Origin of the sequence: Bradyrhizobium sp. ISRA464, from assembly GCF_029910095.1 — a bacterium.
Classification (GTDB): Bacteria; Pseudomonadota; Alphaproteobacteria; order Rhizobiales; family Xanthobacteraceae; genus Bradyrhizobium.
Window position 1 is genome coordinate 7,643,646 of record NZ_CP094526.1, and the last position, 57,671, is coordinate 7,701,316.

At 62.4% G+C, this 57,671-nt stretch carries 50 protein-coding genes and 1 pseudogene (1 of these 51 only partly in view); 17 read left to right on the forward strand and 34 right to left on the reverse strand.

All coding sequences use genetic code 11. The features are described from left to right. The 3 genes in view from MTX19_RS35365 to MTX19_RS35375 are tightly spaced (at most 10 nt apart) and all read right to left on the reverse strand, a layout consistent with a single transcriptional unit that may run on beyond the window. Window positions 1-47, reverse strand: partial view of a 4-hydroxythreonine-4-phosphate dehydrogenase PdxA gene (locus tag MTX19_RS35365; RefSeq protein WP_280981333.1) — the 5' portion only. 943 nt of this gene lie to the left of the window's left edge; only the first 47 of its 990 coding nucleotides appear in the window; the start codon lies at window positions 45-47; the stop codon falls past the left edge of the window. Then, window positions 44-514, reverse strand: a complete 471-nt coding sequence (locus MTX19_RS35370; protein WP_280981334.1) for an aromatic-ring-hydroxylating dioxygenase subunit beta — start codon at window positions 512-514, stop codon at window positions 44-46. Before MTX19_RS35370 ends, MTX19_RS35365 begins: the two co-directional genes overlap by 4 nt. A 10-nt stretch (window positions 515-524) precedes the next feature. Beyond that, a complete protein-coding gene (locus tag MTX19_RS35375; RefSeq protein WP_280981335.1) occupies window positions 525-1,781 on the reverse strand; it encodes an aromatic ring-hydroxylating dioxygenase subunit alpha in 1,257 nt (418 codons plus the stop codon). Window positions 1,782-1,891: 110 nt separating this feature from the next. Here MTX19_RS35375 and MTX19_RS35380 point away from each other — a divergent pair, with 110 nt between their 5' ends. Beyond that, window positions 1,892-2,671 (forward strand): IclR family transcriptional regulator C-terminal domain-containing protein, encoded by a 780-nt coding sequence (locus tag MTX19_RS35380; RefSeq protein WP_280981336.1) that lies wholly within the window; start codon window positions 1,892-1,894, stop codon window positions 2,669-2,671. A gap of 198 nt (window positions 2,672-2,869) precedes the next feature. Here the strand turns inward: MTX19_RS35380 and MTX19_RS35385 are convergent, their stop codons facing one another. After that, window positions 2,870-3,283, reverse strand: a complete 414-nt coding sequence (locus tag MTX19_RS35385) for a cupin domain-containing protein (protein WP_280981337.1) — start codon at window positions 3,281-3,283, stop codon at window positions 2,870-2,872. A 421-nt stretch (window positions 3,284-3,704) separates the two neighbouring features. On the opposite strand from MTX19_RS35385, the gene MTX19_RS35390 reads away from it, so the two are divergent. Further along, a complete protein-coding gene (locus MTX19_RS35390) occupies window positions 3,705-4,769 on the forward strand; it encodes an ATP-binding protein (protein ID WP_280981338.1) in 1,065 nt (354 codons plus the stop codon). A 218-nt stretch (window positions 4,770-4,987) separates the two neighbouring features. Next, a complete protein-coding gene (locus MTX19_RS35395) occupies window positions 4,988-5,311 on the forward strand; it encodes a host attachment protein (protein ID WP_280984988.1) in 324 nt (107 codons plus the stop codon). Window positions 5,312-5,752: 441 nt separating this feature from the next. Here the strand turns inward: MTX19_RS35395 and MTX19_RS35400 are convergent, their stop codons facing one another. The 4 genes from MTX19_RS35400 to MTX19_RS35415 are packed head-to-tail and all read right to left on the reverse strand — an operon-like array spanning window position 5,753 to window position 12,786. Then, window positions 5,753-6,883 (reverse strand): Wadjet anti-phage system protein JetD domain-containing protein, encoded by a 1,131-nt coding sequence (locus tag MTX19_RS35400; protein WP_280985706.1) that lies wholly within the window; start codon window positions 6,881-6,883, stop codon window positions 5,753-5,755. Between the two features lie 20 nt (window positions 6,884-6,903). Continuing rightward, complete coding sequence (locus tag MTX19_RS35405) at window positions 6,904-10,563, reverse strand: SbcC/MukB-like Walker B domain-containing protein (RefSeq protein WP_280981341.1); 3,660 nt, start codon at window positions 10,561-10,563, stop codon at window positions 6,904-6,906. A 20-nt stretch (window positions 10,564-10,583) separates the two neighbouring features. Beyond that, on the reverse strand, window positions 10,584-11,333 hold the full coding sequence (locus MTX19_RS35410; RefSeq protein ID WP_280981342.1) for a DUF4194 domain-containing protein: 750 nt from the start codon (window positions 11,331-11,333) through the stop codon (window positions 10,584-10,586). A 1-nt stretch (window position 11,334) separates the two neighbouring features. Next, complete coding sequence (locus MTX19_RS35415) at window positions 11,335-12,786, reverse strand: Wadjet anti-phage system protein JetA family protein (protein ID WP_280981343.1); 1,452 nt, start codon at window positions 12,784-12,786, stop codon at window positions 11,335-11,337. Window positions 12,787-12,956: 170 nt separating this feature from the next. On the opposite strand from MTX19_RS35415, the pseudogene MTX19_RS35420 reads away from it, so the two are divergent. From MTX19_RS35420 to MTX19_RS35435, 4 genes and pseudogenes are all read left to right on the forward strand, one after another. After that, a pseudogene (locus MTX19_RS35420) lies at window positions 12,957-13,109 on the forward strand (IS5/IS1182 family transposase); the annotation flags it as partial. A gap of 236 nt (window positions 13,110-13,345) precedes the next feature. Further along, window positions 13,346-14,014: a DUF6088 family protein gene (locus MTX19_RS35425; protein WP_280981344.1), complete on the forward strand. Its 669-nt coding sequence runs from the start codon at window positions 13,346-13,348 to the stop codon at window positions 14,012-14,014. 9 nt (window positions 14,015-14,023) lie between these two features. Then, complete coding sequence (locus tag MTX19_RS35430; RefSeq protein WP_280985707.1) at window positions 14,024-15,067, forward strand: nucleotidyl transferase AbiEii/AbiGii toxin family protein; 1,044 nt, start codon at window positions 14,024-14,026, stop codon at window positions 15,065-15,067. A 513-nt stretch (window positions 15,068-15,580) separates the two neighbouring features. Next, a complete protein-coding gene (locus MTX19_RS35435; RefSeq protein WP_280981346.1) occupies window positions 15,581-18,268 on the forward strand; it encodes a DEAD/DEAH box helicase family protein in 2,688 nt (895 codons plus the stop codon). Here MTX19_RS35435 and MTX19_RS35440 read toward each other — a convergent pair. Beyond that, window positions 18,247-19,316 (reverse strand): IS630 family transposase gene (locus MTX19_RS35440; protein ID WP_280985649.1). Its coding sequence is split into 2 segments (ribosomal slippage): window positions 18,247-18,786 and window positions 18,789-19,316, totalling 1,068 coding nucleotides; the frame shifts between segments, so codons are not numbered across the junction. The two genes, MTX19_RS35435 and MTX19_RS35440, sit on opposite strands and share 22 nt — an antisense overlap. Before the next feature lie 264 nt (window positions 19,317-19,580). Between MTX19_RS35440 and MTX19_RS35445 the strand changes: the two genes are divergently transcribed. Beyond that, entirely contained in the window at window positions 19,581-20,039 is a 459-nt protein-coding gene (locus MTX19_RS35445; RefSeq protein WP_280985708.1) for a hypothetical protein, read from the forward strand. Here the strand turns inward: MTX19_RS35445 and MTX19_RS35450 are convergent. From MTX19_RS35450 to MTX19_RS35490, 9 genes are all read right to left on the reverse strand, one after another. Continuing rightward, window positions 20,036-20,185, reverse strand: a complete 150-nt coding sequence (locus MTX19_RS35450; RefSeq protein ID WP_280981348.1) for a hypothetical protein — start codon at window positions 20,183-20,185, stop codon at window positions 20,036-20,038. The genes MTX19_RS35445 and MTX19_RS35450 overlap by 4 nt on opposite strands. A 35-nt stretch (window positions 20,186-20,220) precedes the next feature. Beyond that, on the reverse strand, window positions 20,221-22,980 hold the full coding sequence (locus tag MTX19_RS35455; protein WP_280984989.1) for a TM0106 family RecB-like putative nuclease: 2,760 nt from the start codon (window positions 22,978-22,980) through the stop codon (window positions 20,221-20,223). Further along, window positions 22,967-23,623: a hypothetical protein gene (locus MTX19_RS35460; RefSeq protein WP_280981349.1), complete on the reverse strand. Its 657-nt coding sequence runs from the start codon at window positions 23,621-23,623 to the stop codon at window positions 22,967-22,969. The genes MTX19_RS35455 and MTX19_RS35460 overlap by 14 nt, the downstream gene beginning before the upstream one ends. Before the next feature lie 26 nt (window positions 23,624-23,649). Then, window positions 23,650-25,884 carry a DEAD/DEAH box helicase gene (locus MTX19_RS35465; RefSeq protein ID WP_280981350.1) on the reverse strand — a complete coding sequence of 745 codons (2,235 nt, stop codon included), beginning with the start codon at window positions 25,882-25,884 and terminating at the stop codon, window positions 23,650-23,652. Next, on the reverse strand, window positions 25,853-27,166 hold the full coding sequence (locus MTX19_RS35470; protein WP_280981351.1) for an ATP-binding protein: 1,314 nt from the start codon (window positions 27,164-27,166) through the stop codon (window positions 25,853-25,855). The genes MTX19_RS35465 and MTX19_RS35470 overlap by 32 nt, the downstream gene beginning before the upstream one ends. Continuing rightward, entirely contained in the window at window positions 27,163-27,447 is a 285-nt protein-coding gene (locus tag MTX19_RS35475; RefSeq protein ID WP_348638247.1) for a tellurite resistance TerB C-terminal domain-containing protein, read from the reverse strand. The genes MTX19_RS35470 and MTX19_RS35475 overlap by 4 nt, the downstream gene beginning before the upstream one ends. Further along, window positions 27,380-29,527: a TerB N-terminal domain-containing protein gene (locus tag MTX19_RS35480; RefSeq protein WP_280985709.1), complete on the reverse strand. Its 2,148-nt coding sequence runs from the start codon at window positions 29,525-29,527 to the stop codon at window positions 27,380-27,382. Before MTX19_RS35480 ends, MTX19_RS35475 begins: the two co-directional genes overlap by 68 nt. A 428-nt stretch (window positions 29,528-29,955) precedes the next feature. Then, window positions 29,956-30,357, reverse strand: a complete 402-nt coding sequence (locus tag MTX19_RS35485; RefSeq protein ID WP_280981355.1) for a hypothetical protein — start codon at window positions 30,355-30,357, stop codon at window positions 29,956-29,958. A gap of 617 nt (window positions 30,358-30,974) precedes the next feature. Beyond that, entirely contained in the window at window positions 30,975-31,277 is a 303-nt protein-coding gene (locus tag MTX19_RS35490) for a hypothetical protein (RefSeq protein WP_280985710.1), read from the reverse strand. A 260-nt stretch (window positions 31,278-31,537) separates the two neighbouring features. Between MTX19_RS35490 and MTX19_RS35495 the strand changes: the two genes are divergently transcribed. Beyond that, window positions 31,538-31,927, forward strand: a complete 390-nt coding sequence (locus MTX19_RS35495) for a tautomerase family protein (protein ID WP_280981357.1) — start codon at window positions 31,538-31,540, stop codon at window positions 31,925-31,927. Window positions 31,928-32,174: 247 nt separating this feature from the next. On the opposite strand, the gene MTX19_RS35500 is transcribed toward MTX19_RS35495, so the two are convergent. From MTX19_RS35500 to MTX19_RS35510, 3 genes are all read right to left on the reverse strand, one after another. Next, entirely contained in the window at window positions 32,175-32,990 is an 816-nt protein-coding gene (locus MTX19_RS35500; protein ID WP_280985711.1) for a hypothetical protein, read from the reverse strand. 120 nt (window positions 32,991-33,110) lie between these two features. Beyond that, a complete protein-coding gene (locus MTX19_RS35505; protein ID WP_280975622.1) occupies window positions 33,111-33,356 on the reverse strand; it encodes a hypothetical protein in 246 nt (81 codons plus the stop codon). Window positions 33,357-33,544: 188 nt separating this feature from the next. Then, a complete protein-coding gene (locus MTX19_RS35510; RefSeq protein WP_280981359.1) occupies window positions 33,545-34,567 on the reverse strand; it encodes a nitronate monooxygenase in 1,023 nt (340 codons plus the stop codon). A 65-nt stretch (window positions 34,568-34,632) separates the two neighbouring features. On the opposite strand from MTX19_RS35510, the gene MTX19_RS35515 reads away from it, so the two are divergent. Beyond that, complete coding sequence (locus MTX19_RS35515) at window positions 34,633-36,195, forward strand: AMP-binding protein (RefSeq protein WP_280985712.1); 1,563 nt, start codon at window positions 34,633-34,635, stop codon at window positions 36,193-36,195. 236 nt (window positions 36,196-36,431) lie between these two features. On the opposite strand, the gene MTX19_RS35520 is transcribed toward MTX19_RS35515, so the two are convergent. From MTX19_RS35520 to MTX19_RS35550, 7 genes are all read right to left on the reverse strand, one after another. Then, window positions 36,432-38,555, reverse strand: coding sequence for a hybrid sensor histidine kinase/response regulator (locus MTX19_RS35520; protein WP_280981361.1), 2,124 nt, complete (start codon window positions 38,553-38,555; stop codon window positions 36,432-36,434). Window positions 38,556-38,795: 240 nt separating this feature from the next. Beyond that, a complete protein-coding gene (locus MTX19_RS35525; protein ID WP_280981362.1) occupies window positions 38,796-39,569 on the reverse strand; it encodes a thioesterase family protein in 774 nt (257 codons plus the stop codon). Window positions 39,570-39,688: 119 nt separating this feature from the next. Then, on the reverse strand, window positions 39,689-40,660 hold the full coding sequence (locus tag MTX19_RS35530; RefSeq protein WP_280981363.1) for a nitronate monooxygenase family protein: 972 nt from the start codon (window positions 40,658-40,660) through the stop codon (window positions 39,689-39,691). Window positions 40,661-40,852: 192 nt separating this feature from the next. Then, window positions 40,853-41,422 (reverse strand): hypothetical protein, encoded by a 570-nt coding sequence (locus MTX19_RS35535; RefSeq protein WP_280981364.1) that lies wholly within the window; start codon window positions 41,420-41,422, stop codon window positions 40,853-40,855. A 48-nt stretch (window positions 41,423-41,470) separates the two neighbouring features. Further along, entirely contained in the window at window positions 41,471-42,052 is a 582-nt protein-coding gene (locus tag MTX19_RS35540) for a YqaA family protein (RefSeq protein WP_280975615.1), read from the reverse strand. 65 nt (window positions 42,053-42,117) lie between these two features. Continuing rightward, the gene (gene hisE, locus MTX19_RS35545) at window positions 42,118-42,519 is read right to left on the reverse strand and encodes a phosphoribosyl-ATP diphosphatase (protein WP_280981365.1); all 402 of its coding nucleotides are present in this window, start codon (window positions 42,517-42,519) and stop codon (window positions 42,118-42,120) included. 130 nt (window positions 42,520-42,649) lie between these two features. Further along, entirely contained in the window at window positions 42,650-43,093 is a 444-nt protein-coding gene (locus MTX19_RS35550; protein WP_280981366.1) for a hypothetical protein, read from the reverse strand. Between the two features lie 250 nt (window positions 43,094-43,343). Here MTX19_RS35550 and MTX19_RS35555 point away from each other — a divergent pair, with 250 nt between their 5' ends. From MTX19_RS35555 to MTX19_RS35580, 6 genes are all read left to right on the forward strand, one after another. After that, a complete protein-coding gene (locus tag MTX19_RS35555; RefSeq protein WP_280981367.1) occupies window positions 43,344-44,402 on the forward strand; it encodes an ABC transporter substrate-binding protein in 1,059 nt (352 codons plus the stop codon). A 305-nt stretch (window positions 44,403-44,707) separates the two neighbouring features. Beyond that, the gene (locus tag MTX19_RS35560) at window positions 44,708-46,486 is read left to right on the forward strand and encodes a glucan ABC transporter ATP-binding protein/ permease (RefSeq protein ID WP_280981368.1); all 1,779 of its coding nucleotides are present in this window, start codon (window positions 44,708-44,710) and stop codon (window positions 46,484-46,486) included. Window positions 46,487-46,687: 201 nt separating this feature from the next. Beyond that, a complete protein-coding gene (locus MTX19_RS35565) occupies window positions 46,688-48,136 on the forward strand; it encodes a D-alanyl-D-alanine carboxypeptidase family protein (protein ID WP_280981369.1) in 1,449 nt (482 codons plus the stop codon). A gap of 159 nt (window positions 48,137-48,295) precedes the next feature. Further along, window positions 48,296-49,978, forward strand: a complete 1,683-nt coding sequence (locus tag MTX19_RS35570) for a long-chain fatty acid--CoA ligase (RefSeq protein ID WP_280984990.1) — start codon at window positions 48,296-48,298, stop codon at window positions 49,976-49,978. A gap of 24 nt (window positions 49,979-50,002) precedes the next feature. Continuing rightward, window positions 50,003-50,560, forward strand: a complete 558-nt coding sequence (locus MTX19_RS35575) for a DUF924 family protein (protein WP_280981370.1) — start codon at window positions 50,003-50,005, stop codon at window positions 50,558-50,560. A 108-nt stretch (window positions 50,561-50,668) separates the two neighbouring features. Further along, window positions 50,669-51,154: a peroxiredoxin gene (locus tag MTX19_RS35580; protein ID WP_280981371.1), complete on the forward strand. Its 486-nt coding sequence runs from the start codon at window positions 50,669-50,671 to the stop codon at window positions 51,152-51,154. Between the two features lie 256 nt (window positions 51,155-51,410). Here the strand turns inward: MTX19_RS35580 and rnhA are convergent, their stop codons facing one another. The 3 genes from rnhA to ispH are packed head-to-tail and all read right to left on the reverse strand — an operon-like array spanning window position 51,411 to window position 53,823. Continuing rightward, complete coding sequence (rnhA, locus tag MTX19_RS35585; protein WP_280981372.1) at window positions 51,411-51,875, reverse strand: ribonuclease HI; 465 nt, start codon at window positions 51,873-51,875, stop codon at window positions 51,411-51,413. Next, window positions 51,863-52,843: a homoserine kinase gene (locus MTX19_RS35590; protein WP_280981373.1), complete on the reverse strand. Its 981-nt coding sequence runs from the start codon at window positions 52,841-52,843 to the stop codon at window positions 51,863-51,865. Before MTX19_RS35590 ends, rnhA begins: the two co-directional genes overlap by 13 nt. 5 nt (window positions 52,844-52,848) lie before the next feature. Then, the gene (gene ispH, locus MTX19_RS35595; protein WP_280985713.1) at window positions 52,849-53,823 is read right to left on the reverse strand and encodes a 4-hydroxy-3-methylbut-2-enyl diphosphate reductase; all 975 of its coding nucleotides are present in this window, start codon (window positions 53,821-53,823) and stop codon (window positions 52,849-52,851) included. Window positions 53,824-54,040: 217 nt separating this feature from the next. On the opposite strand from ispH, the gene MTX19_RS35600 reads away from it, so the two are divergent. Continuing rightward, window positions 54,041-54,742: a cell cycle transcriptional regulator TrcR gene (locus MTX19_RS35600; RefSeq protein ID WP_280975605.1), complete on the forward strand. Its 702-nt coding sequence runs from the start codon at window positions 54,041-54,043 to the stop codon at window positions 54,740-54,742. Window positions 54,743-54,856: 114 nt separating this feature from the next. On the opposite strand, the gene MTX19_RS35605 is transcribed toward MTX19_RS35600, so the two are convergent. The 3 genes from MTX19_RS35605 to MTX19_RS35615 all read right to left on the reverse strand — a co-directional run bounded on the left by MTX19_RS35605 (window position 54,857) and on the right by MTX19_RS35615 (window position 57,514). After that, entirely contained in the window at window positions 54,857-55,063 is a 207-nt protein-coding gene (locus tag MTX19_RS35605) for a DUF6494 family protein (protein WP_280975604.1), read from the reverse strand. A gap of 18 nt (window positions 55,064-55,081) precedes the next feature. Beyond that, complete coding sequence (locus MTX19_RS35610) at window positions 55,082-55,354, reverse strand: hypothetical protein (RefSeq protein WP_280975603.1); 273 nt, start codon at window positions 55,352-55,354, stop codon at window positions 55,082-55,084. Window positions 55,355-55,603: 249 nt separating this feature from the next. Next, entirely contained in the window at window positions 55,604-57,514 is a 1,911-nt protein-coding gene (locus MTX19_RS35615; RefSeq protein WP_280981375.1) for a propionyl-CoA synthetase, read from the reverse strand. Between the last annotated feature and the right edge of the window lie 157 nt (window positions 57,515-57,671).

Sequence of the window (57,671 nt, forward strand, 5' to 3'; positions counted from 1 at the left end):
ATGCCATTGGGGTCACCGATGGTCAGCGCGACGATTTTCGGCGTCATAACGGCAGCGCCAACAGCGTGTCGATCCGCGAACTGTCACACACGACCGTGCGCTCGTGCAGTTGCGCTTTACCATTCACGATCTCATAGAGATCGAAATAGCGGCCGGTGGCATAGATCGACGTGTCTCCATCCTGCAGGATGCGCGCTACCATGAACGGTGTTTCGCTACGCACTTTTGCTCCGTCTTCCGACAGGATCGATGGCAGTCCAAGGATGTGGCGATAGCTCTGCCGCTCGTAAATATTGGCTTCGCGTAGAGCCGAGACGCGATCGTTCAGCATACCGCGCGAGTTGGCGAACACGATGCCGGCCTCTAGCCCGTCACGATAGTTCGACGCGGTGGTGATCTTGTACAGGCACGGACCGTGAAACAGACTCGGCCAATCCTCAAGACGATCATCGTCGATGCAGCGCGCGTAATCGGCCTGCGCCTTGGTGATGTATTGCAGAGAGTTACCACTCATGGTGCAGTCCTCAGATTCCCATGTTGGCGCGATACGCCTTCCAGAGGCCGCGCACCGACGCCTCGGTCACCCGGCTCTCGCTGCTCTTGGCATCGGCGCCCCCCATCTCGAGGACCGCGTGATCGTCGCTTGCGCCGGCAATGCCACGCTGCACGAAGCCGCCGACACAGCCGTCTTCCATCGAGATGTACCCGGCAGGGCCGACCAGGTTGCCCTGCTTGATGCGCGTCAGGCGCTGCTCGGGTGTGTCATCGGTGAAGCCGAGATAGGTCCAGTTCAGATCGGTCCTGTCGACCGCGCGCGGCACTATCTGGCGCACCGCGATCGCGTTCTGGATCTGCTGCAGCACGAAGGTCGGAAACACCGACAGGATCTGCAGCGTGCAGCCGTCGTGATACTCGTCGAAGCTTTCCAGTAAGCTCGGATCGGCGAGCTTGTACTCGCTCTCGGAGCGCAGTTGCTGCTTGGCGTAGTCAACATCCTTGTCTGCCTCACGATCGACCGCCGAATAGCTGACGTGATGTCCGCCACTCTCATCAACCATGATGCCGCCCTTCATCGACAGCCGGTTCAATTCGAAGGTCGTGAAGAAGAGATGCAGAATGCTGGCGTGATAAGAGTCCTTGACGTTCTCCATGTAGAGCTTCCAGTTGTTCGGGAGCACTTGAGTGAACCGCCCGAGCACCACCGGGGTGCGGCCGCCGAGCACCCGCTCGATGCGGTTCATGATCTCCTCGCCGAGATATTCCTCGATCGATGGCACGTCTTCGGAGAATGAGCCGAAGATCAGACCGTGAATGATCGCGATGCGCAGCTTGCGCGGACCGTGCTGCTCCATCTTGAACGAGTCGGGCATGCCGCCCTTGCCCTTGATGCCGTCCTTGAAAGCGACGCCTGTCAGGTTGCCCTGCGGGTCGTAATTCCAGGCGTGATACACGCAACTGAAATCCTTGCGATGCTTGCCGCGATTTTCCAGGCAGATCAGCGCGCCGCGATGGGCGCAGCGGTTTTCGAACGCGTAGATTTCATTGTCGGTGTCACGGGTGACGATCACCGGCGTGTCGCCGATGTGTGTCGTGAGGAAATCGCCGGGCTCCGTCAACTCAACTTCCAGCGCGAGATAATGCCAATTCGGGCCCTGGAAGATCCGGCGTTGCTCCTCCGCGTAAACCGATTGATTCTGAAACACCCAATACGGAACGCGGGTGAACCCCTCCGGCCAGTTGACTGGATTCGCTGGCTCCGGCGGCAAAACGATCTTGTTCATCGGCGCTCCTCACGCTTGACATCATATTCGACTTGTTCGAATATCGAACAAATAGCTGCATTTCGAACACCTTGAGCTGCTCTAAACGGGCTGTCAAGGCGGACCCGGCCATGGCGATCGCGGAAGCCAAAGAGAAGCGGGAAGGAATGGCGGGGCTCGCAAAAGGCCTCGCGATCATCGAGGCGTTCTCGGTTCACCCGGTGATGAGTGTCGCCGACGCTGCACGTGCGTCAGGCGCCACACGCGCCGCAGCACGCAGATGCCTCCTCACTCTGGTCGAGTTGAATTACCTGGAGCTATCAGGACGAGACTTCCGTCCCCTGCCTCGTCTGCGCCGACTAGGCGGCATGATGTCCGAGCGCGATAAACTCGTGCAAATCGCCCAGCCGCTTCTGGAGCGCGCGCGCGACGAAATCGCGGAATCGGTTTCGCTGGCGGTGCTTGACGACGATCAAGCACTCTTCATCGCGCGCGCGCAAGCCGAGCACTACGTCCAGACCGGCGTTCGCGTCGGAGCCTATCTGCCGCTCTATTGCTCGGCGACGGGCCGCATTCTACTCGGCCGCCACACCGATGATGACATCACACGACGGCTGAGCCGGCATCCGCTGAGCGCGCGCTCGCCGCGGACACTGACCACCATCCCGGACATTCTGTCCGCGATCCGAACCGCCGCGAAGAACGGCTATGCCATCAGCGACGAGGAACTGGCGCCGGGAATCAGATCGATGGCCGTCCCGGTGTTTGTCGCCAACGGCGACGTCGTGGCCGCCGTTAGCGTGAGTGCGGCCTCGGCTCGCGTTAAAGTCAGCGATCTGCGCAAACGCCTGCTGCCTGTGTTGCTCAACTGCGCAAACCAGATCTCACAGCCGTTGAAAGAGCTGCGCTGAAGCGCTGCTCCGCCATTCGTACAGCGACGGCGTGGTGCACCTCACCACCGCGGCGATGCGCTAGTCGGCCCAAAGCCAGAGGCCGTTAGGTGCACCTAGCCGGCGCCCGGAATCAATCATCCGGCGCGGTTGCGCGCGGCCGGCACCCCGGCCTGCGCGGACGCACGGTCGCGAACGCCGCGCCTGCGGTCCCCGCCCCTAGGGGAACGTCAGGCCGAAAGCGGCCGGATCGGGCTGCTCGCCTTTTCTGGGAACCATAAATCGCTCCAGCCCACCCGGCACGAAGCTGAGCAACAGGGTCGCCTGGTCGCCGACCACTTCGATCGTATGCGGCACTCCGCGGGGAAGAGCCGCATAGGCGCCCGGCCCCACTTCGACGCGGGCATCGCCGACCCGCGCGATTAGTTGCCCCTGCACCACGTAGAGCAGTTCGTCCTCGCGAGAGTGGGTGTGCAGCGGCGGCTCCTCCCCGGCCCGCACCGTCCACAGGACAGCGCTATATTCGCCTCCGGTCTGGCTGCTCTCCACTTTCATCTCGACGCTCGAGCCTCCGCTTGAGGTCATCGTCTCGCCGCTGCGGGGCGGCGTGAGAACCGGCTGCTTCACTGACATCTGTAGCCTCCTGATTGTGGACCCTTGTTCCTGATTGTGGACCCTTGTTCGGGTCTCGGAGTGGCGGCGAAAGGTTGCCGCTCACGCTTGTCAGCATGTGATTGCACGCGGCGAACTGGAAATGACGTCACGCCATGAAGTCGATAGCCGCGTGTTATGATGGCCGTAGGCGCGTAAACATCTCTTTGCGGTCGCCGACGGTTCCGCTCGGGCGAATGCTCGCAGACGGAAGCGCCGCACTCCCTCCGCAGCCTGCCGAGCGTCGCTCAGCCATTCCGATAACGGTCGGCTATGGACTCCATGGCAAGAGGTGATTTTCCTTTAGACCATCATAGACTCAATCTTCGAGCTGTCGTGGCCCGCCCTCGTGTTCGGGCCGAAGTCGGCGTTCCGTTTAACAATCGCAAGCAAGGAGTCCGACATGCAGATCGAAGAGACACCCCACGTTTCCTTCCCCCGCGTGGTCGAGAGCCCTCCGCAGGAGGATGTCGTCGTGCTCGCGGACAGCGCCGGCGTCGCGCTTGGAGTACAGCGGGCATTCGGCGGGAGGGTGCGGAGCGTCCGCGACGACTGCAGCGGCCTCATCGCGTCCAGGTGCGTGGAGATTCCGCTCGTCGGGCGCGGCGGTGAGATCTCCGGGGTCCTGTGCCGGACCGCCCCACGGTCCGGCACGCGCGGCGTGTTCTCCTCCCGCCGGCCGGAGGCGGCGGTGGCGATCGGGGACGTAGGGCAGTTCCTGGTCCACGACATCAACAACCTTCTCGCCGTGATCGGCAGCGGGCTGCGGCTGCTCGAGTGCCAGAACGACGCCGCATACCGAAAAGCCATCGTCAGCAAGATGCAGCACGCGATCACGCAAGCGGCGTTGCTGAGCCGTCAGTTCCTCGACGCTGCGCGACCACGCGTCGAGTCGATCGGCGGGTCGGTCGCGGGCAGCCACCTTGCAGCGCTGGCGGGCACGCTGGACCAGGCGCTGCGTCCCGACATCACGGTCCGCACCGATATCGCCCCTGATGTATGGGACTTCGACGCGGACCCGGAGGAGCTGTACTTCGCGCTGCTGAACCTCTGCCGAAACGCGGCCGATGCCATGCCGAACGGCGGCACGATCACCGTCGCAGCGCGGAACGTCGCGCCGTCCGCGGGCGCGGTGCGGGCGTTCGTTGAGATCGTCGTCGCCGACGACGGGGAGGGCATGACGGAGGAGGTCCTCTCGCAAGCGTTCACCCCTTACTTCACGACAAAGGCCGCTGGCAGCGGCACAGGCCTCGGGCTTGCCCATGTCCGGCGATTCGCCGAAGGCCGAGGCGGCGCGATCGGGATGGAGAGCGAGCGAGGTGCCGGCACCCTTGTGCGTCTCTTCCTCCCGCGCGTGCACGCAGCTGGGCTCCCCAGCAGTATCGGCACGGAGATCGCGTACACGCCGTCCGCCAACGGCGGAGTATTCCACGTCGTCGCCCCAGCGACAGCTGCGCCGAAGTCGTAGCCGGCGCGACGACCTGGAGACCGGCTCAGCGATGGAGCTCATGATCCCGCCCGGTCGCCTCGACCGTCCGATCGACCACGAGACGGACCACGTCGCCCCCGCCGATGCCGAGATCACGGGCCGAACAGGAGGTCCTTCGATGATTCTACCTACTGGTGCGACAGTAGCGGTCGCTGACCGCGAGACGATCCGCCTGTTCCACAATACAGGCGTGAAACCTGGGGTGCACCTGGTCGAGATCATGGCGCTCCGCCTGCGCCGGCCCACTCAGGCCCGCGTGCACGGCATCACACCGGCTCTGCCAACCCCGATGGCAGGCGGCTTGGCAGGACGATTTCGCGGCAGCGACGGCCGCGTTTCTGAACAAGCTCAGTTTGGACGGGACCATTGAACGCTTGGTCGTTGTCTCCGACCACAGGACCCTGGAGGAGATGCGCAAGCACTTCCACCGCGATCTGAGAGGCAAAATCGTTGGCGAGTTCGCGAAGGACTTTAGCCGGCGTTCGCTCGAGGACATCGCCTCACTGATCGCGGACGCCTGACGCGCCTCCGGAAACGGCTGCCTGCGGAAGCCTGCCCAGTGATAACCCGGCGCGAATAGCGCCTGCGACCGACAACTGAAGACAGCCCCCCTTTAGAGCGTTCGGGAAGAACCGACCGTTAGAGACGCGTGGCCTCTCGCGGGGCTTGGGCGTGTCCGCTGACAAGAAAGCGGCAATCGGTAAAGCGAACAAGCCGATCGTTGTAACAATAGCTTGCAGCCCTGGTTCGATTCCAGATTTTTCAGGAGAGTTTGGGCGGCGCATTTGAAAACATTAGTAAAAGTTCGCGGAAGCGCCCGCTGCAGCGGATCGTTTTGCTGGTATTTTTGCTGGTATCTAGGGGGCAAACGTTGACGGCGAATTTCGCGATTCCCGAACGAGGGAATTGAGTAGATGGCCCGCAAGAACGCTGGCGCGATGGCGGTCAATTCCTCCAGGCGATCACTCTTGATCCAAAAATGCGCCCGTTGCCCGCAAAGCCGGAAGGAGTTCTTCATCGGCATAAGTGCAGCCGGTAGCCTCGATGGCACGCTGGCGCTCCTTGCCGCTCTCGCCGGGGGAATGACCGTCGCCCGCTTTTAGGCGCGCGAGCATCGGCTCGTAACCGGGCTTCCAGGCTTGGACAGAAGGAAAGATTGTCCGGAGCGAGGCGAGGATTGCCATGCCGGCATAGTCGAGGTCACCCCAGAAATAGGCCGGAATATCCACGGCTGAAAACAGCATGCCCTCGAACGCGACTACTGCCGTGGGCGAACTCGCGCGAGAATAATAGGCGCTGCATCCGTTGGCTCGGCGCAAGCGCCCCGCCGTGCCTCGGAACCCACTCGAAAAGATCAGCGCCATGTCGCTGAGATTGCCGCCGGCCTTCAACCGTTCAAAAGCGACAAGGTTCTCGATGAACAAAAAGGCGTTCGGCCCGGTGGACACATGAACGTTGAGAACGATCGGCTGCTCGGCAAAGGGGCACTCATCATTATCGAGGAGGGCTGCCACAACATCGGCACGACCGTCGAGGATCTTTGAAAGCCCCCAAAAAACACGCGAAGAGACCTCGCGCAGCAGAAGTGGCTCGCGCGCCAGCTCCCGGATCGAGAGGAAACGGCTTAGCACCTCATCGATTGAGCGCGTGCTGATCTCGATCGGCGCGGCAAGAAGCTTGGCAAGCGACGTTGCGGAAATTGGCAGGTTTTGCTGCGTAAGCCGAATGCGCCATTGGGATGCGTATGACGTTGCTTTGCGCGGTCTGCTTAATTTCTCCCGCATGAGCTCTTCGACGGCGTCCGGCCAATCGAAGTCGAGATAAGGTTCGCGCTCCTCCCGCGCGCCGTGCCGGCGATGCTTACGGTATCCAATGGTCGTCCAACCGGCGGCAACCGCGCCATCAATCGATGCCCAGGCGACGGCGCGCGCCGAAAGCGAGTCCGCCGCATGGATCTCTGGGGCCGTCCCTGCATCAAGGTTGATGCGGATAGAATGCGTGCGCTCGGCCTGCGGCTGGGCGTCAAGGCGGTCCAGAACCCGCGTCAGGACGCGCCGGACAAGAGGTTCGTTCAGCGCCGCCTCGGGCGCCATGATCGCGGTTGCCCCGGGTGTCATGCGGAGCCGGACTGGACGGTCCGCACCGGATCGGCAGCAACGACATGGAGCGGAGATTCATCCTTCTCGAAGGCCGCCTCGGCTTTGACCGAGACGTTCTCGCGATGCGTCTCGTAGAGCGCACGAACGCGGCTCTTGTCCAGATCGATGACATTGACGTCGGAACAATCACCGGAAACCGTTTGATAGCGTGAGAAGTTGATCCGTGTATCGAACTCATCGAGGACCGCGGCCATTGACCGTGTCGGCGCCGCGCAAACGATCTGCAAGCCAAGCTCCTTCAGGAAGCCGATGACCCGGCGGGTGCGCGCTTCGTCCATGGTGGAGAAAACCTCGTCCATGAAGATCGAACGGAAATGAGCTTTCTTTTGCTGCGAGAAGATCTTGAAGGCCGACGCCATGACGGCGACCCGGATGACATAGACAGGTGTTTCAGTCTCGCCGCCCGAACCCGTACCCCAACGCGAAAGTTCGACGCGATCCTCGCCGCGTCGCCGCTCAAAATCATAGGAGCGGTAGTTGCGGTAATCCGCAATGCGCCGGAGTTCGTCTACCGCCTGCTCGGTGTCGCGCTCGTCAAGGAGAAGCGCGCGAATTCGTTGCAGCGTGTCGCGCTCGGTCGCATTTAATTCGGTGGCGTTGAAAAGGTCGAGTTCGCCCTTGTGTACTTCCGCAAGGCCTCGGATCTTTCGGAACAGTTCAATGTAATCGCCATATTCCGGCTTCAAGGCCGTGATGAGGAAGTAGCTGTCGCCGCCAAAATTGATCCGGCTCAAATTGGTGTTGAGCGCAAGAATCGTATCATCCCGTCCTTCGACGTTACTGAGGACGGTCGAACAAAAATCAGTGGTGAACGATGATGTAAAACTGCGCTCCGCAATGTCACAGTCGCGATTGCGTTCAGGCAAACCTGTGTCTCTTTGTGCGCGCATTTGCTCGCGAATCTGCCGCCACGTGTCTTCCATCCAGAACATGACCGTATCGGCTGCAAAGCTCGGATGATAGGCAAACGGCTGGATGTTCAATTGCTGATAGTCGAGCGCATCCTGTTTGTAGGCGTTTAACTTAAGGATCGTCTCATTGGTCCAGTTCGTGGCATGCGTGGCTTGGTCGTTTCGCCGGTTATTATAGGTATCGACCGACCACGGGTCCTTGAATTCCTTCTCAAAGCGCTTCTCCCATTCCTCGCGGTCAATAAACGCGTGCGCCATCAACGCCTGGTACAGGGCTGTCTCGGCTTCGGCTTTTGGTTCCACCTCAGCAAGCTGCTGGCGAAGTTCCGCGAGCTGGTTGTCGAGACCATTCACGATCGTCTGCACGCCGCCCTGGTGAATTCCCAGTTTGAAGACGTCAGATCGTAATTCCTTAACGTCCTTTTCGATGTCCTGGGCTTGCTTGATCAGGCTTGCGATAGTCGAAAGGTCGAGGCCGGCGAGTTCTTCCGACGCCATACGGCGAAGCGCCGCCGCTTCGTCGAAAAGGCGCGGATCATGGGCTTGCAAAAGAACCGCTGACGGACCGGGGATCTCGATGGCCTTTGACAGCAAGGTCTTGCGCACCGTGAGGGCATCGATCTCCTTCTCTAGCTGCTCACCCCGGCGAAGCAGCGTATCGCGCTGCTTGCGCCGGATTTCGGCTCCAAAGACGAGATCTTCCTCGGGGCTGAGCCGTTGCTGATAGCGATAGCCCTGGGTCGACCAGCCGTCCTGCATGATGCCGCTGCGGGTCCTTCGCAACGTCTCTGTATCCTGGACCATAAGGGTCCGACCGTACCGTGCATTGAGGTAGCCGTCCGCCTCGGAGTCGCCCGACACCGAGAGGACATGCACGATCGAGGTCGCATCCACGCGCGGGTGGTCCTCAATTGCCAATGACAGCTGAGGCACGGAGATGTTGCCGCGGCGGCCCGGATTGTCGCGGCGAAAAGCCTTCGCGAGCGCGACGACCTGGGTCTCGTAGCTTCGGTCGTAAAGGATCGTGTAGCGGTCCCAGCCCAGGTACCCTTCGATGGCGGGTTGCCATTCCGGTTTGGTGACCTCGACGACGTCGCAAAGCACACGCGGTTTGCACTGAGGAAGTTGGGCGCGGAGCAAGGGAAGGAAATATTCTACCGGCTCCGGATACTCTATTTGCCCGATTTTCAGTTTTTCGGCGCGCCGCAGGATACTCCTCGCCTCATCGGCCTTGGCATCATAGTCGCCTTCGGCCGCGCGAAACGAGCGATTGAACGCGTTACGCAGGCCGTTTTCGCCATTGACGGCTTGGGCCCACGTCTCGGTGAGGGCCCTTCGCATCGCCGTGCATTGCTGAAGCATGACGGCGAGCGGTTCCTCACCGATGCCGTCGCGGACGGCTTCGATCGCCGCCTGAAGCGCGGGAAGCGAGACGGACGACAGTGCGGCGCGCAGTCGGCTGAGCAAGGGTGCGCAGTTAGTTAGATCCTCGACTGCCCCAATGACGCCTTCCATGTAGGTAACATCGGCTTCTGCGGTCTTGAAGGCTTGCTCGGTACTCTGGACGCGGGTAAGGATCGATGCCATCTCGCGATCTTGCTCGGCGATCAGCCGCTCAAGGTTCGTCTTGGTGGCGTAAACGTCCTCCTTGGCGATACGCGCCTGAATGTCGCCGTGCCTGCCTTCGAGTGTTTGGATTTCCTTGTTCTTAGCAAGGATGGAATCTTCGGTTTGGCGAAGATCGTCGGCCTTTATCCGGCGCTCATCGAGTTTCGTATCGGTCTGGGCCTGAATGTCCCGGACGCGACGAACCTCGATCAAGGCGCGCGCCATCCGTTCCTGCATGAACGCGGTAAAGGCGCTACGCAAATCGACCTCGGCTTTTTCAAGCCGCTCGATGTTCGTTTCCATCCGCGCCGCTTCCTCCTTCAGCCGGTTGACCTCGCGGATCGTTTCCATGAGGCGCTGGATCAGCGCATCGTTGTCAACAAGATCAAGGATTTCTTCGCGTATGAGCCCGTCGATGTCGTTCGGCTGACGATAGGCAATCGCACTCACAAAGGCCTTGATCGCGGCATCGGCCTCCTCGCGGGATACAGGCGTCGTATCGCCCTTCAGAAAGGCGTACAACATCGCAAGATACTCGCCGCCCGTCTTGAAATCGCGCACCGCCGATGTGCCGTATTTCGCACGCAAGGCCACGACAAGGTCGTGGCCGGGCATGACAGTGCCGCCTGGACTCATCAGGTCGCCGTGCCCGACGATGTGCCCGCGGACGAGAATACGAACCAATTCGCCGCTCAGCGACGGCGTCTTTTCTACGTCGCGGTCGAGGCTCGCTTCGCCTCCGATAATGGCCGTAAACGGTGTGCCGAAGGGACCGTCACCCGCATCCTGAATCCAGCCGACGCAAACATACCCGTGCGCGCCGTTCGGCCGAAGAAACCGGCCCATGCCGTTACTGCCGGTGATGTAGGATGCGATCGTGCGCTTGCTTTTCTTTGCCGAGGGCGTGCTTTGCGTCTGCGCGGTATTGAACTTCGATTTGCGGCTGTCGCCGCCTGCCATGACCGCGACGATGGCATCGATCAGGGAGGTTTTTCCTGACCCTGTCTCTCCGGCAAGCAGGGTGTGCCCGCCGAACACATAATCCATGTTCGGCAGTCCGCCCCAGTGTAGAGTCGTCGCTTGAGCAATACGCATGAATTACCGGCTGTCTCGGATCAGGTGCGGCCCGCCTGGCCGCGGTCCGTCCGTTCAAGGGTTATGATCTGTGCGGAGGGCGCCTCAACCGGCACCTCCGCCGCGCTGTGGTCAGGCTCTTTGGTGGGATCTTCGGAACAGGCCTCGAACGCAGCTTGCGCGGCTCGCACGTTCTGCTCCAATACCAGGGTCAGAATTTCGGGGCGGATTACGATGACCGCATCTTCGTCGCCGAGCGCCTCAATCCGCATATCGAGAGCCCCGTGCTTCTTGAGCTTCATGAACAAGGCGCGTTGATCGGTCCTTGTTGGCGGAAGACCTATGCCGAGGGTCGTGTTCATGAAGAGCGCAAGTTCAGTCAGTTTGATGCTGATACGGCCCGATACATCAATCTTCTTTTCCAGAAGCTGCTCGTCGTAGAGCATGCGTAATGCGATCAACACCGCGGCGAGCGATTGCGCGACAGACTGCTTGACTTCGCGCCGCATCTCGAGGTCATCGTCGGGTTCTACCAAGCCGATGTCGCGATGATGAGACGGAACCACCCGAAAATGCGGCGGTCGGAGAGTGTTGATAAGAACGACGGGAAACGCAAAGCCAAGATATTCAGATAGTTCAGCCTCGCAGCGCGCGGCGATATCGTACAGCCTGGTCGAATCTCCTCCATCGGCGCGGCTGAGAAACCCCTTGCTCAGAAGCACGCTGCAAACAGCACGGAAATCGTCCGGGCGGACGCCCTTCGTTTTCAGACGCGTTTCAATGTCCTTCATCTTACGTCCTCTGGCTGAACTGGTAGTCGTTCGCCTCGAAAACGCCGTTCGTGCGGCGCTCGTTGCGGCGCGTAACGTCAATGCGGGCGGTGTCCCGTTCCGAGCGGATAGATTCTACGGCGCAGAGTGCGAGAAGAAGGGATCGAGCATCATCGACGGGCAAATCGAGCAAATCAACCGCGCCGCTCTGCCTCACCAGCTTCTCAAGATGGTCGACGACATCCTTCGATGAAACCGCGAATGCCTCTTCCAGGGCGTTGCGGATGGCGGATCGCAACCGTTCCTCCCGCGTTGGATTGGTCGTATGCACATCAACGGGCGTTTCGCGGCGTCCCGGCCGCTCCGAAAGGAAGATCTTGCCGGGATCCAGAACGTCGGCCCGTAATGTGAGGACACTTCGGAGAATCTCGCGTGTCAGCTTCTGCCGTTCATCGTCTGGCACGCTGCGGAACAGGGTCGCGATTTCGAGAAACGAATTGCGCCCGACCGACTGCAATCGGATGATGCGCATGATCAGATTGGTGAAGCGGCTCGTAAATTGACCGACAGCCTGCGTCAGTTCCTCGTGTTTGGTGCGCCGCGTCGAACGAACGATGTCGCGGATACGCTCGACGATAAAGACGTGCGGCGGTGCTCCATGCGCATCTTCCTCGATCCCTGGATTGTCAACGGCGATCTTCTTGTCGATTTTCTTGAGGTCATCCGGATGCATCGACTCGATCTCGTGAGTGAGCCGGATGATCTCCGTGGCATGATTGTGAATGTTGTCGCTGGTCAGGTATCGTTCGCCGCGGCGCTGAAAGTCGTCGACACCCTGAAAATAGTCCTCGATCGCTTCCTTCGATCCAGCATAGCTTCGCGTCAAGAGTTGCCGCTGATGCTCGTGGAACAGATCGGCGACCTGGCAAACGTCCTCAAAGATTGACGTCGAATACTCGTAGGCGTCGACGAGATACTCGTGGTTTTTGTCCCGCAGAAATGAATCCAAAGCCGTGCGGCAGGCCCGTATGCTGCGTTGGCGTCCGCTCGATGTTCGTCTCCGCGTCTCGGCGAACATCTTGGCGATCCGCTTGCCCTCGATCGTGAAACGCCAAAGCACGGTAAGGTGCGTCGCGTCGGAAAAAGACTCGATTACGCCGTAGTGCGTCAGCCGGGAGATGAGCTTGCGGGCGTAGTCCCGATCATCCATCGATTGATCGAGTTCTTGATCTTCGTCAGCGCCGGGCTGGCGCGCCTCGGCGATGTGGACGATCAGATCCCTGTTCTGTGCGATCGTCGTTGCGATGATGTCGGTCAGACGTTCGCGATTGACAACGAGATCGTAGTCAGCTGATGCGCCCAGCACGCGGTCGTAAAGGTCGACCGTTACCTCAAAAGCAATGCCCCGATGCCGGCCGGTGAAGGGCCGAAAGATGTCTTGCTGGACACGGGAAAAGAAGCGATCGGTTGCCATAGCACGCCAAAGTAGATCAGGGCGGCAATCTGCCATATTTAGAACGTTTGGAGAACATGAACTTTTTATTTATAGAGGTATTATGATGTGGCCGCCGTCACTCGCGTATGGCGTTCTTCGTAAGCAACTAGGTCTCACTTCAGCCGCCTGTCCCTGAGCCGCCGGCGCAAGGCGGCGGCCCCAATGCCGAAGCGAATTTGCATGGTCAGAAACGCTCGAATGACACCCATGCTTCGACGACCGATCCCGATGCCAGGCTCTACCGCAAGGGCAAAGGCAAGGAGACCAAGCTGTGCTTCATCGGGCACGGGCTGATGGAGAACATGACGCCACATGTTGCGCAGAACGCCCGGCGAGGCGGTTATGCAATCATCCTCAAGGCCGAGCCAAGTCTGCCCATTCCGGTTCAGATCAAAGAGCCTGCAGGCAAGCGGTGTCTGCGGACATGACCGGATCTAGCGTCACCATCTCAGCTTCGTAAGAAATTTGATGCATATTTCTTACATAGCTCTTGATTTTGTAAGATTTTTGATGCAAATTTCTTACAAGGAACCGAGAAATGGCCAGTACAGCCACCCAAATCTACGACCGGATGAGCCACGACGCCCAGCCGAGCAAAGTGTGGACCGCGCGCGATTTCGCGGACACGGGCTCCCGGTCGGCGGTGGACGTCGCCCTCCATCGTCTCCGGAGCGACAAAAAAATCAGGCGCATCGACCAAGGTCTCTACGACCTTCCGCGCACCAATCGGCTGACAAACAAGATTTCCCCGCCCGACTACCAATCGGTGATTCAGGCGGTGGCGAGACGGGACGGCGCCAAGGTGCTGGTCGACGGCATAACCGCCGCCAACAACTTAGGCCTCACCAACGCAGTGCCGGCGAAGGTAGTCGTGTGGACGGACGCACGCGTAAAGCCGATACGTCTCGACAAGATGGTCATCGACTTCAAGAAGGTCGCGTCCAGCCGGCTGGTGTGGGCCGACCGCCCGGCGGCTCAGTTGGTGCAGGCTCTGATCTGGCTGCGTGACGTTCTGCCCTCGGGCGACGACAAAATAGCGAAGCGCCTCACGTCGATCCTGAACGACGGCGACGACGGGCAACGGATGCGCAGGGATCTGCAAGACCACTTGGGCGATCTGCCCGACTGGCTCGTTCCGCTGGTGAAGGATATCCTGAAATCCGACGCGACGCCGCCGGATCCGCCGTCGCCGGCTAGCGCTCCCTGAGAGGCGACCATGAGCGACCTGCCGCAGATCATCCGAGCGAGCGCCGACGATCGTCGGGGATTATTCCAGACGACCGGACAGCGTCTTTCGTGCGCTCCAGAGAACGTTGAAAAGGACTTCTGGGTCTGCTGGACCCTCGATGCGCTCTACAACAGGGCAGGCATAAAGGAGCGTCTGCTCTTCAAGGGAGGCACTTCGCTCTCCAAGGCATTCGACCTGATCCAGCGGTTCTCGGAAGACATCGACATCACCGTATTCCGTGACGACCTGCCGGGCGATCCTTTTCCGTCCGACGACGAACTCCGCGCGATGGGATCGAACCAGCGCAGACGCAAGCTTGACGAGATCAAGGATCGCTGCAGCGGCTATATCAACGGCCAATTTCAGGCCGTGCTGACGAAGTACGCCGCCACCGAGCTCGAAGGAATGAAGTTCAAGATCGAGCCCGATCCGGACGACCCCGACGCCCAGTCCCTGCTCTTCCACTATCCTAGCGCGTTCACGGATTCCGACGAGGCTTATGTCCGCCGCGTCGTGAAGATCGAGTCCGGAGCGAAGTCTGCGCTCGACCCGCATGAGACCAAGACGCTCGTTCCGTACTCCGCGCCCGACACCGACGGGCTGGATCTCGCCGTGCCGAACGTGCTGACGATCAAGCCGGAGAGGACATTCTGGGACAAGATCATTATCCTGCACGGACAGCGCCACTGGTTTCAGAACAGGGGCGAGCTCTACAAGGACGGACAGCGGCTGTCGCGGCACTACTACGACGTATTCCGCCTCCTCGCCTCCGAACATGGCGACGTCGCGCTCGCGGATCTGAAGCTTGCCGAAAGCTGCGCGAAGCATGCCCGCCTCTACTTTGACCGCAAACCTCTCGATCTAGACCAGGCTAGCCCCGGTACGTTCGGCATCGTACCGGCCGACGGCATGCTAGAACCGCTGAAGGCGGACTACGAAAAGATGGCCGGCATGATCTTCGGCGATGTCCCGTCGTTCGATGACATCATCGGCAAGATCAAAACGGCCGAAGCGACACTGAACGCCGTATGACCGTCGTCCCCGCCATCCGTTCACCGCCTGCGAACGCGCTCCCCCGACGGCCTGGCCGACGGCGCATCGCGGCGGGCGTTAGTCGAGCCCTCGCCAACCGTTGCGGGCGACTCATTCCGATTGCTATGTCCGGCGCGGGCTCGCCACCTTCGACCTGTCGCCGGGTCAAACGGCTTCGATCTTCCCGACCATCCCCCATCCATCCGGACCGCGCGGCACTTGGCGTAATCGACAAACCGTGTCCGAACCGAGGATCGCAGATCAAGTCGACCGTCACGCTGACCTACATCGTGCACATGAAGGATGCCCTTCGGGGCATCGCTCCCTGGCGTCAAGTCTCATCATGTTGAGGCGCGCGCGGCCTGGGGTGGGCGACGAACGCGTCGATGCGCACCGCCCTGGCCGTCGCCTGCAATCTAACCGCGAATCGTCCCCCGACGCCCGTTTTCGGTGTAAGCTGGAACCGATGGAATCACCAAGGGATCGAATTCCTAGGCGGGGGCGGCAGCCAGCGTGAGCTTGATCAGCAAATGGCGGCGGCCGGTTATCTTGCCGGCCATGCCAGAACGTCGGCTTACAGCCGGCAAGAATACCGTCACACAGACTGTCTTCCCGCGGGCGACGGTTTCGGCCCTGTTCTTCGATTCCCAGTACAGCGGCCACGACCTGATCAGGCTCGACTTGGCGCCGCCGTTCAACGAGATGCTGATCCGCCTGCCGAGGGCGCACCGGGTCGATAGTCCCCTGCCGGTCCTGACCGCGCTCGATCCCGATCAATACAACAATGCCACGACGACGCTCGAGCTAAAATGGGATCGCCACGGTGCCCTGGAAAACTGGGCGGACACCCCCGAGAAGGTCCTGGCATCCTGGCGCAACAAATTCACCTTCGCGATCGAAGACCTGGAAACCAATGCGCCGGGACTTCGCTTGCCACAGATCGGCGCCCTCCATGCGATCGCCGCCCACTTCTCCGTGGGGTCAGATTTCGAGCCGGCGACGGTTGTCTTGCCAACCGGCACTGGCAAGACCGAAACCATGCTCGCGAGCCTCGTCTACAGCCGTGAACGCAGGGTGCTGGTGCTTGTGCCGAGCTCGGTGCTGCGCAACCAGATCGCGGGGAAATTCTCTACGCTGGGTGTCTTGCCGGCAGCCGGCGCCATCCCCATCGAGCTGGCCCGGCCGTTGGTAGCCAAGATCACGAAGGGCATAGAGAACGCGGCAGCCGCCAGTCGCATCATCGAAACGTCAAACGTCATCGTTGCCACGCCAGATATCCTGAAAGCATCCGCGCCTGCGGCACTGGAACGGCTCCTCAAGGGTTGTTCAACGCTCTTCGTGGATGAGGCTCACCACATCACCGCCACGACCTGGAAGGAAGTGCGGGACAAGTTCGAAACGAAGAAGATCCTACAGTTCACGGCGACACCCTTCCGCCGCGATGAGCGGAAGGTCGACGGCAAGATCATCTTCAACTTCAAGCTCGGTGACGCCCAGCAAGCCGGTTACTACAGGCCGATCAACCTCCGCAGCATCGAGGAATTCGGCGACAAGGAGGCACGGGACCGCAGAATCGCAGCAGAGGCGGTTGCGGTGCTGCGACGCGACCGCAACGAGCAGGACCGCGATCATCTCCTGATGGCCAGGACCCGCAGCAAGGAGCGCGCGCAAGAGGTCTGGCGCGAGTACAAAAAGCTGGCTCCTGAGATGAAGCCGGTCCTGGTGTATTCAGGGCCAAACCGCAAGGCCGCGAACGCGAAGTCCATGGCGCAACTCTATGATCGCGGCCCGAACGGCGCGCGCATCGTAGTTTGCGTCGACATGCTCGGAGAAGGCGTCGACCTGCCGAACTTGAAGATCGCCGCGCTCCACGACACACATAAGTCCTTGGCGGTCACGCTTCAGTTTATCGGCCGCATCACGCGGAAGGGTGATGCCTCGATCGGTGAAGCCACGGTCGTCACAAATATCGCCGACCCCGAGGCCGAAAAGAAGCTCGGCAGCCTGTACGCCGAAGGGGCGGATTGGGACAAGATCATCCGTCGCCTCAGCGAGGAACGGATCGAGCAGGAACTGCGCCTGCAAGACATGGTCGCTGGCCTGAAAGGCAAAGGCACGCTGCATGCGCAGATTTCGCTCTGGAACCTGCGCCCGCGCCTGTCGACCCAGATTTATCGCACTTCGTGCGCCACGTGGTTTCCCACTGAGTACATCAAGGTACTTAAGGCCAAAGACCAGACCCGGTACGCGCTGGACGAAACCCAGAATTTGTTTGTAGGCTTGGTCTACCGCGAAGATTCGGTGGACTGGGGTGACTTCCAGTCGCTGGACGACACGAGCCACCACCTGCTCGTAATGTGGTGGGACAAACAAAACGGCGCCCTGTTCATTTATGCTAGTGACTACGATGCGTTGCGCACCGAGCAGCTGGCAAACCACGTAACGGGGGACAAGGCCCGCTTATTGTCGGGCACGCCCATTTTCCAAATCCTGAACAACGTCGAATTACCTCTCGCCAAAAGCTTGGGGTCATCGCGCGTCGGCGCCATCAGCTTCACGTCCTATTTCGGTCCGAACGTCACTGAAGGCCTAGCCAGTATCGAGAAAGCAGAGTCCGAGCTGAACAATATTGCCTGCCTCGGCTATGAGGATGGCGAGCGGGTTCTGTGGGGTGGCGCCAAGCGCAAGGGCAAGGTCTGGGAGCAAAATGCCGGGACGCTCGCGGAATGGGTCGCCTGGTGCGCCCGCACCTGGAAGAAGGTGTCGAAGGAGGAAGCGGCCGCGCCGAACATCACGCGCGACTTCCTCCGGCCCATCCGTCTCACCGCGGCACATAGCTCGCACCCCATCGGCGTCGAGTGGGGCGAGCATGCGCAGACCATGCACGCCGACCAGTATGTAGTGTTTGGCAGCACACCGGTCGCGCTCTATCTCGTTGATCTTGAGATCGCGGCGGTCAATACAGATGGATCAATCGATATCCGGCTTTCTGGCGACGCTCTGAGCGCGACCTATCGGCTCGCCATATCCGGCACACTCCAAGCCGGCTATTGCCATACCAAGGTCGCCGGTCCAGACGTGCAGTTCAAAAAGTCAAACGGCGTGGTCGTTCCGCTGCCCGACCACCTTGTCGTTGACCCTCTGATCGTCCGCTATGCCGACGGCACTTATACCAATCCTCAAATTGATCGACCGATGTAGGCCCAATCGCGGAGCGCGATTGACATGATCTTCCACGGCTGATCGATGAGAGTGTTCCAGGCGTAACAGCAGTGATCGACGATGTTGTCATAGGATTTGAAGACGCGGTTTGACAGCCAATTTTGGCGCATGAACTGCCAGATATTCTCCTGGCTGTTCAGCTCGGGCGAACGCGGCGGCAACGGCATCAGCGAGATGTTGTGCGGGATCTTCAGCTCCTTCGCTCCGTGCCACCCGGCCTGATCGAGGATGACGATGGCGTGGGCGCCAGGGCTGACCTTGCTTGCGATTTCGTTGAGATGAAGCTGCATGGCCTCGCTGTTGCAGAAGGGCAGAACCAGTGCCGCGCCGGTTCCGAGCTCCGGGCACACGGCACCGAACAGGTAGGTCGATTGCGTGCGCTGGTCGTGAGCGGCCCGCGGCCGCGATCCCTTTCTAGCCCAGCGATAGGTGAGCTTGTTCTTCTGCCCCACCCGCATCTCATCCTGAAACCACACCTCTACCGGCGTGTCCGGCGCAAGGCTGCTGCGGATTTCCTCCACGCGAGCGTGGAATTTTTTTTAAATGCCTCGATCGCCTCGGGATCCTGCTTGTACGCTCTCGGCCGCGCGCTGACGTGTGAGAAGCCGAGGTCCTTGAGGGCTCGATAGACCGTATCGTCTGACACCGAGATGCCGAACTCCTCATGCAGCCGCATGATCAGGTCACAGGCCCGCCAGCGCACCACGCCATGGATGGGCGGGGTCGGCCCTTCGTCCACGATCCGCGCCAGAAACGCCCGGTGCTCCGTGTTGAGCTTCGCCGGCGCGCCTGGCGCGGGAACATTGATCAGACCATCAGGCCCTTGCTCGTTGAATCGGATCACCCAGTCGCGAAGCGTCTGCCGGTCCATCCCGCCGACCTTGGCGGCCTCCGCCCGCGATGCGCCATCGAGCACCGCAGCGATCGCCAGAAGGCGCCGGACCTGATCGCTGTCCTTCGCCCGCCGCGCCAGCCGGCGCAGCTCAACCGCTGCAAAATCCGTTCGAACCGCAATCGGCTGGCCCATGGCAACTCCCTCCAGTTGCCATGTTGAATCATCGATCCTCTGATTTGGGAATGCCCGCCGTGAGTCAGCACCTCAGCGGATTGGTATTATTCCTACAACTGCTATCACATCCCAGCCAATCTGGACGCGGGCAAATTCCCGGTTGCGCGGCTCGAATCCTGGTCGTGGAGGGGAATCCCGCTGAACCGCGAATCGATGGGCAAGGCCAGAGCGAAAGATACGATCCAGTACAAGGCCTATCAGCAACTGCAAGCCGAGTTCGATTTGGTGTTCAATGACGATGGATCAGGTGAAGCTGCCGATCTGGTGGGCCTTAAGGACATCGACGAGCAGACCATCGCCCTCTGCCTCGTCCATTGCAAAAATGCCCACGGAGGCGACGTCTCTGCGGATATCCGCAACTTCTACACGCTATGCGGACAGGCGCAGAAATCGGTCAGCGTCAAGCATCGCGGCATGTCGCGCCTGTATAACGACCTCAAGCGCCGGCATGATCTTTGGATGAAGGGTGGCAGCTCCCGCTTCCTGAAGGGCGACATCAAGCAGCTGGCGTATTTCCGCGATAAATCGAGGCGCGCCGCGATCAACTTCGAGGTCATCATCATCCAGCCCGGCGCCTCGATCGCAACCATCAACGAAGACGCACTGAAGCTTCTCGCGACCACCGAGGTTTATCTCAAGAAAACCGCCGCCGCGGGCTTTCGCGTCATCCTGTCAGCTTAGGCCTTCAGCGCCAGCTCTTCACAAAGAACCGCATGTTGTCGTTGCCAACGATGCAAACGATCGCCCAAGAAACGCAAGAACGGCAGATGCATTGTTTGTGACGACAATTCCAGATCAGTTCCGATAACAGCCACCACCACTGCCACGTCTGTGTTTCGCCGGCGGACATCTGTGAACGACATCAAACTGGCGCCGCCATCTCCAAATACCGGCAAAAGGCATTGGCGAGCTGCATCTGCCTTGGGGTCCGGCACTCCGCTTCAAAGACACGTGGCGAAGCAACCATCACGCAGATGCACTTCGCACGTGATGTTGCCACGTTCAAGCGATTGGCGCTGTAGAGGAATTCCATGCCGCGCGGCGCATCGAGGTGGCTCGAGGTCGTGACGGAATAAATGACGATCGGAGCCTCCTGCCCCTGAAACTTGTCGACCGTTCCCACACGCCCACCCGGGATGCGCTCCTGCAATTCAAAGACCTGGGCGTTGTAGGGCGCGATGATCAAAATGTCATCCAGTTTGATGGCAGCCTCGACGTCGTCCCGGTTCACCCAAGTTGTGGCACTTCCCAGGATGTTCGTCACGAGGTCACGAACGGCATCGGCTTCTTCCTGCGACGAACTTTGGTTGCCGGAATGCTCAATCGGGAGGTAGCGAAGGCCTGCTCCCCTGAGCTTTCCTGTTGACTTGACCTGCTGCTTCTCAAGACCAGGCCGCGAAAACAGCCTGCTCTCGTAGAAGAGCTCCGAATTGAAGGCGCAGATTGTCGGATGCAGCCGCCAGGTTTCCGGGAGGAACAGGCCGCGATCGGCAGGAATCGTGGCATGCGGTCCAAGGATATGGTCCAGCGCCGAGGCATCGGCGCCATCCGGATGGCTTCCCTGAATGGGTTGTTTGAGCTGGCGGGGATCACCGAGAAGCACGACACTTTTGGCCGATTGCGAGACCGCGAGCACATTTGCCAGGGACATCTGGGCCGCTTCATCGATGAAGAGCACATCAACGCATTGCGAAGCGTCCGGCCTGGCCCAGAACCAGGCTGTTGCTCCGCCCACTTGAGCGGTGCCGCCCAGCGCGTCGAGAAATTCACCGTTGTCCTTGGTGAAGTTCAGGCTGGGCAGATCGTCCTCATCGTCAGAAACCTTCTGCACGCAATGGATGGCTCGCCGCTCCTCACCCGCGGCTTTGATCACCTCGTCCAGCAGATTGCGAATGACCTTGTGACTGTTTGCAGTGATCCCGATCGTCTTTCCCTGTTTCGCCAGGCCGCAGATCATCCGGGCGCCTGTAAAGGTCTTTCCAGCACCAGGCGGGCCTTGCAGCGGGAACACGCTCCGATCGAGCGTGAGCGCCACACGAATAGCGGCGGCAAGACTGGCTTCGCCTTCCTGCTGCGGTGGCAGTCCCTGCAGACGTGGCGCTACGGCCAAGACCAAGTCGCGGGCCGCCCGATAGTCGCCATCCGCCTCGATGCCGTGCTCGGCCACATGCTCGCCAAGCCGCATCACGGCGTCTGCCAGTACCTGAGTATCGACAGAACTATGAGCAAAGACCGCTGGCGGATGAACGTCCGCGGTATCCTTGCGCTTCTTGATGTCGATCGTTCTGGCCTCAAGTGATACGGCTATGACTTTGCCGAACTTGTCACCCCCGACGGTGTGGAGGTCATCCCCAGTGCGAATATCGGTATCCTGTGGGGCAAACCGGTAACGATGGGTGGGCACCTTTCCCTTCCCGGGCACCTCTTCCAGAAAGACGATGTCGGCGAGGCCGCTGCGCTCATGGAGGAGATCGTCGGCAGACAGGTCGCGCAGCCTGAAGTATTCCCACCAGACGGCCTTCTTCTCGCGGCCGTGCCAATCCAGCATGGAAGCAAGAAGCCATCGCCCCTTCTGCTCGTCCGTGCGTTCGTTGGCGTCGTCAGGCACGCCCTCAAGGAGGCGAGCCGAAAGTGCTGCCACCTTCTGCTGCCAGGCGGTCAGCTCCTCGCTCAGTTCAACCACCACCGCGGTAGGCCGGGCGATTGTCGCCCCGTTTGCGATCTGGTCGGCTCGAAGGGCCTCAAGCCAACGCCGCAGCGCCTCCGTGGAGGCGCAATCGTCATTGTTATAGCCTTTGACAGCCGCCTTATCGTCCTCCGGAATGCCCTCGGGGTCGGCCATCTCCAGCCGCGCCTGGGTTCTCGCCATCACGACCCCGACCTCCTCCAGAGGGACCGATCGATTGAATCCGTAGAGCGGCTCGAGCTTCTTGATGGAGTAGCTTTCCACGCTGGCGCGGATCGCGTGGCGAACCACTGCATAGAGATCAACGAATACCTCTCCACGGAGAAGGTTGTCGACGTCATTCTCTCGCGTCGCATACCGTCCCATCAACCGCTTCAGCGCAGCAGGCTCGTAGGGAGCGAAGTGATAGATGTGAAGGTTCGGATGGGTTTTCTGCCGTTCGACGACGAAATCAATGAACCGCTCGAACGCAGCCCTCTCCTCATGGCGCGTGGACGCCCAGTCGCCGGTATATTGCCAGACCCCGCCGTCATCGGCGTAGAGGTAGCCGAACAGGAACTCGAGCCCACCATCACCGACAAACGGATCTCCCTCGAAATCGAAAAAGATGTCACCCGCTGACGGTTCGGGTAAACGAAATAGCCCAAAACCCGGCTCGAGCGGCAGGACCTCGTGCAGCATCGTGTCTGCGGTCCGACCTTCGACCTGAATCCGTGCCTGTTCGCGAACCCTCTCGTAGCTGCTCGCGGCCCCGCGATCGGGTCGCCACGGCAGAGGGATGGGCATGGCCGCGAGCGCCGACATCGTGTCGACGCCGCGCCTCTCTAATTCGCCGATCTGGGACTTGCTGATACCAGCGACGAGGGACATGTGGTCATCCGCTCGCCTCTTTTCTTCGCAATGCCGACGCCACCTGCAAACGTCACAATGATCGATCGGCTCGGGATAGGGGGCCGACGCTAGTGCCGGCCGGTCCCGCGATCGCTCGCTCCAAACTGCCTCTCACATGGCGATAGTAGGCTGCATAGTCGGCGATCCGGTACGCTTCCGGTTCGAAGTTCGTCCCAGGTGTCACGACATGGGCTGCAACAGGCGCTACGCCCTGTATGTTCGACAGCATGTCGGAGTAGAGGCTGATCTGAAGGACCGTGTTGCCCTTGGTCTCCCGGGCCAGCTTCGTATCGGTAACCTCATAAGACCACGCACCTAACTGACTTGGTTTCTCCACGCGAAGCAAAATGTCGGCCCGCCCGTTCCAGAGGCCGACCTGGAGTGCTCCTTGAGCGATAACCGCATCGCCCCGCGCCATCGCCTCACGCGTGGCTGCCACTGCCGTACCGTCGACACCGATCCCGCCGATCTGCGTGACCGCGAGCCCTCCCGATTTCAAATGATCTATATAGCCCTGCTCATGCTCAGCACCACGCGCGGCCAGTGCTTCGAGGACGGGATCCCAGATCTTTGGCTTGGCCAACTCGCCGTTAGCGACCTTGAGGTCGAGATTGGTCAGATAATGGCAATTCAGGTGCCCGACGAGGTCGCCCGCACTAAGGTTGATTTTGGCGCCGATCTTCTGCATTTTCCCCGCCAAATGCTGACGCTGCATCACAGCTCGCTTGCAATCTCCGGTATATTGTCTATTTCCACGCCGTTTTGTCTAGCCCACAGAGATCGCGCCAGCGTCGCCGGCACCTGCTCCCGGAATTTACCGGCGGCGATGTTCTCGACAAAGGCAGAGACGTCAATCGCACTGGCGCGATCGAGTTGACCTAGCCCTCGCAACTTCGGCAAAGCCTCAGCTGCGCTTGTCTTGGCAAGCGTCAGACCGAGGTCATGGACTTGCCCCGGCAGTCCCGTCATGGCCGCCGCGGCTCCAAACACGGCGGTTGCCTGGGAGCCCCGCCAGAGGAACAGGTGCAGATCACGCTCTTCTTCGACGACCCTTCGCTTTTCGAGGTCAAGCTCACGGAACGTTTCTCGCCCCTCAGCCAAGAGCTCCCGCGCCTTATCGTCGAGATATGGTGGCTCGTCAGTGGACAGATAGACATTACGCATCTCGGCAGCCAGCCGGTCATGCAGGCGCTCGCCGTCGGCACGTTCAAACCGGGGTACGACGCCTCCCGGATGCGGGGCCACGAAGAGGGTGTTGGTCCTTTCGTCGACATCGTTGATGATCCATCTACGGCCCGCAAACACCACAAGACCGTCTTTATGGACCGGGAAAGATATTGGCAGCGTACCGAGGGTCTTGCCCTCGATTGTCAAGCGCCACTCTTCTGCTGACTCGAACACAGCAAAGAAACTTCGGGATTGAACCGTCTGCTCGCCCTTCTCTGCGAGCATGATCAGGCCATCACCCGATTGCTCAATGAAGCGGATCGTGTCGGAAGCGAGATGACGAAGGAGATCTGCAAATTCTCGGGTCGAGATGGCGGCGAAAGGCCCCGCCCCGCACAAGAGATCGTAGAGTGGCCGCGCCCTGATCCCACCCCGTTCAGCGATGACAGAGAGGATCTGGTGGATCAAGGTTGAAGCGACCTCCGGCACCTGGCCGGCCGGCTCGACGAATTTTTGCAGCAGCAGCCGAATGACGGCGACCGAGCGGATGGTATTCGGCCTGAGCCGGTCGATCACGCCGGAACGTTGATCAATGTTCGGCTCACGCACATAGACACGAAGGACCGACGGTACGCCTTTCCGCCGGCCCGTTCTACCGAGCCTCTGCTTCAGCGACGAAAGCGAGCGAGGTGCCCCGATTTGAGCAACCGATTTGACCGATCCTATATCGACACCCAGCTCTAGGGTCGAGGTACAGATCGCGGTCGTCGGCAATTTTCCATCCTTAAGTCGATCCTCCAGCTCTTCCCGAAGGGTCTTGGAAAGACTGCCGTGATGGGGAAAGAACTCGTTCGGCACATCTGCCTTGTCCGACCTCCTGCGCAGGCGATCGGCAGTGGACTCGACGGTACGCCGTGAACCTCCGAAGACGAGGTTGTTTGAAGTTCGCAGGGTCTTGAACAAATGGTCCGCGATATCGTCGAGTGCGATCCTGCGCGGCATTTCTTCGACGTCCGTTCCTCCTTCGGCGTGATCGGGATCATCAAGCTCGGGTGGCTCGACATAGCCACGGATCTGCAGCTTGAGTTCGGGAGAATCAGACTTCGCTTCTAATATCCGGACAGTCTCCGGCGAGGTTGGACGGAGCCATGCTGCCGCCTGAAACAAATCGCCGATGGTTGCGGACAGGCCGACGCGCCGCGCCGGCCGCTGGGACATGGCATCGATGCGGCGCAGCAGGCTTGCGAGATGGAGGCCGCGCGGTCCCTGAAGGAACGAATGGACCTCGTCGATGACGATGAAGTCAGCCGACGACAGCAGACGTTTTGCATCGGCCGGACGCCGGGCGAGCATCGCCTCGATCGATTCCGGCGTGATGAGCGCGATCCCTTGCGGCTTGGAAAGGGCCCGCTTCTTGTCTCCCTGAGGAGCATCGCCGTGCCATTTGACGACAGGGATCTCCATGTTCTCGCAGAGTCCCTCGAGACGTTTTAACTGATCGTTGATTAGGGCCTTCAGCGGACTGATATACAGGATCGAGAATCCAAACTCTTTCCTGTCAGCGATCGCGGTCAGGATCGGCAGAAAGGCCGCTTCTGTCTTCCCCGCAGCAGTTGTTGCAGCAATTAGAACGTCGCGGTCATCGTCGAGAACGGCAAAGATTGTGCGCGCCTGAATCTCGCGCAGCTCATCCCATCCCTGATCGTGAATCCATCGGCGGATGGCCCCGTGCAGTTTGTGGTAGGCCCCCTCAAGAGTTGAGTCGGAGGCTGGTGAGCTCATCGCCGTCTCCACTCTCTTCGCTCGATGCCGTATCGTCCGGAGCATCCGGGGCAATCGGTATGCGATCAAGCAACTCCTGCCACTTGACGCCGGGGTTCTGTTCAAGGACAGCGAGCATCTGCACGAATGCTTTCACGGTCGAACGAGGCGTCCGAAAATAGGACTCCCCGATCTTGCGGTTGCAATACTCCATGAACGCGGTCAACGCTTCGTCCGGCACCAGGAATTTCGCGGGATCTCCGCTTGCGAAGACCAACCTGATGTTGGTGAGGAGAACGAAGAGATCTTCTGGCGTCAGGCTCTGCAGCTGGATCACTGGACCAGAAAAATCAACAAGCCCGCCGCTCGCAAAGCTGTTTTCCGCCAACCTGGACTGCAGGGCCTCATAGCTAAACACACCTCGGCGCGTGTCCAGCAGGAAGTCGGGCGTACCGCACATGATGAAGCCTATTCCTGAGGTCATGCCTTGGAGCGAGTCGTTCACTATGTCGAGAAGCTGTTCATAGTTCTGCTTGCGGGACTGGGAATTCTGAAGCTTGTAGATATGAGCCATCTCGTCAAACATGACCAAAAGGCCACTATAACCTGCAATCCGCACCAGGCAGCCGAGACATTTCAGCGATTCATAGACATTTTCGTCGTCGATGATGCTTCTGACACCGAGGTCCTTTTTGGCATCCGTTTTGGTTGAATACTCCGCGCGGAGCCAACGAATAGCGCATTCTTTCATGGCCTCGTTGGCCTCTTCGCTTCCTCGCCAATAGGCCTTCAATACCGTAGCGAAATCGTAGCCACCTGAGAATTGGGTAATCGCCTCGAGCTTCTGGTCGATAAGGCCTTCAACTGTGACGCCCTTCTCGCCAGCTTCCTTCACCGCATCCATCACCAGACGCTCGGTGATACTTTGCAGCGCACCACCTTCAGGCTTATTGCGGGTCGCCATGTTGTTCACAGCTTCCGCATAGAGCGCGCGCGCCTGACCGGCGCTTGCATGAATGCGCCGATTGGGCGACAGGTCGGCATGCATCGTCACGCAGCGCTTCTCTAATGCGATGAGGCGCACGACGCCGGCGAAGAACGTCTTGCCGGCGCCGTAGTCACCGATCACGAAACGGACGGCGGCTCCCCCATCCGCGATACGATCGATGTCGCGCACCAGTGCACCGATTTCGCCCGCGCGGCCGACTTGGATGTGGGGCAGGCCGAGACGTGGAACGACACCAGCGGACAGAGCCTGTATGATCGTGTCCCGCTCTCTGGGCTTAATCGGCTTCTTGTTCATGCAGCCTTGTCTTTCATCTCCGAGAGGCGTCCACGGAGGTGCGGCGCTAGCACCACGACGTCGCCATCTTCAATCAACGCATCATCGAAACGATCAAAAGACCAGTCGTTGATTCGCTCGATAGCCCCATCCGGAAGCAGTCCGATGTCTCTCGCATGGCGATCGAACTCGGATCGTGGCATCGATCCGCGCTGTTCAAGCAGCTGAACGAGCTCAGTATACGGTCTGTCCAATCCTTCCCAGGTAAGCATCAGGCTTGGGAGGCGATGGTTCTGCCACATCCTCGCTGAAAATATCGGACAGGAGCCCTGCGACAGCTTCGGTCTCTCGACGTGTGCGGGCAAGCTTGGCGGCATCGATCTTGATACCAGCGCCGCCTATCTGTTCCGCCGGCTTGGCGGGATCCTTCGGGATCGGGATGCCAGCGGCGCGCGCCTCGTCGCTGATCGAGACTGGCTCATCAACCCGCTCGGCGGCCGCCCGATGAAGGCTCTGATAGACCGCCTCGCTTGGAAGGCCGAGGGATTTGTGCAGCCGTTCCAGGAATTTGACTTCGCCGATGTCGATACTCGCGCCGCCGCCCACAACCGCGACAGCCGCGTCCGCGATTGCCCGACGTTCGACCTCCCCGACCTCCTGCAGCTTGCGAAAGACGCGCGCCTGCTTGGGAGGACTGTTAAACGTCGTGACGGCAAACGCGATCAGACGTGCCTGCTCCACGCCGGACAAGTCCGGTGTGGCCCGAATTCGGCTGATGGTACGCTGGAGCTCTTCATAGCAAGCGTCTCCATCGGAGCCGGCTGCCAGCACCGCGACTTCGACCTGGGTTCTTGCCGCTCGAAACGCTGGCCGAGAGGGATCGACAGGGCCACCATTCGCGGCCCTGAAAATAAAGACCTGTTCGTCGGCCCGAGGAACACTGCTGCCGTATCTAGGGTCCGGTTCGAGCGCCACGTCGATCACATCCAACGCTCGTCCTAACTCTTCAGCAGCAGCTGTGGGGATCTTTCCGCTGCTGGCGACGTCAAAGCCCGCCATCTCGAAGATCATCTGAGCCGTGGTGCTCGCGCGGCCCTGGGCTCCCAGTGCCGTCTCGACCTGTCGACGAAAATCATCGATCGCCGCTGAACCCGACTGTTGCCAAATATCGGGGGGTAACAGTCCCGCAGCCACGACGGAATTGCGGAGGTTTGGTTTGCGCCCGACGAAGCGGCTGAATCCATCGAGCTCGGCTGTGCAGTCCTCGACCAGGGTTCGCAAGGCATCGAGTTGCTTCGTAAGGCCGGACACGTCAGGATACTGTTCGTGCGGTCCGTGAACATCGACGGTGAATGCGCCACTGGCAGCGCGATATTGCAGCGAGATCCGCTTGTTCGTCCGTATGGAAAGACCGCTCGGATATTGCTGAGCAAAGCGCTTCGTCCACAGAGTGACAAACTCGTCAAAGCATCGCACCGCGGGCGTTCTGAGATGAGTGTCCGGCATGGCCAGAACCCACCGCAGAGCGTCATCTGCCGACGATAAGACCGGTGCCTCCAACAGTCTTTGACCGAGATACAACCGCGTCGCGAGGTCCATTTCGGAGTTCGCGGCACGCTCCGCTGACAGTGCAGGCAAATCGATAGGCGCTGCCAATTGAACGTTAGCAATATTGAGAAAGTGGTTGGCGTAATGGTGAAACGACCCGTTCGTACCGTAGATCGCGAGAAGCCTCTTGACCTCGCCGATCAGTGACGCAGCGTCATCGCCCCGCTCGACGAACATACGATGCTCGAGCCCATAGAAAAACATGAAGATGAGCCCAATGCCGTAAGCAGGATCCCGCCTACCTCCGAGCATCCACTCAAGGAATGCCCGACGGGCGGCCGGATCCATCTCCGCGTAGGAAGGCCAATATGGCATCGAGCTTCCATCAATATCCGCGCGCTGGGCTCGAGCAGACAGATTGGGATTGATCGCGTATTGTACGGTCACACCGCCGGGCACGGCGAGGCAATCACCAAGGTAGAAAAGGCCGCCCGTGATCTCCACCTTTCCAAAGGTCACTCGCTCGTTGGCGTGCACCCATCGGGCCAGCGCACTGCCCTGCCGAGAGGGACTGCCTCCAGCTAGCAAAGGGCGAATGTCGTTCTTGAAGGTTGGCTCGCGTGCAGGCGGTCTCGGCGGCGCCTCGCGCCGGGTGGCCCAAAAGAGAGCGCGCAGCAGAAGATAGAGGCCACCGCAGACGATGGCGGCTGCTCCGATCACAGCGGCGTTCTCGACGACAAAGTGGTAGATCGCGACGGTAGCAGCGATCATCGCCCCGACGATAAGCAATGCGGCCTCGCCGCCCTTTGTCGATTTTCCCCGCCGCCGACCCATGCCATTTATCAACCGAGCGTTCCAACGCTCGTTCAGCTCCCTGACTGACCTTCGCATGCCGCACAACTAGCGGTAAACAATCTTGCGAGTTCCCTACCTATATACCGCTGCCCTCGTTGGAGGAGCAAGTCGCTTGCTCACGAACGGTCAAAACGCTGTCGGCTGGATTCACGCTGCGAACGGGCGCCCGACCGACGACTGGCGTGGGTGGCTTAGCATCAAAGAGCTCGAGACGAAGTTCTTCGAATAGTTGACGGCTGGGGCCACAAGCGCGCGTCTCCGTTAGGCTCGTCACGGACCGAGAGCTATGATTTTCCTCAATGCGCCTTGCTCTCGATGGTCCCTTCGAAGAGGCATTTGCGCAGTCGAACTACCAATCGGCGGTCACCCGAGCGGATTTCTCGTAAGGATCGTAGCAAGCTGTCCGATCACAGAAGCAGCCTTTTCCTCGCGGCCAAAAGCATTTCCGGCGGAATCTTGTGGACGTTGACGATGCGTGCTTTCTCACACTGGAAAGCGGTCCCTGGCGCGTCAGGATCATCTTCGACCACGCACTCGACTTCAACTTCATAAATGCGCGGATATTCGTGGTGAGCTGCCCAAATTGCAGCTTGGTCAAATAGCTTCACCATGTAGATGCGATCGTTCCGACGGATATCTGGCGAAACATCGCCATTTTGCGGTACGTCGGTCACCGACGGCGGCAAAATATACTCGCCCATCTGTAGGCCGAAGTTGCCGCCATGGAAGTAGCGTGGTGGCTTCTTACAAGGAAGCAATCCCTTGGCGGCGAGACGCCTGCGTTTCCTTTTCCCCATTCTTTCGTTCATGGCCCCGCCGACCGACTTTCTTCTTCCCCGGTTCGAAACATACAGCACTGGCGAGAACGCCGACTACGGCACGTTGCTGACCGCGGTACGAAAATCAGCGTCGCGCGATCAGCGCTCTCGGCGTCGGTCCCGCACCGAGCGGCAATCGAGTCGCCCCCAGGTCGTCCAGTCGAATTAGGTCTCTCCCTCGGCATCGTGAAGGACAATGGATGGGGCACGCATGACGCGAGCCTACCCTTAACCTCGCGGTAGATCTCTCCGAGATTTCGGGTCAGAGCCGGGTTCGATTCCGATCAGGGCGATTGTGAAGTCCGGAACGGCATAAGCGTGCCCGCTGCGGGAAGCCTGCTGTTTTATTTTTGTCGGCGAATACCGCGCGTCATCCTGCTGGTATTTGTGCTGGTATCGGCAGCAATCGACGATAAAAGTGGCTTCAAATTCAAATGGTTATGGCTCTAGGCAATTATCGGCCAGGGGCACCAATCGTGCGTTGGCTTCCGTGTCCGTTCGCCAAACATGATAAGCCCTGCTCCGCGGCGATTGCGACTTCGCCGGCATTGCTGCGTGAGCCTCCTCCCGACATCAATCACGTTGCCGGTGACTTTCACGGGCTTGCGTCACGGGTCGACATTGGCGGCGGTCGGCGTCCCGAGGTGCCGCATCGCCGAGCCGCCGGCCCGGGGCAATTGCGTACCTTGCGCAGCGGTACCCACCAACGGATCGATCGCCATCAGCTGTGCCTCCAGCGTGATGACGGTCGATGCAAGTTTGTCGCGACGCTCTCTCAGATGCTTCGCCAAAGTTGGGTAGAAAACATCCGTCGCATCGACAGTGTGCGACCGCTGCTCCTCCTCCATGATGTCGGAGTTCAAGAGCTGAATTCTCCAATTGAGGTCTGCGATCAGCGCCTGCAACTGCAAGGAACCTGATATTCCAAAGCGGGACGTTTGCTGCATGACATTGCCTCGATGTGAAACAGACCCAACCCGGGTCGGCGAACAATCAGGCACTTAGCAAGGCCGATGCCAAAGGCGGCGCGGGTCGTGCCGGGCCTGAAGCGGGCGACGGACTTCGGCCTCATCGAAGCGATGCATCGGAACATCCCAATTGCGGCCGCCGCCGTGTCCGATAGCCTTGTCGTGTCTTTGGCGATCAGCTTGCAACCCGAAGGGGGGCCAACATGCCCGACGTTCTGATTGAGACAAGGGAGGGCTGGCTCGCCGGCCGAGGCGCCCAGTTCATGGCCGCTATTCAGGATGCGATCAGCGCAACGCTCCGGACGCCGGTGCACGACAAGATTCTTCGTCTTGTCCAGCATGCACGCGACGACTTCGCGATCCCCGATTGGGCCGGCGAGCGCTTCACCCATATCGAGATCACGATGTTTCCCGGCCGAACCGTCGCGACCAAGCGCGCGCTCTACAAGGCCATCGTGGAGAACCTGCAGCGGTTCGGCGTACCTGCAAATGACGTCAAGATCATCCTGATCGAGGTGCCGCGCGAAAATGTCGGGATGCGCGGCGGCCATGCCGCTTCCGATTTCGACATCGGATACGAGACGGCGGTTTAGCGCAAACACGGCCCATCGGGCCGTGGCCCGCGACGAAATCCCGAAGCTGCCGCCGGGCGTGACCGTGATCTATGCTCATCCGGTCGATGATGGCGAGGAACTGCGCGGCTACGACTATCCGCATCTCGCGCCCTTGCGCGCAAGCGACGCCGCGTGCCTGTGCAACGCTGATATCGCTGCCTTGCTCGATCAGCACGATGTCAGGCGCATCGGCCTTCGCGAGCTGCGCGACCTGCAGCGCGGGGGGCTAGATCATCGCGGCGACTTTTTCCAGTCCGATCAGGCGCGCAAGGGAGCGCACTTCGCTCTTCTGATCCTCACGAAGCTGGAACAGCAGCGGCATCGCGGCCGATTTCAGCTGCTGGACTTCCTCGGAGTCGGGATCGATCGGCACATTGTCCGATCCGGGCTGGCCTTGATGCTTGGCGTGGATCTTGCGGGCGACCGCGCGCAGCGCACTCTCGACTGCCGGCCAGTAGTATTCCTGGTCCGACGTCAGCCTGAGCCGCTCCTTGATCCCGGCGATCTGCGCATCGCTGAGCAGCGCGTAGTTCTTCTGTGGCGCCGGCTTGGCGGCCACCTTCGGTTTCGCCGGCGCAGCCGCAGGCTCGGCGGTCTTCGGCTCAGCGGTCCTGGACTCAGCGTTCTTGGACTCAGCGGTGTTCGGCTCGGCCGACTTGGCGGTCGAGTTGGGCTGGCCGACATCTGCCGGCTCGGTGATCCGCTTCGGCAGGTGAACATCGGTGGGTTCGACGGAGGCATAAGCCTGGCGCACCGTATCGGGCGCGCCCGGGATTGCGGCCTGCGCGCGCAACAGCAGCGGTGATGGCGCCGCGGGCGGCTGGGCCACCTGCGGCGGGTCAAAGGCGGCGGTAGCGAACGCAATCACCGCGAGCTTGTCCTGCTTGCTCGCCCGGTTGGCGACGGGAGCCGCGTCGGCCGCCGCTACGGCGGCAACCTCGGACGGTGCCGACGGCACACTGTCGCGGCCCAGGATCGCGGTAATTGCCGCGCCGGCGAGGAGGAAACTGGTCAGCGCGGCGACGGTGATGGCTCTGGTCAAAAATGTCTCCATGCCCGGCCGGTGTCGTCGCAGGGTGAACGCCAAATGCGGCCTTAGCGTGCCCCTACGGCGGCAAGGGGCTGCCACATTGGGTAAAATCGCGCCGAAGCGGCCCCGGAATCAGGCCGCGGCGGCAAGCTCATAGGCTTCCTGGATATCAGCCACGATCTCATGGGCCGTCCACAGGGCGCCCGGCTGGACCGAGCGCATGCTCACCGTCCAGTTGGTCCGGCGCGTCCGCGGCGTGCTGACAATGTCGAATTCGACCTGCCTGCACAGCGGATGCCGCTGCAGGGCATGGAAGACCCGGGTCCTGAGCTCGTCGAGTGTTGCCGGGGTCTTGGCAAAGAGCGCCTCAAAGGCCATGTCGCATTCCCATGATGCCGGGCGGCCGGCCGTGATGGCCGGCCATCCTGTGGCGCATTGTTGGGGCGATCGTGGTTAATGGCGCGTTAAGGCGGCCGGCAGGCTTTTGGAGCGTTTTCGAGCGAAGTGGACACCGGTTTGCGTGAAGAAAACGCGTCCAAACAAGAAGCCAGGGCTTCGGTTCTGATTCAATCAGAACCGAAGCTCTCGCGGTGGATTTTCACCCGCGCGGCTGCTGACTCGTACTCCACAGCCGTTCGCGCCACGAGGTCGTCGACCGCAAGCACGTCGGTCACGCCGGATGCGGAATGCCCGCCGCTCCAGACATCGCGCCAGCGTTTGGGGCGGTTTTCGCGGGCACCGACGTCGATGTCTTTGCCGATGTCGATGGCGCCGCGCGCCGGCAGATTGTCGGGATCGAGCCCGGCGGCTTCGATCGATGGCCGCAGCATGTTGGTTTGCAGGCCCGTGAACGCCGTCGTCAGCAGGATGTCGTCGGCGGTGCTGTCGACCAGCATCTGCTTGTACCGCTCGTCGGCCATGCTCTCGCGCGTAGCGATGAACTTGGTGCCCATGTAGGCGAGATCGCAGCCCAGCGCTTCTGCTGCGCGCAGCGCATGGCCGTCGCTGATGCCGCCGGCGAGCACGATCGGGCCGTCGAAGAAGCCGCGCACCGCGCGCACGAACACGAACGGATTGAGCCAGCCGGTCTGCCCGCCGGCGCCCGCGGTCAGCAGCACGAGCCCGTCGGCGCCGGCCGCAACCGCGCGCTCGGCGTGGCGGATCGAGGCGACGTCGGCAAACACGAGCGCGCCGGCATCATGCAACGGGGCGAGCACCGGCGCGGGCGAGCCGACCGACGTGATCACCACCTCCGGCCGGTGCCGCAGCAGTACCGCGAGATCCTGCGCCAGACGCGCGTTGGAGCGATGCACGATCAGGTTCGGGCAGACCGGCGCCGCGCACTTTCCGCCGGCATCCGCATGCGCCTGCAGACGGCTCTCGATCTCGGTGAGCCAGGCATCGAGCTGTTCCGTCTCGCGGCAATTCACCGTCGGAAACGAACCGATCACGCCGTTGCGGCACGCGGCTACCACCAGCTCGACGCCGGACACCAGAAACATCGGCGCGGCGATCAGCGGCAGCCGAAGGCGATCGCGAAAGCGATCAAGAAGATCAGCACCAGACAAATTGTTTCTTCCCTGCATCATTGTGTTAGCGTTGCCGCCGACATTGGCACGACAGAAGCCAAACACAAGGCGGGAGGACGAACGACATGAGCAATCCGCTCTACGCATTTCCGGCGGCATGCGAGCAGACGCTGCGGGCGCTGGCGCGCTATCCGTCGCGGACGGCCTTCGCGTGGCCGGGCGGATCGCTCAGCTACCAGGGCGCAACCGATCTGATCGGACGGATGCAGCGCGTGTTCATGTCGCTCGGCTTTGCACCCGGCACCCGCGTGGCCTTCCTCACCGCCAACCGCGCCGACACCTGGTGCGCCGGCGTCGCCGCGCAATTGTCGCGGCTGGCCATCACCTGGCTGCATCCGCTCGGCTCGCTCGACGATCAGTTGTTTCAGATCGAGGACTCCGAGGCCCAGATGCTTGTCGTCGACGGCATCACCTTCCGCGATCGCGGCGGTGAGCTAGCGGCAAAGGCGGCCGGCCTCAAGACCGTGTTCACGCTCGGCCCGGCGAGCTACGGCGCGGACCTGTTGCGGGCGGTCGAGGCGGCCGGCAGCGCAAGCCCGCGCAATTTCGCTGATGCCGACGACATCGCGACGCTGAACTACACCGGCGGCACAACAGGCAAATCCAAGGGCGCGCTGCGCCATCATCGCGAATATGGCGGCTTCGCCAACGCGATCCTCGCCGACTTCGAGATACCCGACACGCCGCGCTATTTGACCGTGGCGCCGATCAGCCACGTCGCGGGGACGAAAGTGCTGCCGACGCTGATGCGCGGCGGCACCGTGCACATGCTCAAGGGTTTCGATCCCGAGGCCGTGTTCAAGACCATCGCGCGCGAGAAGATCAACTTCACGCTGTTCGTGCCGACCATGATCTACGTGATGCTGGATCATCCGGCGCTCCCCAGGACCGATCTCTCCTCGCTCGAGCTCCTGCTCTATGGGGCCTCCGCGATGTCGCCGAGCCGGCTGGTCGAGGGCATCGAGCGGATCGGCCCGGTGTTCTCGCAACTCTATGGCCAGACCGAGTGCTATCCGGTGTCGGTGCTGCGCAAGCAGGATCACGACCCGAAGACGCCGGAGCTGTTCCTGTCCTGCGGCTTCCCGATCGCCGCCTGCCAGGTGAAGATCCTCGATCAGGACGACCAGGAGGTCGCGACCGGCGAGGCTGGCGAGATCTGCGTGCGCGCCAGCCACGTGATGGCCGAATACTGGAAGCGGCCCGACATCACCGCGGAAACGCTGAAGAACGGCTGGCTGCATACCGGCGACATCGCGCGCATGGACGAGCGCGGCTACATGTTCATCCTCGATCGCAAGAAGGACATGATCGTCTCGGGCGGCTTCAACATCTTTCCGCGCGAGGTCGAGGACGTGCTGTCGCAGCACGCCGATGTCGCGATGGTCGCGGTGGTCGGCGTGCCCGACGACAAATGGGGCGAAGCCGTCACAGCCGTTGTGGTGGCGCGCGACGGCGCGAGCCCGAATCCGGACGAGCTGATCGCGCTGGTGAAGGCGAAGAAGGGCTCGGCGCATGCGCCGAAGCAGGTCCAGTTCGTCAAGGAGCTGCCGATGACCGGCGTCGGCAAGGTCGACAAGAAGGTGCTCAAGGCCGCCTTCTGGTCCGGCCGTGACCGCATGGTGGGCTGACACTGTCAGTCTTGCCCCCGCACCCTGAGAGACTGTGACGCTTTGCACCACCGTCATTGCGAGGAGCTCGCGACAAAATTGCAAAGCAATTTTGCGCTGAAGCGACGAAGCAATCCATACTACCGCGCGTTTGGAGAGATGGATTGCTTCGCTCGCAATGACGTGGATGGAGCAGTGCGCACCATCTCATCCGGAGGAGGCCGTGTTGCGGCCTTCTCATGGATGACGGGAAGAGCTTAGGGTGAAGGGGAGAGGGCGCCAGACGACGGCGAGAGCGGGCGCGCCGGTTCCGGACGCCCGGCGGCACCCTGCCCCAGCACCTGATCGAGCCGCTCGCGCAGCTGATCCTGGTCGTAGGGCTTTGCCAGCCGCGGCAGGTCGACCTGGATGCCTTCGGGCAATTCGGCGTAGCCGGTGGCGAGCAGGACGGGAAGCGCCGGCCGGACCTCGCGCGCGACAGCCGCCAGCTCGATACCGGTCATGCCGGGCATCATGTGATCGGTCATCATCAGGTCGATCGGCTGTTCGCTCCGGAGAATTTCCAGCGCATGCGGCCCGGAGCCGGCGCCGATCACGTGATGACCGAGGTCCTCCAGCATCTCCGTGGTCGACATCGCAATCAGCGGATCGTCGTCGACGAGCAGGATCACCGCCGAGCGTTTCATCTTCTGCAGCGCAGGAGCGGGACCTTCCAGTTCGGGCGCGGCGGTGGCAACCGGGAGCACGAGCGTGGCGGTCGTGCCCTTGCCGACCGCGCTCGCAAGCTGCAGCGCGCCGCCGAGCTGTACGGCCAGCCCATGCACCATGGACAGGCCAAGGCCGGTACCCTTCCCCACCGGCTTCGACGAGAAGAACGGCTCGATCGCCCGCTTCAGGACGTCGGGCGGCATGCCGGTGCCGGTGTCGACCACGGACAGTTTCAGGTAATTGCCGGGCTGCAGCGACGGATCGTTCCTGGCGTTGCACGCCGCAAGCCTGATCTCGATCGCGCCGCCCTCCGGCATCGCGTCGCGCGCGTTGATCGCCAGGTTGAGGATCGCAAGCTCGACCTGGTTGGTGTCGACACGGGCCGGCGGCAGTCCCTCGGGAATGTTCAGCCGCAGCGTGACGCGCGGCCCCAGCGAGCGCTCGAGCAGGTTGCTCATGTCGCGCACCAGCGTTCCGAGATCAACCGGTACCACGCGCAGATCCTGTTGCCGCGCAAATGCGAGAAGCCGCTGGGTCAGCGACGCGCCGCGCTGGGCGCCCTGCAATGCGCCCTCGACCAGGCGATGCAGGCGCGGATCCTCCGGCAGCCGCTTGCGCAGCAGATCGAGATTGCCCATCACCGCCATCAGCAGGTTGTTGAAGTCGTGCGCGACGCCGCCGGTGAGCTGGCCGATCGCTTCCATCTTCTGTGCGTGGCGGAGCTGCTCCTGCGCCCTTTCGCGCGCGGCGACCTCCTTCATGAGATCGGCGGTGCGCTGCTCGACACGCTGCTCCAATGTCGCCGTCAGCTCTGCGAGCGCCGTGCGTTCGGCGGCGAGCTGTGCCAGCAGCGCCTCGCGCTCGATCTCCGCGGTCTTGCGCGCGGTGATGTCCGAGCACACGCCGACCATCGACTTGATGCCGCCATCGGGCCCGCGCACCACGCGGGCGCGGACATCAACCCAGTGCTGGCTGCCGTCGGGCCAGGTGTTGCGGTACTCGATCTTGTAGTCCGCCCCGGTCTGCAGCGTATGCTCGACGATCTCGCTACGGCGTGTGCGATCGTCGGGATGAACCGCGTCCAGCAGATCCTGGTAAGTGAAGGGCTCGTCGGGCCCGCGCCCGAAGAAGCGCTTGCAGGTTGCCGAGGCCTCGAGCTCGAAGTCGGGCAGATGCAGCTCCAGCGCACCGAGATGGCCGGCATTGAGCGCGGTCTGCAACAGGCTTTTGCTCTCGGTCAGGTCTTCGAGGATCGCGCGGGTCTCGTACTGGCGGCGCCGGCCGCGCACCGCCGCGGCCACCAGGCTCACAAGGGTTGTCGGATGGAACGGACGCTCGACGAAGGTCACGTTGCCGAGCTGCCGGCCGAGCCGCGCCGCTTCCGGATTGCGCTCGGGCCCGCCGGCCTCGCTCATCAGCACGATGGGGAAATCCGACCACGAGGGCTGCTCGTTCAACCAGCGCACGAGGTTGGCGAGGTCGGCCTGCCTGATCGCCTCATCCGCAATGATCGCGAGGCCCGCGCCGCTTGCGATCTGGCGCTCCAGCTCGGCGAGATCGCCGCAGATGTTGGCGTAGTAGCCGGCCTCCTTGATCAGGTGGGCGGTCCTGGCAGCGTCCCGCTCGCTCGCGCCAAGGATGACCGCGCGTTCCGAGGACGGGCCGGGCTTCACCGCGGCTGCCCTTCCGATTGCACCGCTTGGGGGACCAGCGTCATATCGCAAAGCCGCTCGGCCCCTAGGACCAGGATGACGGCGGTGAGATCGACACGTGTCATGGGGCCCCCTTACGGGGAGCGAAACTCGTTTGTGCCGCCAACCGTTCCAGGCGCGCGGGATTAATTTTCGGGACAGACCGACCGCAAGGGCGTGCGCCGCCCCGCCCGCTCCTGTAAGCCGGGGCGCCGGTTCAGGCTAGCGCCGCTCGATCACCAGGCTCTGGATCGCCTGGCCGAAATAGCCGCGCTGGTCGGCAAGCCGCGACATCGCGAGCCCGGCACCGTCAGGCCCGACCCAGGATTCGCCGTCGAGCAGGATCCAGTCGCCGATCGGCTCACGCGCCAGGCTCACCGTGAGGTCGGCATTGATGAAGGTCCACTGGCTGAAATCCAGCACCGGCGAGGTGCCGTTGGAGAAGTCCGAGGCGACCACCGCGCGCATCGCCTGCGAGACGGCAGCGCCTGCGATCAGCGGATGGTCGACGCGGAACCAGATCGCGCCAGGCCCCAGCTCGCCGAAACGGCCCCGCGCGGCCCGCATCGAAATGCATTTCACGAACGGACTGCTGGCCAGATTCCCCGGCTCGACCATGCATTGATCGGGGGCCGGCAACCCGACCGGGAGGTCGGCGATCCCGTGCGGCAACTCCGCGGTCTGCTGCTTGATCTTCAGGACGCTGGCCGAGACCACGACGACGCCGTCGGCCTTCAGCCTGACGCCGCAGAGCTGGATCTTGCGGCCCTCGCGCAGGACCCCGCGCTCGACCGTCAGCGGCGCCACCGGCACGGGACGCATCAGATCGATGGTCACGCGCGCAATGCGCATCGGCACGGGGGTGGGAATGGCTTCGGCGGCCCAGACCACGAGCGCCGCCGGCGCGGAGCCGTGCTGCATCCGCGGATCCCATGGACCCGCGGCGTCGGGACTGGTGACGACGCGATCGCCGTCAACGCGAAAGATCGGCTCCATCAAAGCATGATCCGGAAAAGTGTGGTGCGGTTTTCCGCGCGACAAACGCGATGCGTTTGCGCGGGGATCATGCTCAAACAGAAAGCCAAAGCGCGATGGTTCATTCTGAGCATCGCGCTTCAGGCCAGCGCCGGATCGACCGCTTCCTCATATTCCTTCTTGAACCGCGCGATCAGCTCGGCCGCCGGCACCACCTTGGAGATGCTGCCGACGCCCTGGCCAGAGCCCCAGATCTCCTTCCAGGCCTTCGGCTTGGCGCGCTCGCCGGAAGCGTCGGTGCCGAAGCTCATCTTCGAGGGATCGGAGGTCGGCAGATTGTCCGGGTCCATGCCGGCCGCGACGATGGAGGGCTTCAGATAGTTGCCGTGCACGCCGGTGAACAGGTTGGAATAGACGATGTCCTCGGCGGACGAATTGGTGATCATGGTCTTGTAGCCCTCGACCGCGTTCGCCTCCTGCGTCGCGATGAAGGCCGAGCCGATATAGGCGAAGTCGGCGCCGATGATGCGCGCCGCGCGGATCGCGCGGCCATTGGCGATGGTGCCCGACAGCGCGATCGGCCCGTCGAACCACTGCCGCGTCTCGGCCACGAAGGGGAACGGCGAGATCGTGCCGGCATGGCCGCCGGCGCCGGCCGCGACCAGGATCAGGCCGTCGGCGCCCTTCTCGATCGCCTTGTGCGCGAACTTCTGGTTGATCACATCATGGAAGACGATGCCGCCCCAGCCGTGGACGGCCTGGTTGAGCTCCTCGCGCGCGCCGAGCGAGGAGATGATCATCGGCACCTTGTGCTTCTCGCACAGCGCCATGTCGTGATCGAGCCGGTTGTTGGACTTGTGCACGATCTGGTTCACCGCGAACGGCGCCGAAGGCCGCTCCGGATGGGCCTTGTCGTAAGCGGCGAGCTCTTCCTTGATCCGGTACAGCCACTCGTCGAGCAATTCCGGCGGCCGCGCGTTCAGCGCCGGGAACGAGCCGACCACGCCGGCCTTGCACTGCGCGATAACGAGGTCGGGCACCGAAATGATGAACAGCGGAGACCCGATCACGGGAATCGACAGGCGGCCCTTGAACAGAGCAGGCATGGACATTGGAAGCGGATCCTTCGGGTTGCCGGGACGAAATGTACTTATGGCCTCGAGATGCCGGCCATCATACCAACAAGGCAATCTTTCCAGTGTCAAGTATTGCGTTTTGGCGCTGCGAAATGGATGACAAAACCTCATCCCGGCGCAGTGATTTTCCGAGAGATCTGCTGGTATCCCAGGCTCAGGTCAGCCGCTTTATTGGCAGAGCGCCCGTGTCACGAAATTTTCGGTCTTGCAGTCGTTCGGGCCACGCTTGTGGCCCGGCAGATAGACCAGCGGCGAACACTTCTCGGAGGCGTCGGTATCGAGGCTCTTGCCTTCCTTGAACCCCTTGCTCTGGCACAGCCTGTCGGCGCCGATCTTGCAGTCCGGCGCGCCGTTCGAGGCCACCACGCAAGCCGCGCGCCCCGTGACCATCGACGAGGGACGCGCGATATCCGACAGATCGTTCATGGTCTCGCCGGGGCTCTTCAGCGGCAGGATCGATTTCGACTTCTCGAACAGCTTTCCGATTTCGTTGATCAGCCCCGGATTCTCGCGCTCGACCGGCGCAGGCGGCACTTCGATCGACTGCGGCGGCTGCGCCGCGGGCGGCAACGGTTGCTGCGCCGAGGGCTGCACGCCGAGCGCAGGCGCCGCGGCTTGGGCCCAGCCTCTGTCGATCGTCGCCATGACCATCGACAAGGCAAGGCCTGCCATCACCACGCGCGCCCTGGCAAGGTTCAGCCTGGCAGGATTCAGCAGGTCGTCGATTCCATCAGCCATCAGGGCCAACGTAACCCGAAGCCAGCGATCGGCAAAGCCGACGAACCGCTAAATCAGCTTGAATGCGACAACAAAGCCCAGCACCAGCACGATCGCGCCGATCGCGACCCAGGTGCCGAGCCGCTTCTCCAGCTCCTTGCGGATGAAGTCGCCATAGCGGTTGAGCAGCACCGCGACGAAGAAGAAGCGCCCGCCGCGTGCGACAATCGAGCACAGGATGAACAGCCAGATGTTGTAGCCGGCGAAGCCCGAGGTGATCGTCACGAGCTTGTAGGGGATCGGCGTCAGCCCCTTGACCAGGATGATCACCGCGCCCCACTCGGCGTAGGACGCGCGGAATGCGTCGACCTTGTCGGAGAGTCCGTAGAGATGGATCAGCCACTGCCCGAGCGAGTCGTAGAGCAGCGCGCCGATCGCATAGCCGAGCACGCCGCCGGCAACCGACGCAATCGTGCATACGGTCGCGAACCACCACGCCCGCCGCGGCTGCGCCAGCGACATCGGCAGCAGCATGATATCCGGGGGTACGGGGAAGAAGGAGCTTTCAGCGAAGGCCACGCCAGCGAGAAGCCACAGCGCGTAGGGCTTGTCGGCGGCGTCGATGCACCAGTCGTAAATCCGTTTCAGCATAGGCGCGATGAACCATCATGGAGCGCATTTGTCCATGCCGGGAATTGAGTTGATTTTCGGGCGATTTAGGACTGCCGCTTGCGCAGGCGGTTTTCCAGCGCGACAATCCGGCGCCGAACGACCGGAACGGGTGCGGTTTTGGGCAGCTTGACCGGCGACTTCGGCAGCTTCTCGGCAATCCCGAGCAGGCGCTCGCGCCGTTCCATCTCCCGCCAGACGTCCTCCGGCTTCACGCCGGCTTCGGCCCACACCACGGTCAGGTTATACAGCAGATCGGCGCTTTCGCGGACCACGGCATCGGACTTGCCGCCAAGGGCGTCGATCACGACCTCGATGGCTTCCTCGGCAAGCTTCTTCGCCATCTTGGCCGGGCCGCGTCGAAACAACCGTGCCGTGCGCGACGTTGCCGGATCAAGATCCCTGGCCGCGATCACCGCCCGATAAAGCCGCTCGATCGAATCACCCATGTTGCGAGCCTAGTCGAAACGCGTCGCCAGCGTGTTAACGGCGCGCTCGACGACGAAAAAATCCACCGGCCCTGCGGCCGGTGGATTCGATTCTTCTGTGACAGTTCTACGAAACGCCGCCGGTCAAACGTCAGTACGGCGTATAGGGCAGTTGCGACCGGCGCCCATAATAGCCGTGATAGCCGTAATACGGTCCGCCGCCGTAATAGACCGGGCCGCCATAATATGCGGGACCTCCGTAATACCCCGGGCCGCCGTAATAGGCGTAGGAATCTTCGTAGTAATCGCGGCGGTTTTGGGCGGCGATGATCGCAAGCCCGGTGCCGACGATGCCGGCGAAAGCGGCTGCCGCCGCTGCACCACCACCGCCACCACCACGATAGTGTCGGCGACGCGCGCTGATATCGGTCGCGCCGCTGGTCCCGTGCGACGTGGTCGCCGCGGCAGCCTTGCCCGCCGGAGCCGAGCCCGCGAATGCCATCGTCGGCTCAACGGCCGTCAACGCCACCGCAGCGACGGTTGCCAGCGTGGCTGCGCGGCCAATCGACGAAAAAACACCCTTTCGCGCTAACATTGCAGTCATCCTTTGTGGAAGCCGGCCCGACGGGCAACGGATAGCTAACCATTGCTTCTAGATTAGGTTCCGCAAACCGAATGCAAGCTGAACGAGCTCCGGCAAAGTGTCATGGCAGTCATCGGCCATTCAGCTTGCATGGGGCAGAATGTCTGCAAATTGACGCTTTAAAGTGATGTTTGCCTTGGCGCATTCGGTGCCATGAAACAGGCGCGGGCGCGGCACTTTGTCTCGCCTCCCGGAAGTCGTGATGCACGTAAGTCGGACCACCGTTCTCCGCTTGATGCTGGCTGGTGTGATCGGCCGCGCGGGCGGCGTGTGGCCCGGCACAGTGCCGCTGCGCGCCGCAAGCAATCCGCCTCCGCCGGCCGCCGTCCAGTTCACGCTCGACCGTCCGCTCGATGCCGCCGCGGCCCCGTTCGTGATGGCAACCGCAGGCGGACTGTTCAGCGCCGAAGGCCTTGCGGTCACTACCAACATCGCCACCAGCTCGGCGGATGCGATCGCGCGCGTCGCCGACGGCGCGAGCGACTTCGCGCTCGTCGACATCAACGCGCTGATCCGGTTTCGCGACAAGCCGGGCACAGCGCCCGTGAAGGCGGTGTTCATGCTGTTCAACCAGGCGCCCTATGCGATCGTGGCGCGCAAGAGTCGCGGCATCAAGGCGCTGTCCGACATCGAGGGCAAGAACCTCGGCGTGGCCGAGGGCGACCTATCGATCCGGCTGTGGCCCGCGATCGCCAGGCAGAATGGCATCAAGCTCTCGAGCGTGAAGCAGAACTCGATCAGCGCCGCGGTGCGCGAGCCGATGCTCTCCGCCGGACAGGTCGATGCCGTCACCGGCTTCTCCTATCTGTCGGCGATCAATTTGCGGGACCGCGGCGTACCGGCCGACGATCTCGCCGTGCTGCGCTTCGCCGATTATGGCTGCGAGGCCTATGGTTTCGCCGTCATCGTCAGCCCGCGCTTCGCTGCGGCAAAGCCGGACGCTGTGAAGGGCTTCGTGCGCGCGGTGATCGGTGGCACCACCCTCGCTATCAAGGACCCTGCCCGCGCCGCGGCCGAGGTCGTGAGCCGGATGGACGGCGGTTCGCGCGAGCTCGAGCTGGAGCGGCTGCGTGCCATCATCCGCGACAACATCCTCACCGGCGAGGTGAAGCGCATCGGCCTCGGCGGCATCGAGCCGGCGCGCTTCGAGCGGTCGATCGACCAGCTCGCGGAGGATTTCAAATTCCAGAAGCGGCCGCACGCCTCCGACATCTTCGATGAGTCGTACCTGCCGCCGCGCGACGACCGGCTGATCAACTGAGCCCTCACCCTATCCACGTCATTGTGCGAACGCGCGCCCGATGACAGGCTCCGCGAAGCAATCCATTGTCACCCAACGCAAAGCAAGATGGATAGCTTCGTCGCTTCAGCGCAAAATTGCTTTGCAATTTTGCCGCGAGCTCCTCGCAATGACGGCATGCATGGGCTCACACCCCCTCCAGACGAGGTCGATGGAGTTGGATAACGCCAGGATGTAGCCATCGCCCGCTGGCCCTCCACCGCGAACCCTGATTAAATTGCATTCCGCCTGATCGGGTGGGTCGGTCGCTCAAGGGTCCCGCCGGCATGTCCATGCTCCGCATCTATACCCGCGTCCTCGAACTGCTCGGCAAGGAGGCTCGGCTCGGCTGGATTCTCGCCGCCGCCAATTTGCTGCTCGCGGGCGCGCAATTCGCCGAGCCGGTGCTGTTCGGCAAGATCGTCGACGTGCTGTCCGGCCGGCCGGTGACCGGGATGTTCGCGACCACCTCGCCATGGCCGCTGCTGGGGGCCTGGGTGGTGTTCGGCCTGTTCACGATCGGTTGCAGCGCGGTCGTCGCGCTCCAGGCCGACCGGCTGGCGCATCGCCAACGCCAGGCGGTGCTGACCGATTATTTCGAGCACATCCTGCAGCTGCCGCTGACCTTCCATTCCGGCACCCATTCGGGACGGCTGATGAAGGTGATGCTGAACGGCACCGACGCGCTGTGGCGGCTCTGGCTCAGTTTCTTCCGCGAGCATTTCGCCGCGATCATGTCGCTGGTCGTGCTGCTGCCGCTGTCGCTCTTTATCAACTGGCGCCTTGCCATCCTGCTGTTCGCGCTCTGCGTCGTCTTCACCATCCTGACCACGATGGTGGTGCGCAAGACCTACGGCATGCAGAGCGAGGTCGAGGAATATTACAGCGACCTCTCGGCGCGCGCCTCCGACGCGCTCGGCAACGTCGCGCTGGTGCAGAGCTTCGTACGGATCGATTCCGAGGTGCAGGGGCTGCGCTTCGTCGCCGACAAGCTGCTCGCCGCGCAGATGCCGGTGCTGTCGTGGTGGGCGCTCGTCACCGTGATCACCCGCGCGTCGACCACGATCACGGTGCTCGCGATCTTCACTGTCGGCATCGCGCTGAACACCCAGGGCCTGACCACGGTCGGCGAGATCGTGATGTTCGTCTCGTTCGCCACCATGCTGATCCAGAAGCTCGAGCAGGTGGTGAGCTTCATCAACAACGTGTTCATGGAAGCGCCGCGGCTGAAGGAATTCTTCGACGTGCTCGATGCGGTGCCGGCGGTGCGCGACCGGCCGGGCGCGGTCGACCCAGGCCGGCTCTCCGGCCTGGTCGAGTTCAACGATGTCTCGTTCTCCTACGACGGCAAGCGCCCGGCCATCGAGGATCTCTCCTTCACCGCGCTGCCCGGCCAGACCATTGCGCTGGTCGGACCGACCGGTGCCGGCAAGTCCACCGCGATCGCGCTGCTGCATCGCGCCTTCGATCCGCAATCCGGCATCATCGAGATCGACGGTATGGACATACGCGCGCTGAAGCTGACCGCGCTGCGACGGAATATCGGCGTGGTGTTCCAGGAGGCGCTGCTGTTCAACCGCTCGATCGCCGAGAACCTGCGTATCGGCAAGCCTGACGCCACCGATGAGGAACTGCGTACCGCTGCGGGGCGCGCGCAGGCGCTTGATTTCATCGAGCGCAGCGAAAAGAAGTTCGACACCCATGCCGGCGAACGCGGCCGCATGCTGTCGGGCGGTGAGCGGCAGCGGCTGTCGATCACGCGCGCATTGCTGAAGGATCCGCCGATCCTGATCCTGGACGAGGCGACCAGTGCGCTCGACGCCGTCACCGAGGCCAAGGTCAACGCTGCTCTCGATGAAGTGATGAAAGGACGTACCACATTTGTGATCGCCCACCGCCTCTCCACGATTCGCCATGCCACCCGCATCCTGATGTTCGACCAGGGACGCGTGATCGAAAGCGGAACTTTCGATGAACTGGTGGCAAAAGGCGGGCGTTTTGCTGATCTCGCGCGTGCCCAATTCATGGTTCAGGAACAGCAACGCGCCGATCTCGAGGTACCATAATTTCGGCCTTCCAATTGAGGCAGCTGCCGAAATTCAGCCGATTTCGTCCACGATTTAGTTGGGCGGGCTCTGTTCTCCGCTGGCAAGCCGGTATAGGGTTTGCGTCGCCGCATCGCGGCCCCCGGACACGCTTGAAACCCGAACGTCACATCGTAAAGACCTCCTGTTGAAGGCGGGTCTCAAAGGACCGGAACCGGACTCGTGCATTTCCTCCGCCTGTTGCGCAACCCGTCGTTGAAGTGGATTCTTGCTGTCGCGCTGCTCGCCGTTGCGACGCCACGCACGGCGCAGGCCGAGGCGCTGCTGCTGATCGAGGCCGACAGCGGAAAGGTGCTGCAGGCCGACAATGCGACGATGCCCTGGTATCCGGCATCGCTCAGCAAGCTGATGACGGCCTACGTGACGCTGAAGGCGGTGAAGGAAGGCCGCGTGTCGCTCGACACGCTGCTCACGGTGTCGCCGATCGCAGCCTCGCAATCGCCCTCGAAGATGGGCTTCCGGCCCGGCACGCAGGTTACCGTCGACAACGCGCTGAAGATGATGCTGGTGAAGTCGGCCAACGACATGGCCGTGGTGCTGGCTGAAGGCGTCGGTGGCTCGATCGACGGCTTCGCGGCAATGATGAACCAGACCGCGCAGAAGCTCGGCATGACGCAGACGAGCTACGTCAACCCGAACGGCCTGCCGGCCGACGGCCAGATCACCTCAGCGCGCGACATGGCGATCCTCGCCCGCGCCATCATCCGCGACCTGCCGGAATACGAATATTTCGTCCACATCCCCTCGATCCGCTTCGGCCGCCGGATCACGCAAAACTTCAACAAGCTGATCGGCCGCTATCCGGGCGCCGACGGCTTCAAGACCGGCTTCATCTGCGCGTCCGGCTACAATCTCGTGGCCTCGGCGACGCGCGACGGCAAGCGGCTGATCGCCGTCGTGCTCGGCGCCTCTTCGGGCCGCATGCGCGCGGTCCGCGCTGCGCAGCTTTTGGACCGCGGCTTCGCCGGCAACGGGCTGGCATGGCTGCGTCCCTCGCTCGGCACCGTCGAGAACCTTGCGCCGATCGACGCCTCGCCGCCGAACCTGCACGACGAGATGTGCGGCCCCAAGCGCAAGCGGCCCGCCAGCGACGAGGACGAGGACACCGTCGCCAGCAGCGCCGGCAGTTCGAGCACCAACGGCGAGAGCGGCATGACCTTCTTCGCCGCCGGCCTGCAGGCAGCGATGCCGAAACCATCCGAGCTGCTGGGGCTGCCGGCTGCACCATCGGAGCCGGTCGTGGTCTATACCGGTCCGACCAAGACCGGCGCTGCGTTGGCCGCTGCGGTCGAAGCCGACAGCGAGAAGATGCAGCCCGCTGTCAAGCGCGGCAAGCGCACGCGTGTCGTCATCAAGGTGGACAAGAAGTCCGACACGGCGGCTGATGCCAAGGGTGATACCAAGAAGGACGGCAACAAGTCCGACAGCAAGCAGGCCGCAGCCAAGCCGGTGCGGCACGCCAACGCGAAGCCGGACACCGCAGCCGCTAAGCCGGCCGCCGCAAAGCCGGCAGCCGCAAAGCCTGGCGACAAGCAGGCGGCCGCAAAGCCCGCGGCGAAGCCGAAGGCCGCCACGAAGCCGAAGAGCGACGCCAAGCAGCCGGCCGGCTAGCCGCCCCGGCCATCTCCTTATCCAATGCGTCGATAGCGCGCAGCGGCTTGCCATTGGCCGCGGCATTGCTCAATACTGCCGAAAACAACGCGGCCAAGCCCGGAAAAGCCGGAGACGAATCCGGGAAAAGCGGCAAGTCATGAGAGGGGAATGACCAAAATGGAGCGCATCTGGCTCAAGCAGTATCCGGCCGGCGTGCCCGCCGATATCGACGTCACGCAGTATTCCTCGCTGGTCGAGCTGCTGGAGGAAAGCTTCACGAAATTTGCCGACCGCAAGGCTTTCATCTGCATGGACAAGTCGATCACTTATCGTGACCTCGACCAGATGTCGACGGCGCTCGGCGCCTATCTGCAGAGCAAGGGCCTTCAGAAGGGCGCGCGCGTCGCGCTGATGATGCCGAACGTGCTGCAATATCCGATCGCGACCGCTGCGGTGCTGCGCGCCGGCTATGCCGTGGTCAACGTCAATCCGCTCTACACGCCGCGCGAGCTCGAGCATCAGCTCAAGGATTCCGGCGCCGAGGCGATCATCGTCCTGGAGAATTTCGCCACCACCGTGCAGAAGGTGCTCGCCAACACCTCCGTCAAGCACGTCATCGTCGGCAGCATGGGCGACCTGCTCGGCTTCAAGGGCGTGATCGTCAACCTGGTGGTGCGGCGCGTGAAGAAGATGGTGCCGGCCTGGTCGATCCCCGGCGCCGTCACGTTCAACGACGCGCTCGCGGCCGGACGCGGCATGAAGCTCAACAAGCCCGCGCTCACGCGCCAGGACGTCGCCTTCCTGCAATATACCGGCGGCACCACGGGCGTTTCCAAGGGCGCCACCCTGATCCACCAGAACGTGCTCGCCAACGTGCTGCAGAACGACGCCTGGCTGCAGCCCGCGCTGAAGAAGCCGCCGCATGTCGAGCAGCTCTTCATCGTTTGCGCGCTGCCGCTCTACCACATCTTCGCGCTGACCGCCTGTTACCTGCTCGCGGTGCGCGCCGGCGGCGTCAACCTCTTGATCCCGAACCCGCGCGACATGGCGGGCTTCGTCAACGAGCTGTCGAAGTATCAGATCAACAGCTTCCCGGCGGTCAACACGCTCTACAACGGCCTGTTGAACACGCCCGGCTTCGACAAGCTCGACTTCTCCAAGCTGAAGACCTCGTTCGGCGGTGGCATGGCGACGCAGAAGCCCGTCGCCGAAAAATGGCTGAAGGTGACCGGCTGTGCGTTGTCGGAAGGCTACGGCCTGTCGGAGACCTCGCCGACGCTGACCTGCAATCCAGCCGATACCGACAAGTTCTCCGGCTCGATCGGACTGCCGGTGCCCTCGACCTGGCTGTCGATCCGCGACGATGACGGCAACGAGCTGCCGATCGGCCAGGCCGGCGAGATCTGCGCCAAGGGCCCGCAGGTGATGGCCGGCTACTGGAACAGGCCGGACGAGACCGCGCGCGTGATGACCGCGGACGGCTATTTCCGCACCGGCGACATCGGCGTGATGGACGAGAACGGCTTCACCAAGATCGTCGACCGCAAGAAGGACATGATCCTGGTTTCCGGCTTCAACGTCTATCCGAACGAGATCGAGGAAGTGCTCGCGAGCCATCCGGGCGTGCTGGAATGCGCCGTGATCGGCGTGCCCGACGCGAAGTCCGGCGAGGCGGTCAAGGCGTTCGTGGTCAAGAAAGACCCGAACGTCACCGCTGAGGACATCATCAAGTTCGCCGCCACCCAGCTCACCGCCTACAAGGTGCCGAAGCAGATCGAGTTCAGGACCGACCTGCCGAAGACCAATGTCGGCAAGATTCTGCGCCGCGAGCTGCGCGACGAGAAGAAGGCCGCGGCGTGAGACGAGCGCCGCGGGCGTCGAGCGATGACTGACGCGCGGCTCGCGACAGCGGCCGACGTCCTCGCGTTCTGGCGTGAGGCCGGACGCGACCGCTGGTACAAGCGCGACGACGCCTTCGATCCCGAGATCCGCAACCGCTCTCTCGCAACCTGGGAGAAGGCGGCTGCGGGCGGATTGTCCTCATGGGAGGCGAGCGACGACGGCGCGCTGGCGCTCACCATCGTGCTCGACCAGTTTCCGCGCAACATGTTCCGCCAGGACGCGCGGACCTATGCGAGCGACGCGCTGGCGCGCAAGGTCGCGGGCCGCGCGATCGAGCGCGGCGTCGACGGACGGATCGATCCGCTGTTGCGCGAATTCCTCTATCTGCCCTTCATGCATTCGGAGCATCTGGCCGACCAGCAGCGCTGTGTTGCGCTGATCCAGCAAGCCGGCGGCCATCCGGACAACCTGAAATATGCCGAGGACCACGCCGACATCATCCGCCGGTTCGGCCGCTTCCCGCACCGTAACCTCATCCTGGGCCGGCCGACGACGCCGGAAGAGCAGGCTTTCCTTGATGCGGGAGGATTTTCCGGCTGATGACGGAACAGTGACCAGCCTCCGGCATTGCCGTTCTTCCACCAGCTCGTATTGTGCCGTGCGACCGCCGGGGTTAAGACAGTTCCGCTTCACCGAGGGAGAACAACGATGACGATCAAGGTTGGCGACAAGCTGCCGGAAGCCAAGTTTCGCGTGATGACCGCCGAAGGGCCGCAGGTCAAAACCACCGACGATATCTTCAAGGGCAAGAAGGTCGCCCTGTTCGCGGTGCCCGGCGCCTACACCGGCACCTGCCACAAGATGCACCTGCCGAGCATCTTCCTCAACGCCTACGCCATCAAGAACAAGGGCGTCGACACCATTGCGATCGTTTCGGTCAACGACGTCTTCGTGATGAACGCCTGGAAGCGCGACACCGACCAGCGCGACGAAGCCGTCTTCCTCGCCGACGGCAATGCTGACTTCACCAAGGCGATCGGCATGGAGCTCGACGCCTCCGCCAACGGGCTCGGCATCCGCTCCAAGCGCTACTCGATGCTGGTCGAGGACGGCATGGTGAAGAAGTTCAACCTCGAGCCCGCACCGGGCAAGGTCGAGGTCTCCGGCGGCGACACGCTGCTCGGGCAGCTCTGAGTTGAACGCCACGCGCACACTGTCGTCGCCCGGCTTGACCGGGCGACCCAGTACGCTGTGGCCTCCGTTTTGAAAACCACCGTCTCTCGAATACTGGATCGCCCGCCTTCGCGGGCGATGACAGTTTTGGGAGTGCGTTAGCGGGGAATCGTAGGATGGGTAGAGCGCAGCGAAACCCATCACCTTCGTGCCGCGGACTGAGATGGTGGGTTTCGCTTCGCTCTACCCACCCTACACCTAGGGACGCAGCGACGCCCTACAACTCCTTCAGCCGCGCCATCGCGACGCCCTCGCGCGCGAGCTGATCCGCGCGCTCGTTCTCGGCGTGGCCGGCGTGGCCCCTGATCCAGTGCCAGCGCACCTCATGCGGCTTCAGCGCGGCGTCGAGCCGTTGCCAGAGCTCGACATTCTTGACCGGCTTCTTGTCGGCGGTACGCCAGCCGTTGCGCTTCCAGCCATGGATCCAGCCGGTGATGCCCTGGCGAACATACTGACTGTCGGTCGTGAGGTCGACGACGCAAGGCTTCTTCAACGCTTCGAGCGCCGAGATCGCCGCCATCAGCTCCATGCGATTGTTGGTGGTGTGCGGCTCGCCGCCCTTCAATTCCTTCTCGACGTCGCCGAATCTGAGGATCGCGCCCCAGCCGCCCGGTCCGGGATTTCCGGAGCAGGCACCGTCGGTGAAAACAGTGACATGCGGCTTTTCGCTCACGCCACGCATCCTGCCGGCGTGATGCCATAGTCGTTGAGACCAGCGACATTCTGCTGGAAGCGCAGCTTGCGGACATATTCCAGTGGGTCCTTCGGCTGCACCAGCGCGCCTTCCGGCACGTTGAGGAAGTCGACGAGGCGCGTCAGCAGGAAGCGCATCGCGGCCCCCCGCGCGAGCAGCGGCATCGCGGCCTCCTCGGCGGCCGACAGCGGCCGTTCGCGGCGATAGGCATTGAGCAACGCGCGGGCCTTGGTGACGTTGAAGGAATGATCCGCCTCGAAGCACCAGGCGTTCAGGCAGATCGCGATGTCGTAGGCCAGGATGTCGTTGCAGGAGAACGGGAAGTCGATCAGCCCCGACACCTTGTCGCCGAGGAAGAAGACGTTGTCGGGAAACAGGTCGGCATGGATGACGCCGACCGGCAGGTCGGTCGGCCAGCTTGCTTCGAGATGATCGAGCTCGCGCGCGACGAAGTCGTGCAATCCCACCTGGACGCTGTCGGCCCGCGCCGCGGCGAGATCAAATAGCGGCCGCCAGCCGGAGACCGACAGCGGATTTGTCCGCACCAGCGGAAAGTCGCGGCCGGCAAGATGCATCTTCGCCAGCGCTTGGCCGACGCCCGCGCAATGCGTCACGTTCGGCCGCCGCGGCCATAGCCCTTCGAGGAAATTGATGACCGCCGCCGGCCGGCCGGCGAGCCGGCTATAGACCTCGCCCTTACGATTGCGCGCCGGCTGCGGGCACGAAACGCCGCGCTCGGCGAGATGCGCCATCAGCGACAGGAAATACGGCAGGTCGTCTTCCGCCACGCGCTTCTCGTAGAGCGTGAGGATGTAGGCGCCCTGGCTCGTGTGCAGCAGGAAGTTCGAATTCTCGACGCCTTCGGCGATGCCCTTGTAGGAGAGCAGTTCGCCGATGTCGTAACTTTTGAGGAATTCCGCGAGCTCTTCGGCGGCGACGTCGGTGTAGACCGCCATATGGTTTATTCCGCGACGGCAGCGTCAGGCCGCAGCGAACGCGGCAGCGGGAAGAACTCGTTCTCTTCCGCAGCCGAGACCGTCTCCACGTGAAGTTCGTAGCGTTCGGCGAAGGCGCCCATGATCTCCTCGACGATCACCTCCGGCGCGGACGCGCCCGCGGTGATGCCGAGGCTCTTGATGCCTTCGAAGCGCTTCCAGTCGATGTCGCTGGCCCTTTGGGCAAGCACGGCAATGGGGCAGCCCTCGCGCTCGGCGACCTCGCGCAGACGCTGCGAGTTCGACGAGTTCGGCGCACCGACCACGATCAGGGCATCGACCACCGGGGCCACCTTCTTCACCGCGAGCTGGCGGTTGGTGGTGGCGTAGCAGATGTCTTCCTTGTGCGGACCGTTGACGTTCGGGAAGCGCTCCTTGAGCAGCGCCACGATCTCGGCGGTGTCATCGATCGACAGCGTGGTCTGGGTCACAAAGGCGAGGTTGTCCGGGTCCTTCGGCGTGAAGGTTTTGGCGTCCTCGGCGGTCTCGATCAGGGTCACGGCCCCCGCCGGGAGCTGGCCCAGGGTGCCGACCACCTCTGGGTGGTGCGAATGCCCGATCAGAAGGATTTCACGGCCGCGCTTGAAATGGATCGCCGCCTCGCGGTGGACCTTGGTCACCAGCGGGCAGGTTGCGTCCAGCGAGAAGAAATTGCGGGCCTTGGCTTCGGCAGGAACCGATTTGGGAACCCCGTGGGCCGAGAACACCACCGGCGCGTTGGTATCGTCGGGGATTTCGGCCAATTCCTCGACGAAAATCGCGCCTTTCGTCTTCAGGCTGTCCACCACATACTTGTTATGGACGATCTCGTGCCGGACATAGACCGGGGCACCATAGATCGTGAGCGCCCGTTCCACCGTGTCGATGGCACGAACAACCCCGGCGCAGAAGCCACGCGGGGAACAAAGCACGATTCTAAGGTCGGGTTTTTTCGCTGACATGAGGCCATCTCGGGACCGGATCACCCCTCGCCGCCGGGCGGGGAACGGCCAATTCGGATAAGGACTTGGGACTGCTTTCAGGCGCTGTCAAGGCGATTTTGCTGGCCCATTGCGCCATTCCCCCCTGAGGGCTTATATAGGGCCAGAATTCCCGTCATCGCCGATGACTACCAGCTTCGCCTCGACAGAGGTGGGCGAAGCATAAAGGAGATTTGCCATGAGCAACGCACCGCTGATGCCGAAGGCGACTGCCGTGTGGTTGGTCGACAATACCGCTTTGACCTTCGATCAGGTGGCCGATTTTACCAAAATGCACCCCCTCGAGGTGCGCGCAATCGCCGACGGCGATGCCGCCCAGGGCATCAAGGGCATGGACCCGATTTCCAACGGCCAGCTCACCCGCGAGGAGATCGAAAGGGGCGAAAGCGACCCGAACTATCGCCTCAAGCTTCAGGAGAGCAAGGTGGTGCTGCCGGCCGCGGCCAAGAAGAAGGGCCCACGCTACACCCCGGTGTCGCGTCGCCATGAGCGGCCGAGCGCCATCCTGTGGCTGGTGCGCAACCACCCCGAACTGAAGGACGCGCAGATCATGCGTCTGGTCGGTACCACCAAGACCACGATCGCGAGCGTGCGCGACCGCACCCACTGGAACGCCTCGACGCTGACGCCGATGGACCCGGTGACGCTCGGCCTGTGCTCGCAGATCGAGCTCGATTTCGAGGTGCAGCGCGCCGCCAAGGAGAAGCCGACCACCACCGTCTATGGCGGCGCCACGCTGCTGCCGGCCTCCGAGACCACGCGCAAGGATCAGCCCGACTACGAGCCGGCCGAGAAGCAGCACGACGATCTCAACGTCGACGCCGTGTTCGCCAAGCTCAAGACGATCGGCGGCAAGAAGGCCGACGACGAGGAAGAGTAAGCGCGAACCACGCGATCGATCGCGGGACTACGAAGCGCGGCAGGGCAACCTGCCGCGTTTTTGTTTGCGCACAAGCGGCGCCAGGAACACCACGAGAAGATGCGCCGACCTATGTCAGCCGAGTTCGATCTCGCCCGATATGTCATGAACGAGATTGACGCCGCCGATGGTCAGCACAACCTTCGCCGGAAGCTTCTCATTGCCTTTGAGCCGGCCGCTCGCGACGGCCTCGCGCACGGCCTTTTCGACTTCGCGCTGGGAAGTAATGCCGACCTTCTTGAGGAAACCGCGAAGGCTGGCGTTGAAAACGTCCTCGTTCATCATCGCCTCCTCTGACATCTAATGCACGTCCGGATGGTTCATCATGTATTCGCCGAGATCGCGCTGGCGGCGATCGGAGCGGGCCTCGGCGTTCTGGCGCTGGACGTCGCGATCCCTGCGGCAGGCGACATATTCGGGCGAGCCGACCTTCACGGTGCCGTTGGCCTGACAGTACTGATCGTCATCGCCCATGCTCTCCGCGACCGGCGAGTGGCCGCGCTCGAGGCAGCCTGCGAGCAGCGGCAGCGCAAGCAGCAAGGCGAAGGGCGCGCGTGCGGAAATCGTTCGCATCCGTTGAGTCCGTATCTTGTGGCGACGTAACGTAAGAGACCGGGATGACCCGGCAATCCAACAAAATCAAGACGGTTTTGCTTCTGGATGCGTTTCGACGACACGAATTGAGAGATGATGCCCTACAATCATCTCGTCCGCGGCTTACCCCTCTCCCCAGCCCTCCCCCGCAAGGGGGAGGGCTGGGGAGAGGGGTGGCCGCGCGGCGTGATCTCTCAGATGCGGCCTCGCTTCTCGCGCCGACGACGACTACGCCTTCTCCTTCAGCGCGGCGCCGATCTCGTCGAGCACCTTGGGATCCTCGATCGTCGCCGGCATGGTCCAGGGCTCGCCGTCGGCGATCTTCTTGATGGTGCCGCGGAGGATCTTGCCGGAGCGGGTCTTCGGCAGCCGCGCCACGGTGATCGCGAGCTTGAACGCGGCGACCGGGCCGAGCTTCTCGCGCACTAGCGCAACGACCTCCTTCTCGACGTCATCAGGGCGCTTCGCCACTCCGGCCTTCAGCACCAGGAAGCCGCAAGGCACCTCGCCCTTGATCGCGTCCTTGATGCCGAGCACGGCGCATTCGGCGACGTCGGGATGCGACGCCAGAATTTCTTCCATGCCGCCGGTGGAGAGCCGGTGACCGGCGACATTGATGATGTCGTCGGTGCGGCCCATCACCCAGACGTAGCCATCCTCATCCTTGTAGCCGGCGTCCGAGGTCTTGTAGTAGCCGGGGAATTCCGAGAGATAGGCTTCCTTGAAGCGCTCGTCCTGCTGCCACAATGTCGGCAGGCAGCCGGGCGGCATCGGCAGCTTGATCACGATCGACCCCATGGTGCCCGCAGGCACCGGCTTTGCCGACTCGTCGACCACATCCACCTGATAACCCGGCATCGACACCGTCGGCGAACCATGCTTGACCGGCAGCATGCCGAGGCCCACCGGATCGCCGGCGATGCACCAGCCGGTCTCGGTCTGCCACCAGTGATCGATCACCGGTACCTTGAGCTGCTGCTCCGCCCACTCCACCGTCGGCGGATCGGCGCGCTCGCCGGCGAGGAAAAGCGTACGGAAGTTCGAGAGGTCATACTGCCGGATGAACTTGCCGTCCGGATCTTCCTTGCGGATGGCGCGGAACGCGGTCGGCGCCGTGAACAGCGCCACCGCCTTGTGCTCGGAAATCAGGCGCCAGAACGCGCCGGCGTCGGGCGTGCCGACCGGCTTGCCCTCATACATGATCGTGGTCGCGCCGTGGATCAGCGGGCCATAGACGATGTAGGAGTGGCCGACCACCCAGCCGATATCAGAGCCGCACCACCAGACTTCGCCCGGCTTCACGCCGTAGAGATTGTACATCGACCACTTCAGCGCGACGAGATGCCCGCCATTGTCGCGCACGACGCCCTTCGGAATTCCCGTCGTGCCCGAGGTGTAGAGGATGTAGAGCGGATCGGTCGCGAGCACCGGGACGCAAGCCGCGGCCTTGCCGGTGTCGAAGGCGGCCTGGCGCAAGCTCGCCCAATCATGATCGCGACCGGCCGTGAGCTCGCAGCCGTGCTGCTGCCGTTGCAGGATGATGCAGGTTTCCGGCTTCGCGCTGGCGAGGCGGATCGCTTCATCGAGCAGCGGCTTGTACTGCACGATGCGCGCGGGCTCGAGCCCGCAGCTTGCCGAGAAGATCAGCTTCGGCTTGGCGTCATCGATCCGGCTCGCCAGCTCCTTGGCCGCGAAGCCGCCGAACACCACGCTGTGCACCGCACCGATCCGCGCGCAGGCGAGCATCGCGACCACCGCCTCCGGCACCATCGGCATATAGAGGATGACGCGATCGCCCTTGGTGACGCCGAAATCCTGCATCACCGCGGCCAGCGTCTGCACCTCCTCCAGCAGCTCGGAATAGGTCAATTTCGTGATCGTGTTGGTGAGCGGAGAATCGTGGATCAGCGCGAGCTGGTCGGCACGGCCGCCGGCGACATGGCGATCCAGCGCGTTGTAGCAGGTGTTGACCACGGCCCCGGCGAACCAGCGCCCATACACCCCGATCGCGGGATCGAAGATCTTCTTTGCCGGCTCGATCCAATCGATCTCGCGCGACGCTTCTGCCCAGAATCCCTCGGGATCCCGAAGCGAGCGGGCATACACCTCATGATACCGGCTGTTCTGCTGAATGTTCATCGCGTTTCTCCCTCGCCTCTCTCCGTCGTCATGGCCGGGCGCCTGTCCCCGACTCGATCGAGGATGACCCGGCCATCCACGTCTAGGGCCAGGCATGACGACTACGGATGGTTGGCTCTCTTGGCGGCCATTGTCATGGGCTCACCCGATAATTCAA

Excerpts from the sequence above, each read along its gene's own strand:
- MTX19_RS35540 (WP_280975615.1), bottom strand. The coding sequence starts at position 42,052 with ATGCTGAAACGGATTTACGACTGGTGCATCGACGCCGCCGACAAGCCC.
- MTX19_RS35590 (WP_280981373.1), bottom strand. The coding sequence starts at position 52,843 with ATGGCGGTCTACACCGACGTCGCCGCCGAAGAGCTCGCGGAATTCCTC.
- MTX19_RS35430 (WP_280985707.1), top strand. The coding sequence starts at position 14,024 with ATGAGCGACCTGCCGCAGATCATCCGAGCGAGCGCCGACGATCGTCGG.
- MTX19_RS35425 (WP_280981344.1), top strand. The coding sequence starts at position 13,346 with ATGGCCAGTACAGCCACCCAAATCTACGACCGGATGAGCCACGACGCC.
- MTX19_RS35530 (WP_280981363.1), bottom strand. The coding sequence starts at position 40,660 with ATGTCCATGCCTGCTCTGTTCAAGGGCCGCCTGTCGATTCCCGTGATC.
- MTX19_RS35600 (WP_280975605.1), top strand. The coding sequence starts at position 54,041 with ATGAGCAACGCACCGCTGATGCCGAAGGCGACTGCCGTGTGGTTGGTC.
- MTX19_RS35510 (WP_280981359.1), bottom strand. The coding sequence starts at position 34,567 with ATGATGCAGGGAAGAAACAATTTGTCTGGTGCTGATCTTCTTGATCGC.
- MTX19_RS35615 (WP_280981375.1), bottom strand. The coding sequence starts at position 57,514 with ATGAACATTCAGCAGAACAGCCGGTATCATGAGGTGTATGCCCGCTCG.
- MTX19_RS35605 (WP_280975604.1), bottom strand. The coding sequence starts at position 55,063 with ATGAACGAGGACGTTTTCAACGCCAGCCTTCGCGGTTTCCTCAAGAAG.
- MTX19_RS35405 (WP_280981341.1), bottom strand. The coding sequence starts at position 10,563 with ATGCGTATTGCTCAAGCGACGACTCTACACTGGGGCGGACTGCCGAAC.
- MTX19_RS35400 (WP_280985706.1), bottom strand. The coding sequence starts at position 6,883 with ATGGCGCCCGAGGCGGCGCTGAACGAACCTCTTGTCCGGCGCGTCCTG.
- MTX19_RS35375 (WP_280981335.1), bottom strand. The coding sequence starts at position 1,781 with ATGAACAAGATCGTTTTGCCGCCGGAGCCAGCGAATCCAGTCAACTGG.
- MTX19_RS35415 (WP_280981343.1), bottom strand. The coding sequence starts at position 12,786 with ATGGCAACCGATCGCTTCTTTTCCCGTGTCCAGCAAGACATCTTTCGG.
- MTX19_RS35525 (WP_280981362.1), bottom strand. The coding sequence starts at position 39,569 with ATGGAGCCGATCTTTCGCGTTGACGGCGATCGCGTCGTCACCAGTCCC.
- MTX19_RS35580 (WP_280981371.1), top strand. The coding sequence starts at position 50,669 with ATGACGATCAAGGTTGGCGACAAGCTGCCGGAAGCCAAGTTTCGCGTG.
- MTX19_RS35515 (WP_280985712.1), top strand. The coding sequence starts at position 34,633 with ATGAGCAATCCGCTCTACGCATTTCCGGCGGCATGCGAGCAGACGCTG.
- MTX19_RS35480 (WP_280985709.1), bottom strand. The coding sequence starts at position 29,527 with ATGGGTCGGCGGCGGGGAAAATCGACAAAGGGCGGCGAGGCCGCATTG.
- MTX19_RS35485 (WP_280981355.1), bottom strand. The coding sequence starts at position 30,357 with ATGAACGAAAGAATGGGGAAAAGGAAACGCAGGCGTCTCGCCGCCAAG.
- MTX19_RS35575 (WP_280981370.1), top strand. The coding sequence starts at position 50,003 with ATGACTGACGCGCGGCTCGCGACAGCGGCCGACGTCCTCGCGTTCTGG.
- rnhA (WP_280981372.1), bottom strand. The coding sequence starts at position 51,875 with ATGCGTGGCGTGAGCGAAAAGCCGCATGTCACTGTTTTCACCGACGGT.
- MTX19_RS35410 (WP_280981342.1), bottom strand. The coding sequence starts at position 11,333 with ATGAAGGACATTGAAACGCGTCTGAAAACGAAGGGCGTCCGCCCGGAC.
- MTX19_RS35475 (WP_348638247.1), bottom strand. The coding sequence starts at position 27,447 with ATGTGGCAGAACCATCGCCTCCCAAGCCTGATGCTTACCTGGGAAGGA.
- MTX19_RS35370 (WP_280981334.1), bottom strand. The coding sequence starts at position 514 with ATGAGTGGTAACTCTCTGCAATACATCACCAAGGCGCAGGCCGATTAC.
- MTX19_RS35505 (WP_280975622.1), bottom strand. The coding sequence starts at position 33,356 with ATGGCCTTTGAGGCGCTCTTTGCCAAGACCCCGGCAACACTCGACGAG.
- hisE (WP_280981365.1), bottom strand. The coding sequence starts at position 42,519 with ATGGGTGATTCGATCGAGCGGCTTTATCGGGCGGTGATCGCGGCCAGG.
- MTX19_RS35465 (WP_280981350.1), bottom strand. The coding sequence starts at position 25,884 with ATGAGCTCACCAGCCTCCGACTCAACTCTTGAGGGGGCCTACCACAAA.
- ispH (WP_280985713.1), bottom strand. The coding sequence starts at position 53,823 with ATGTCAGCGAAAAAACCCGACCTTAGAATCGTGCTTTGTTCCCCGCGT.
- MTX19_RS35550 (WP_280981366.1), bottom strand. The coding sequence starts at position 43,093 with ATGTTAGCGCGAAAGGGTGTTTTTTCGTCGATTGGCCGCGCAGCCACG.
- MTX19_RS35390 (WP_280981338.1), top strand. The coding sequence starts at position 3,705 with ATGCAGATCGAAGAGACACCCCACGTTTCCTTCCCCCGCGTGGTCGAG.
- MTX19_RS35570 (WP_280984990.1), top strand. The coding sequence starts at position 48,296 with ATGGAGCGCATCTGGCTCAAGCAGTATCCGGCCGGCGTGCCCGCCGAT.
- MTX19_RS35460 (WP_280981349.1), bottom strand. The coding sequence starts at position 23,623 with ATGCAGAAGATCGGCGCCAAAATCAACCTTAGTGCGGGCGACCTCGTC.
- MTX19_RS35560 (WP_280981368.1), top strand. The coding sequence starts at position 44,708 with ATGTCCATGCTCCGCATCTATACCCGCGTCCTCGAACTGCTCGGCAAG.
- MTX19_RS35535 (WP_280981364.1), bottom strand. The coding sequence starts at position 41,422 with ATGGCTGATGGAATCGACGACCTGCTGAATCCTGCCAGGCTGAACCTT.
- MTX19_RS35495 (WP_280981357.1), top strand. The coding sequence starts at position 31,538 with ATGCCCGACGTTCTGATTGAGACAAGGGAGGGCTGGCTCGCCGGCCGA.
- MTX19_RS35555 (WP_280981367.1), top strand. The coding sequence starts at position 43,344 with ATGCACGTAAGTCGGACCACCGTTCTCCGCTTGATGCTGGCTGGTGTG.
- MTX19_RS35610 (WP_280975603.1), bottom strand. The coding sequence starts at position 55,354 with ATGCGAACGATTTCCGCACGCGCGCCCTTCGCCTTGCTGCTTGCGCTG.
- MTX19_RS35385 (WP_280981337.1), bottom strand. The coding sequence starts at position 3,283 with ATGTCAGTGAAGCAGCCGGTTCTCACGCCGCCCCGCAGCGGCGAGACG.
- MTX19_RS35380 (WP_280981336.1), top strand. The coding sequence starts at position 1,892 with ATGGCGATCGCGGAAGCCAAAGAGAAGCGGGAAGGAATGGCGGGGCTC.
- MTX19_RS35470 (WP_280981351.1), bottom strand. The coding sequence starts at position 27,166 with ATGAACAAGAAGCCGATTAAGCCCAGAGAGCGGGACACGATCATACAG.